The organism is Mesorhizobium sp. WSM4817 (genome assembly GCF_055811135.1).
This window is the reverse complement of the sequence record NZ_JBVVQQ010000003.1, coordinates 400,354-458,024: the sequence shown is the minus strand read 5'-3', so window position 1 is coordinate 458,024 and position 57,671 is coordinate 400,354. Positions and strand designations below refer to the sequence as shown.

At 62.6% G+C, this 57,671-nt stretch carries 51 protein-coding genes and 1 pseudogene (2 of these 52 only partly in view); 42 read left to right on the top strand and 10 right to left on the bottom strand.

The window, feature by feature from the left end:
• From AC0L2K_RS07020 to nuoG, 12 genes are all read left to right on the top strand, one after another.
• Positions 1-241: the 3' end of a monovalent cation/H+ antiporter subunit D family protein gene (locus AC0L2K_RS07020; RefSeq protein ID WP_023800379.1), read on the top strand. Its footprint begins 1,223 nt before the window's first position; the window shows 241 of its 1,464 coding nt (coding positions 1,224-1,464); the start codon falls outside the window, past its left edge; the stop codon is at positions 239-241.
• A complete protein-coding gene (locus AC0L2K_RS07015) occupies positions 238-492 on the top strand; it encodes a hypothetical protein (protein WP_023800380.1) in 255 nt (84 codons plus the stop codon). The genes AC0L2K_RS07020 and AC0L2K_RS07015 overlap by 4 nt, the downstream gene beginning before the upstream one ends.
• Positions 485-2,245 carry a Na(+)/H(+) antiporter subunit D gene (locus AC0L2K_RS07010; protein ID WP_128245413.1) on the top strand — a complete coding sequence of 587 codons (1,761 nt, stop codon included), beginning with the start codon at positions 485-487 and terminating at the stop codon, positions 2,243-2,245. The genes AC0L2K_RS07015 and AC0L2K_RS07010 overlap by 8 nt, the downstream gene beginning before the upstream one ends.
• 7 nt (positions 2,246-2,252) lie before the next feature.
• A complete protein-coding gene (locus AC0L2K_RS07005; RefSeq protein WP_128245414.1) occupies positions 2,253-3,728 on the top strand; it encodes an NADH-quinone oxidoreductase subunit M in 1,476 nt (491 codons plus the stop codon).
• Complete coding sequence (locus AC0L2K_RS07000) at positions 3,725-5,164, top strand: NADH-quinone oxidoreductase subunit N (protein ID WP_023800383.1); 1,440 nt, start codon at positions 3,725-3,727, stop codon at positions 5,162-5,164. The genes AC0L2K_RS07005 and AC0L2K_RS07000 overlap by 4 nt, the downstream gene beginning before the upstream one ends.
• 153 nt (positions 5,165-5,317) lie before the next feature.
• Positions 5,318-5,683, top strand: a complete 366-nt coding sequence (locus tag AC0L2K_RS06995; RefSeq protein WP_023800384.1) for an NADH-quinone oxidoreductase subunit A — start codon at positions 5,318-5,320, stop codon at positions 5,681-5,683.
• On the top strand, positions 5,671-6,174 hold the full coding sequence (locus AC0L2K_RS06990; RefSeq protein WP_027152448.1) for a NuoB/complex I 20 kDa subunit family protein: 504 nt from the start codon (positions 5,671-5,673) through the stop codon (positions 6,172-6,174). Before AC0L2K_RS06995 ends, AC0L2K_RS06990 begins: the two co-directional genes overlap by 13 nt.
• Positions 6,171-6,707, top strand: a complete 537-nt coding sequence (locus tag AC0L2K_RS06985) for an NADH-quinone oxidoreductase subunit C (RefSeq protein ID WP_128179632.1) — start codon at positions 6,171-6,173, stop codon at positions 6,705-6,707. The genes AC0L2K_RS06990 and AC0L2K_RS06985 overlap by 4 nt, the downstream gene beginning before the upstream one ends.
• A 28-nt stretch (positions 6,708-6,735) precedes the next feature.
• Positions 6,736-7,950: an NADH dehydrogenase (quinone) subunit D gene (gene nuoD / locus AC0L2K_RS06980; RefSeq protein ID WP_473530961.1), complete on the top strand. Its 1,215-nt coding sequence runs from the start codon at positions 6,736-6,738 to the stop codon at positions 7,948-7,950.
• Positions 7,951-7,966: 16 nt separating this feature from the next.
• Positions 7,967-8,479 carry an NADH-quinone oxidoreductase subunit NuoE gene (locus tag AC0L2K_RS06975; protein WP_027152451.1) on the top strand — a complete coding sequence of 171 codons (513 nt, stop codon included), beginning with the start codon at positions 7,967-7,969 and terminating at the stop codon, positions 8,477-8,479.
• Positions 8,480-8,484: 5 nt separating this feature from the next.
• Positions 8,485-9,750 (top strand): NADH-quinone oxidoreductase subunit NuoF, encoded by a 1,266-nt coding sequence (nuoF, locus tag AC0L2K_RS06970; RefSeq protein ID WP_473530960.1) that lies wholly within the window; start codon positions 8,485-8,487, stop codon positions 9,748-9,750.
• A 32-nt stretch (positions 9,751-9,782) separates the two neighbouring features.
• A complete protein-coding gene (gene nuoG, locus AC0L2K_RS06965) occupies positions 9,783-12,392 on the top strand; it encodes an NADH-quinone oxidoreductase subunit NuoG (protein WP_473530959.1) in 2,610 nt (869 codons plus the stop codon).
• Positions 12,393-12,415: 23 nt separating this feature from the next.
• On the opposite strand, the gene AC0L2K_RS06960 is transcribed toward nuoG, so the two are convergent.
• From AC0L2K_RS06960 to AC0L2K_RS06940, 5 genes and pseudogenes are all read right to left on the bottom strand, one after another.
• Positions 12,416-12,856 (bottom strand): CBS domain-containing protein, encoded by a 441-nt coding sequence (locus tag AC0L2K_RS06960; protein ID WP_023800391.1) that lies wholly within the window; start codon positions 12,854-12,856, stop codon positions 12,416-12,418.
• Between the two features lie 39 nt (positions 12,857-12,895).
• Positions 12,896-13,462 carry an NADH-quinone oxidoreductase subunit I gene (locus AC0L2K_RS06955; protein WP_473530958.1) on the bottom strand — a complete coding sequence of 189 codons (567 nt, stop codon included), beginning with the start codon at positions 13,460-13,462 and terminating at the stop codon, positions 12,896-12,898.
• 23 nt (positions 13,463-13,485) lie between these two features.
• Positions 13,486-14,472: an NADH-quinone oxidoreductase subunit NuoH gene (gene nuoH, locus AC0L2K_RS06950; RefSeq protein WP_023800393.1), complete on the bottom strand. Its 987-nt coding sequence runs from the start codon at positions 14,470-14,472 to the stop codon at positions 13,486-13,488.
• 1,091 nt (positions 14,473-15,563) lie between these two features.
• Positions 15,564-16,163, bottom strand: coding sequence for an NADPH-dependent F420 reductase (locus tag AC0L2K_RS06945; RefSeq protein ID WP_473530957.1), 600 nt, complete (start codon positions 16,161-16,163; stop codon positions 15,564-15,566).
• Positions 16,164-16,365: 202 nt separating this feature from the next.
• Positions 16,366-17,099, bottom strand: a pseudogene (locus AC0L2K_RS06940) (SDR family NAD(P)-dependent oxidoreductase).
• Between the two features lie 293 nt (positions 17,100-17,392).
• Between AC0L2K_RS06940 and AC0L2K_RS06935 the strand changes: the two are divergent.
• The gene (locus tag AC0L2K_RS06935; protein WP_473530956.1) at positions 17,393-18,289 is read left to right on the top strand and encodes a LysR family transcriptional regulator; all 897 of its coding nucleotides are present in this window, start codon (positions 17,393-17,395) and stop codon (positions 18,287-18,289) included.
• A gap of 147 nt (positions 18,290-18,436) precedes the next feature.
• Here the strand turns inward: AC0L2K_RS06935 and AC0L2K_RS06930 are convergent, their stop codons facing one another.
• Complete coding sequence (locus AC0L2K_RS06930; protein ID WP_128171824.1) at positions 18,437-19,852, bottom strand: ROK family transcriptional regulator; 1,416 nt, start codon at positions 19,850-19,852, stop codon at positions 18,437-18,439.
• 10 nt (positions 19,853-19,862) lie between these two features.
• Between AC0L2K_RS06930 and AC0L2K_RS06925 the strand changes: the two genes are divergently transcribed.
• The 12 genes from AC0L2K_RS06925 to AC0L2K_RS06870 all read left to right on the top strand — a co-directional run bounded on the left by AC0L2K_RS06925 (position 19,863) and on the right by AC0L2K_RS06870 (position 32,733).
• Positions 19,863-21,041 carry an ABC transporter substrate-binding protein gene (locus AC0L2K_RS06925; RefSeq protein ID WP_473530955.1) on the top strand — a complete coding sequence of 393 codons (1,179 nt, stop codon included), beginning with the start codon at positions 19,863-19,865 and terminating at the stop codon, positions 21,039-21,041.
• A 60-nt stretch (positions 21,042-21,101) separates the two neighbouring features.
• Positions 21,102-22,037: a carbohydrate ABC transporter permease gene (locus AC0L2K_RS06920; protein ID WP_473530954.1), complete on the top strand. Its 936-nt coding sequence runs from the start codon at positions 21,102-21,104 to the stop codon at positions 22,035-22,037.
• Positions 22,030-22,932 carry a carbohydrate ABC transporter permease gene (locus AC0L2K_RS06915; protein ID WP_473530953.1) on the top strand — a complete coding sequence of 301 codons (903 nt, stop codon included), beginning with the start codon at positions 22,030-22,032 and terminating at the stop codon, positions 22,930-22,932. Before AC0L2K_RS06920 ends, AC0L2K_RS06915 begins: the two co-directional genes overlap by 8 nt.
• A gap of 25 nt (positions 22,933-22,957) precedes the next feature.
• Positions 22,958-24,055 carry an ABC transporter ATP-binding protein gene (locus AC0L2K_RS06910; RefSeq protein ID WP_473530952.1) on the top strand — a complete coding sequence of 366 codons (1,098 nt, stop codon included), beginning with the start codon at positions 22,958-22,960 and terminating at the stop codon, positions 24,053-24,055.
• Positions 24,056-24,059: 4 nt separating this feature from the next.
• Positions 24,060-24,833, top strand: a complete 774-nt coding sequence (locus tag AC0L2K_RS06905; protein ID WP_473530951.1) for an SDR family NAD(P)-dependent oxidoreductase — start codon at positions 24,060-24,062, stop codon at positions 24,831-24,833.
• Positions 24,834-24,873: 40 nt separating this feature from the next.
• Positions 24,874-25,875 carry a sugar phosphate isomerase/epimerase family protein gene (locus tag AC0L2K_RS06900; protein WP_473530950.1) on the top strand — a complete coding sequence of 334 codons (1,002 nt, stop codon included), beginning with the start codon at positions 24,874-24,876 and terminating at the stop codon, positions 25,873-25,875.
• On the top strand, positions 25,872-26,684 hold the full coding sequence (locus AC0L2K_RS06895) for an SDR family NAD(P)-dependent oxidoreductase (RefSeq protein ID WP_473530949.1): 813 nt from the start codon (positions 25,872-25,874) through the stop codon (positions 26,682-26,684). Before AC0L2K_RS06900 ends, AC0L2K_RS06895 begins: the two co-directional genes overlap by 4 nt.
• A gap of 345 nt (positions 26,685-27,029) precedes the next feature.
• Complete coding sequence (locus tag AC0L2K_RS06890) at positions 27,030-28,217, top strand: magnesium transporter (RefSeq protein ID WP_473530948.1); 1,188 nt, start codon at positions 27,030-27,032, stop codon at positions 28,215-28,217.
• A gap of 15 nt (positions 28,218-28,232) precedes the next feature.
• Positions 28,233-28,400, top strand: coding sequence for a hypothetical protein (locus AC0L2K_RS06885; protein WP_288141952.1), 168 nt, complete (start codon positions 28,233-28,235; stop codon positions 28,398-28,400).
• Positions 28,401-28,711: 311 nt separating this feature from the next.
• Positions 28,712-29,986 carry a tetratricopeptide repeat protein gene (locus AC0L2K_RS06880; protein ID WP_473530947.1) on the top strand — a complete coding sequence of 425 codons (1,275 nt, stop codon included), beginning with the start codon at positions 28,712-28,714 and terminating at the stop codon, positions 29,984-29,986.
• Between the two features lie 95 nt (positions 29,987-30,081).
• The gene (locus tag AC0L2K_RS06875; protein ID WP_027152473.1) at positions 30,082-30,798 is read left to right on the top strand and encodes a FecR domain-containing protein; all 717 of its coding nucleotides are present in this window, start codon (positions 30,082-30,084) and stop codon (positions 30,796-30,798) included.
• Between the two features lie 15 nt (positions 30,799-30,813).
• Positions 30,814-32,733, top strand: a complete 1,920-nt coding sequence (locus AC0L2K_RS06870) for a CHASE2 domain-containing protein (protein WP_473530946.1) — start codon at positions 30,814-30,816, stop codon at positions 32,731-32,733.
• Positions 32,734-32,747: 14 nt separating this feature from the next.
• Here the strand turns inward: AC0L2K_RS06870 and AC0L2K_RS06865 are convergent, their stop codons facing one another.
• Positions 32,748-33,542 (bottom strand): IclR family transcriptional regulator, encoded by a 795-nt coding sequence (locus AC0L2K_RS06865; protein ID WP_091597394.1) that lies wholly within the window; start codon positions 33,540-33,542, stop codon positions 32,748-32,750.
• Positions 33,543-33,776: 234 nt separating this feature from the next.
• Here AC0L2K_RS06865 and AC0L2K_RS06860 point away from each other — a divergent pair, with 234 nt between their 5' ends.
• The 16 genes from AC0L2K_RS06860 (at position 33,777) to AC0L2K_RS06785 (ending at position 53,625) form a co-directional block, all read left to right on the top strand.
• A complete protein-coding gene (locus AC0L2K_RS06860; RefSeq protein WP_473530945.1) occupies positions 33,777-35,378 on the top strand; it encodes an ABC transporter substrate-binding protein in 1,602 nt (533 codons plus the stop codon).
• 12 nt (positions 35,379-35,390) lie between these two features.
• Complete coding sequence (locus AC0L2K_RS06855) at positions 35,391-36,251, top strand: alpha/beta hydrolase (RefSeq protein WP_128167580.1); 861 nt, start codon at positions 35,391-35,393, stop codon at positions 36,249-36,251.
• On the top strand, positions 36,248-37,858 hold the full coding sequence (gene ggt / locus AC0L2K_RS06850) for a gamma-glutamyltransferase (protein WP_128167579.1): 1,611 nt from the start codon (positions 36,248-36,250) through the stop codon (positions 37,856-37,858). Before AC0L2K_RS06855 ends, ggt begins: the two co-directional genes overlap by 4 nt.
• 58 nt (positions 37,859-37,916) lie before the next feature.
• Positions 37,917-38,894, top strand: a complete 978-nt coding sequence (locus tag AC0L2K_RS06845; RefSeq protein ID WP_473530944.1) for an ABC transporter permease — start codon at positions 37,917-37,919, stop codon at positions 38,892-38,894.
• 28 nt (positions 38,895-38,922) lie between these two features.
• Entirely contained in the window at positions 38,923-39,819 is an 897-nt protein-coding gene (locus AC0L2K_RS06840; RefSeq protein WP_128245655.1) for an ABC transporter permease, read from the top strand.
• The gene (locus AC0L2K_RS06835; protein ID WP_473530943.1) at positions 39,816-40,778 is read left to right on the top strand and encodes an ABC transporter ATP-binding protein; all 963 of its coding nucleotides are present in this window, start codon (positions 39,816-39,818) and stop codon (positions 40,776-40,778) included. Before AC0L2K_RS06840 ends, AC0L2K_RS06835 begins: the two co-directional genes overlap by 4 nt.
• Before the next feature lie 56 nt (positions 40,779-40,834).
• Positions 40,835-41,830 (top strand): ABC transporter ATP-binding protein, encoded by a 996-nt coding sequence (locus tag AC0L2K_RS06830; RefSeq protein ID WP_473530942.1) that lies wholly within the window; start codon positions 40,835-40,837, stop codon positions 41,828-41,830.
• 20 nt (positions 41,831-41,850) lie between these two features.
• On the top strand, positions 41,851-43,761 hold the full coding sequence (locus tag AC0L2K_RS06825; protein ID WP_473524266.1) for a CocE/NonD family hydrolase: 1,911 nt from the start codon (positions 41,851-41,853) through the stop codon (positions 43,759-43,761).
• Between the two features lie 364 nt (positions 43,762-44,125).
• Positions 44,126-45,436: an ABC transporter substrate-binding protein gene (locus AC0L2K_RS06820; protein ID WP_023800423.1), complete on the top strand. Its 1,311-nt coding sequence runs from the start codon at positions 44,126-44,128 to the stop codon at positions 45,434-45,436.
• A gap of 72 nt (positions 45,437-45,508) precedes the next feature.
• Positions 45,509-46,384, top strand: coding sequence for an ABC transporter permease (locus AC0L2K_RS06815; RefSeq protein WP_473530941.1), 876 nt, complete (start codon positions 45,509-45,511; stop codon positions 46,382-46,384).
• Positions 46,385-46,386: 2 nt separating this feature from the next.
• Positions 46,387-47,286: an ABC transporter permease gene (locus AC0L2K_RS06810; RefSeq protein ID WP_473530979.1), complete on the top strand. Its 900-nt coding sequence runs from the start codon at positions 46,387-46,389 to the stop codon at positions 47,284-47,286.
• Entirely contained in the window at positions 47,283-48,389 is a 1,107-nt protein-coding gene (locus AC0L2K_RS06805) for an ABC transporter ATP-binding protein (protein ID WP_473530940.1), read from the top strand. Before AC0L2K_RS06810 ends, AC0L2K_RS06805 begins: the two co-directional genes overlap by 4 nt.
• A gap of 13 nt (positions 48,390-48,402) precedes the next feature.
• Complete coding sequence (locus AC0L2K_RS06800; protein ID WP_023800427.1) at positions 48,403-48,891, top strand: (2Fe-2S)-binding protein; 489 nt, start codon at positions 48,403-48,405, stop codon at positions 48,889-48,891.
• Positions 48,892-48,893: 2 nt separating this feature from the next.
• Positions 48,894-51,281, top strand: coding sequence for a xanthine dehydrogenase family protein molybdopterin-binding subunit (locus AC0L2K_RS06795; RefSeq protein WP_128167606.1), 2,388 nt, complete (start codon positions 48,894-48,896; stop codon positions 51,279-51,281).
• A 10-nt stretch (positions 51,282-51,291) separates the two neighbouring features.
• Positions 51,292-52,113 (top strand): FAD binding domain-containing protein, encoded by an 822-nt coding sequence (locus AC0L2K_RS06790; protein ID WP_473530939.1) that lies wholly within the window; start codon positions 51,292-51,294, stop codon positions 52,111-52,113.
• Positions 52,114-52,161: 48 nt separating this feature from the next.
• Positions 52,162-53,625, top strand: a complete 1,464-nt coding sequence (locus AC0L2K_RS06785) for an amidase (RefSeq protein ID WP_023800430.1) — start codon at positions 52,162-52,164, stop codon at positions 53,623-53,625.
• Here the strand turns inward: AC0L2K_RS06785 and AC0L2K_RS06780 are convergent.
• The 3 genes from AC0L2K_RS06780 to AC0L2K_RS06770 form a co-directional block, all read right to left on the bottom strand.
• A complete protein-coding gene (locus AC0L2K_RS06780; protein ID WP_023800431.1) occupies positions 53,612-54,541 on the bottom strand; it encodes a LysR substrate-binding domain-containing protein in 930 nt (309 codons plus the stop codon). The two genes, AC0L2K_RS06785 and AC0L2K_RS06780, sit on opposite strands and share 14 nt — an antisense overlap.
• A gap of 150 nt (positions 54,542-54,691) precedes the next feature.
• A complete protein-coding gene (locus AC0L2K_RS06775; protein ID WP_023800432.1) occupies positions 54,692-55,591 on the bottom strand; it encodes a proline iminopeptidase-family hydrolase in 900 nt (299 codons plus the stop codon).
• Positions 55,592-55,744: 153 nt separating this feature from the next.
• On the bottom strand, positions 55,745-56,470 hold the full coding sequence (locus tag AC0L2K_RS06770; protein WP_287171679.1) for a LuxR family transcriptional regulator: 726 nt from the start codon (positions 56,468-56,470) through the stop codon (positions 55,745-55,747).
• 299 nt (positions 56,471-56,769) lie between these two features.
• Here AC0L2K_RS06770 and AC0L2K_RS06765 point away from each other — a divergent pair, with 299 nt between their 5' ends.
• Positions 56,770-57,671: the 5' portion of an ABC transporter substrate-binding protein gene (locus tag AC0L2K_RS06765; RefSeq protein WP_473530938.1), read on the top strand. 772 nt of this gene lie beyond the right edge of the window; only the first 902 of its 1,674 coding nucleotides appear in the window; it begins with the start codon at positions 56,770-56,772; the stop codon falls past the right edge of the window.

Sequence of the window (57,671 nt, the reverse complement as noted above, 5' to 3'; positions counted from 1 at the left end):
GGTGGAGGCGGGGGAGATTGCGTTCCTGGTCGTGCTCTTGGTGAGCTCGGTCCTGAACGCCGCCTACTTCCTGCCGGTCAGCTATGTCGCTTTTTTCGGGACGGAGACACAGGAAAGTCCGGCGACGGTCCGTGAAATTCCGTTGGTGACGATCCCACTGGTCGCGACCGCGATCCTGTCGGTGTCGATGGGTATTTTCCCCGGCTATTTTCTCACCCTGGCGGAAGGAGTGGTCAGATGATCAGGCGTGTCGTCGATTTCTTTGGTGAGGCGAGATACGCGGAGCAACGCCGCCGGCTGTTTTATCTGGCGCTCGTTCTGATCGTCATCGCCGATTTTCTGGTCCCCCGCGAACACGCTGAATTCCTGTGGGACCGCTTGCCGGGCTGGTCGGCCGTCTATGGCTTCTTGTCCTGCGTCCTGCTGATCTTCGTCTCCAAGTTCCTCGGCCATCAGGGCGGGTTGATGCGGCGCGAGGACTATTATGATTGACTTCGTCCATCCCGCCCTGCTGTTCATTCTTGGCGCCCTGCCGATCCCTTTCCTGAAAGGATCAATCCGCAAGGCCTATCTGATGTTGATTCCCGCGCTGGCGATCCTCGCCGTGCTCACCGTGCAGCCGGGCAGCTACGGCGCGGCGGAGTTCATCGGGCAGGAAATCCTGATTGCGAAGGTCGACAGGCTGAGCATCGTCTTCGCCACCGTTTTCACCATTATGGCGCTGATCGGCATGGTCTATGCGCTGCACCTGACGGGCGCCGGAGAGCATGTGGCGGCGTTCGTCTATGTTGGCAGCGCGCTCGGCGTGGTGTTTGCAGGCGACTACCTGACCCTGTTCCTGTTCTGGGAAGGTATGGCGTTTGCCTCTGCCTATCTGGTCTTTGCCCAGCGCGGCAAGCAGGCGATCCGTGCGGGGTTCCGGTATCTCATGGTCCATATCACCGGCGGCGTCGCCCTGCTGGGTGGCGTCATTCTCCACGGGCTCGCCACAGGTTCGCTGCTCTTCGGCCCGATCGAGGGGGGGATGGGCGTCGCCGCCTACCTGATCCTTGCCGGGTTCATGCTCAACGCCGCGGTGCCGCCTCTCAACGCCTGGCTGACAGACGCCTACCCGGAGGCGACCGTCACCGGAGCGGTGTTCATGAGCGCCTTCACCACCAAGACCGCCGTCTATGTGCTGGTCCGGGCGTTTCCGGGCACCGAGCTTCTCGTTTGGCTCGGCACGGCAATGGCGCTTTACGGCGTCATCTACGCGGTGCTGGAGAACGACTGCCGTCGGCTCCTGGCCTATCACATCGTCAGCCAGGTGGGCTACATGGTGGCGGGCGTCGGCATCGGTACCGAGATGGCGGTGAACGGGGCCTCCAGCCATGCCTTCGCGCATATCCTCTACAAGGCGCTCCTGTTCATGGGTGCGGGGGCGGTGATCCACGTCACCGGGCGGCGCAAGCTCACCGAGCTCGGTGGGCTCTACAGGACCATGCCGCTGACCGTGGCGCTCTACATGGTCGGCGCCTTCGCGATCTCGGCATTTCCGTTCTTCTCGGGCTTCGTGACCAAATCGATGGTGGTGGCCGCCGCCGGACAGGATCACCGCGCGCTGGTGGTGCTGGCGCTGACGATGGCATCATCTGGGACCTTCCTGCACACTGGGCTCAAGCTCCCGTACTACATGTTCTTCGGCATGGACCGGAAGCTGGAGGCGCGGGAGCCGCCCCGCAATATGCTTGTTGCGATGGGAATGGCGGCGGTGCTGTGCATCGCGATCGGGGTGTTCCCCCAACCACTTTACGCGCTGCTGCCCCATCCAGTCGACTTCGAACCCTACACCGGCGTCCATATCACCGAGAGCCTCGGCATACTGATGTTCACCGCATTGGGCTTCGTGCTGTTCCTCAGGGCGCTCGACCCCGAGAACACGATCAGCATCGACACCGACTGGTTCTACCGCAAAGGCGCGCGGCATTTCATGTGGCTCGCCGAAAAACCGCTGGCGCGCTACGAGAAGGCGGTGAGCGACGTGTCCGAGACCGTGGTGCTGCCCTTCCTGCACGGAACCGCACGGGCCGGACTGCGGATCGATCTCAACGGTGTGGACGCCGTTGTGAACGGCGTCGCCCGCTCAATCCTGCGCGGTGGCGGTGCGCTGCGCAAGCTGCAGACCGGCGTCGTGACCCATTACGCGCTGGCGATGATCGTCGGTGTGATCGCAGCCATCGCCGTCTTCGCTGTGGTGTGGCGGTAGGGGTGCGATGGCGTTCCCGCTGCTTAGCCTAATCGTGTTCATGCCCGCCGCCGGGGCAGCGGTTCTGATGCTTCTCCGCAGCGACGATGCGGTGCGGTGGACGGCGCTAGGTGTCACCGTCCTCGACCTCGCTCTCTGCATCGCTCTGCTGGCCGGCTTTGACACCACTACCCACGAGATGCAGTTCACCGAGACGCGCCCGTGGGTGCCCGCGCTCGGAATCACTTACGCGCTCGGCATCGACGGAATTAGCGCGCTCTTTGTATTCCTGACTGCGTTATTGGGCTGGATCTGCGTGCTCGCCTCGTGGGTCGCGATCGACCGCAAGGTGAAGGAGTTCATGGTCAGCCTGCTGGCCATGCAGGCGCTGATGCTGGGGGTGTTCTGCGCGCTCGACCTGTTCCTGTTCTACGTCTTCTGGGAGGCGATGCTGATCCCGATGTACGTGATCATCGGCGTCTGGGGTGGCGACGGCCGGGTCTATGCGGCGTTCAAATTCTTCCTCTACACGCTGGCGGGCAGCCTTCTGTTCCTGATCGGTGTCATCGTGCTCTATTTCCACGGCGGCGAGACTTTCGACATCCTCGCCCTGACGGCGCAGGATTTGCCGTTCCGGGTTCAGTCCTGGCTGTTCTTTGCCTTCCTGATCGCCTTCGCAGTCAAGGTGCCGATGGTCCCGGTCCATACCTGGCTGCCGGACGCCCATGTGCAGGCGCCGACGGCGGGTAGCATCATCCTCGCCGGCGTTCTCCTGAAGATGGGCGCCTACGGCTTCCTGCGGTTCTCGCTGCCGATGCTGCCGGAGGCGTCGCTGTATTATTCGACGCTAATGCTTACGCTTTCGGCGCTCGCAATCGTCTATGGCGGGTTACTCGCGCTGGCGCAGGACGACCTCAAGAAGCTGGTGGCCTATTCCAGCATCAGCCACATGGGTTTCGTGACGCTGGGTATTTTCACGTTGAACCTCCGCGGGCTCGAGGGCGGCATCCTGCAAATGTTCAATCATGGCGTAACGACGGGCGCGTTGTTCCTGTTCGTCGGCCTGATCTACGAGCGGACCCATACCCGCAGCATCGCGGATTATGGCGGGCTAATGAAGGCGGCGCCGGTCTATACCGCGTTTCTTGCGCTGTTCACCCTGTCGTCGATGGCGCTGCCGGGAACGAATTCGTTCGTGGGCGAGTTGCTGGTGCTGTCGGGCGCGTTTGCGGCCAATCTGGCCGTCGGCGCGGCCGCCGTTTTGGGGGCACTGCTGGGCGCGGCCTATCTGCTTGGCATGTACAGGAAAGTCGCGCTTGGTCCAGCCAGCATCGGCGTGCGGTTCAAGATTCGCGACGTAAACGCCCGCGAGCTGGTGACGATCCTGCCGCTGGCGGTCTTCGTGCTCTGGGTCGGGCTCTATCCGAAACCTTTTCTCAACATCATCGGGCCATCGGTGAGGCATCTGCTCACGCAGGTGCATTCTAACGGGGGCGGCCAATGACCGCTGCCACGCTTTTCCAGTCGATCCTAGCGAGCCTGCCCGAGATCGTGGTGGTCACTGGGGCCTGCATCTTGCTGATTCTGGGACAGCTTGTGCCAAAGGGACAGGGGTATTTCCTCGTCTGGGCTTCCGCTGCAACCGTGCTGGTTGCGACCCTGGCGACACTGTTACTGGCGGGCGAGGTGCGGCCGGCCTATTCGGGCATGTTTATCGCCGACCGCTTCGCGGTCTTCTTCAAGATGGTGTTCTACCTTTCGACCATCCTGACGTTCCTCCTGTCGCGAAAATATGCCGAGATCGAGGAGATCGCGTTGAGCGAATACTATGTCCTGCTGCTCTTTGCGCTTTCCGGCATGATGATCATGGCCTCGGCAACCGATCTTCTGTCGATCTATGTCGGCCTCGAGCTGATGGCGCTCTCGACCTATGTGCTCACCGGCTTCCTCAGGAAGGAGCGGCGGTCGAACGAGGCGGCGCTGAAATACGTGGTTCTCGGCGGGGTCTCGACGGGAATCTTCCTCTACGGCGTCTCGCTGATCTACGGGATCACCGGCACGACGCAGTTGGACGGGATGGCTGCGGCGGTGACCGGCGACCCGCTCGATCCCGGATTGCTCCTGGCGGTGGTCTTCATCGTCGCGGGGCTGGTCTTCAAGGTCGGCGCGGTGCCGTTCCACATGTGGGTGCCGGACGTCTATGAAGGCGCGCCGACGACAATCACGGCCTTCATGTCGGTCGCCCCCAAGGCGGCGGGATTCGCGGTGATCCTGCGCGTGTTCCTCAACCCGCTGGTCGCCGCTTCCGACGCCTGGATCATCGTCGCGGTGATCGCGGTGGTGACGATGGCGCTCGGCAGCTTCGTGGCGCTGGTGCAGGACAATTTCAAGCGCCTGCTCGCCTATTCCAGCATCGCCCATGCGGGCTTCGCGCTCTTCGGCGTGGTGGCGGGTGGCGCCGACGGGATTGCCGGGGTGATGCTCTACCTGCTGATCTACGCCTTCATGAATCTCGGTATCTTCGGCATCGTCATCATGATGCGGAATGGCGATTTCTCCGGCGAGGTCATCGAGGACTACGCCGGCTTCGCCAAGTCGCATCGCGGGTTGGCGCTTCTGATGCTGCTCTACCTGTTCTCGCTCGCCGGCATTCCGCCGACAGCCGGGTTCTTCGCCAAGTTCTACGTGCTGGTGGCGCTCGTCGAGCGGGGTTTCGTCACGCTGGCGGTGATCGCGGTGCTGCTGAGCGCCGTCGCCGCCTACTTCTACATCCGCATCGTCATGGTGATCTACATGCGCGAGCCGGAGCGCGCGTTCGAGCCTGCCCTGACGCCGTCCGTCCGCGCCACGCTCGCCTTGACCGCCGCCGGCACCATCGGCATCGGACTGTTTCCGGCGTGGTTTCTGAGGCTTGCCCAGAGTTCCGTGTTCGGCGGTTGACCACGATTGGATTTGCAATGAACCGGCCAAGGGAATACTCTGGAGCGTACGAAAGGATGCCCTAGTCGCTGCACGAGGGCCAGCACCGCCGGCCTGAAGATTGGTCGGTCGCAGCTTGAGCAAGCCCTCGGTGGGTGACCAGGGCAGCGCGACATGACTGGAATGGAATTCCTGCCGGTTCTCTTCATGGTCGCCGGAATTGTCCTGGTGGCCGTGGCGACGCTGTTCGTCTCCTCGCTCCTGCGCCCGTCCAACCCCTATCCCGCGAAGAACATGCCCTATGAGTGCGGCATGGACCCGGCCGGCGAGGCCGCCGGGGGCCGCTTCAGGGTGCAGTTCTTCATCCTCGCAATCCTGCTGGTGGTGTTCGACGTCGAGGCGATGTTCCTGTTTCCCTGGGCGGTCGTGCTGAAGGAGATCGGGCTCGTCGGCTATGTCGAGATGTTTGTCTTCATGCTGCTGCTTATCGTGGGCTTCGCCTACGCCTGGCTGAAAGGAGCGCTGGAATGGGAGGAGTAGGCGAAACGATTCGCGACAGCGTGCTGTTCACCACCGCCGACAGCGTCATCAGTTGGAGCCGGCGGTCGGCGCTCTGGCCCGAGACCTTCGGGATTGCCTGCTGCGCCATAGAGATGATTTCGGCCGGCTGCGCCCGCTACGACCTCGACCGCTTCGGCGTGGTGTTTCGACCTTCGCCGCGCCAGTCCGACGTGATGATCATCGCCGGCACGGTGACGCGGAAGTTCGCTCCGGTCGTGCGCCGGCTCTTCGACCAGATGCCGGAGCCACGCTGGGTCATCGCCATGGGCACCTGCGCGATCTCGGGCGGGGTCTACAACACTTACGCCGTGGTGCAGGGGGCGGAGACTTTCGTGCCGGTGGACGTGCATGTGCCCGGCTGCCCGCCGCGGCCCGAGGCACTGATGCATGGCATCCTTCTGCTCCAAGAGAAGATCAAGAGGTCCCGCGCGCTGGCCGGGACGCCTCTGGATCGGGTTGCAGCCTCATGAGCGTGGAGACGTCCCTCATCCGCACCCTGATCGCGGAACGTTTCGGGGGGGAAATCGAGGAGCTTGGCTTTTCGCATGGGGTTCACGCTTTCGCCTCACCGCCTGACATGATCGTCGAGCTTTGCCAATTCCTGAAGGGCCATCCGACGCTGCGGTTCGATTTCCTGTCCGACATCTGCGGGGTCGACCATTATCCCGAAACGCTGCGCTACGAGGCGGTGTACCACCTCTATTCGCTGCCGAACAAATGGCGCGTTCGGATCAAATGCCGCCTCGGCGATCCGCCGCGGGTCCCGTCGGTGACGGGGGTCTGGCGGACCGCCAACTGGCACGAGCGCGAGGCCTGGGACATGTATGGCATCCGGTTCGAGGGCCATCCCGACCTGCGCCGGATCTACATGTGGGAAGGCTTCGAGGGCTTTCCGCAGCGCAAGGACTTTCCGCTCCGGGGCTACAAGGACACGCTGAACCCGTTTGGCGCGGAAGGCCCGCCGCCGACGCAGCCCGATCTCGCCACCAAGGACATTCCATAAGGGAGGCCGTTCGACGCCGGGAAGTGAGATGACCGAAGTCACGGAACTGAGCAGGCCGGCAGGTGAAGCGCTCGACACAAAGGAGGTGCTTCTCAACCTCGGCCCGCAGCATCCCAGCACGCATGGGGTGCTGCGGCTCGTCCTTGAGCTGGACGGCGAGTATGTCGCGCGCGTGGACCCACACATCGGCTACCTCCACCGCGGCACCGAAAAGCTGGCCGAGAGCTTCACTTACACCCAGATTTTTCCGCTAACCGACCGGCTCGACTACCTCTGCCCGCCCTCGAACAACCTCGCTTTCGCGCTAGCGGTGGAGAAGCTCCTGGGCATCGAAGCGCCGATCCGCGCGCAATATATCCGCGTGCTGATGGCCGAACTCGCGCGGATCTCCGGTCACCTCCTGATCACCGGTGCGTTGCCGATGGACCTGGGCGCCATGACCGCGTTGGTTTACGCCATGCGCGAGCGTGAAATGATCATGGACCTATTGGAGATGATCAGCGGGGCGCGGATGCACACGTCCTTCTGCCGGGTCGGGGGTGTGCGCGAGGACCTGCCCGACGGGTTCTTTCCCAAGATCAGGGAGTTCTGCGACATCTTCCCGAACCGGATCCGCGACTATGAACGGCTGGTCGAGAACAACCGGGTGTTCCTGAAGCGCACGCAGGGGATCGGCGTGATCTCAGCCGAGGACGGCATCGACCTTGGCCTGAGTGGCCCGAACCTGCGGGCCTCGGGCGTCGACTGGGACATCCGCCGCGACGAGCCATATGAGATCTACGACCGGTTGGCTTTCAACGTCATTACCCGCGATGAGGGTGATTGCTACGCGCGCTGGCAATGCCGCGTCGAGGAGATGCGCGAGAGCGTCCGGATCATCGAGCAATGCCTTGACCAGATGCCCGAGGGGCCGTTCCAGATCGATATCCCGACCATCGCTTTCCCAGTGGATAAGGACAGGGTGCACTGCTCGATGGAGGCGCTGATCCAGCATTTCGACCTGTCGGCTTATGGCTTCAAAGTGCCGAAGGGCGAGGTCTATTCGGCGATCGAGGCACCAAAGGGCGAACTCGGCTTTTACATCATCAGCGACGGGTCGCAAAAACCGTTCCGTATGAAGGTGCGGGCACCGTCGTTCGTCAACCTTCAGGGACTGTTCGGGGCAAGCAATGCGCGCTTCCTGGCGGACATGATCGCCGTGCTGGGCAGCCTCGACCCGGTGATGGCCGAGGTAGACAAGTAGCCGGGATCTGGACGCAATGAACATGCGCGAAAAGATAGAAGCGGCGGCGGCGCGGTATCCCGACCAGCGCTCGGCGATCATGCCCGCGCTTCTGATCGCGCAGAAGGAACATGGTCATCTGCCCGGCCCGGTGTTGGAAGAGGTCTCCGACATCCTGGGTGTCGAGCGGGTCTGGGTCTACGAATTGGCGACCTTCTACACCCTCTTCCATACCGAGCCGGTGGGTCTGTTCCACTTGCAACTCTGCGACAACCTATCCTGTATGCTGCGCCGATCCGAGGACCTACTGAGGCATCTGGAGACTGTGCTGGGGATCGAAAAGGGCGGCACGACCCCGGACGGGCTGTTCACGCTTTCGACCGTCGAATGCCTCGGCGCTTGCGAGATGGCCCCGGTGATGCAGGTCGGCGACGACTATCACGGCGACCTCGACATTGCGCGGATCGACGCGCTCTTGGACAGGCTGCGCGCGGCGGCAGGGCAAGCGACTGGCGCCGAACTCGCCGCCGCGGGACCGCCGGGTGAATAGCCGCCATGTTCGAACCGGTCCTTCTCAGAAACATGGACGTGCCGGATGGCCATCTGCTTTCGAGCTATGAGGCCGGCGGCGGCTACCAGGCGCTGGCGAAGGCGCTGCGCGAGCACACGCCCGACGAGATCATCGACCTCGTCAAGCAATCGAACCTGCGCGGTCGCGGCGGCGCCGGATTCCCGACGGGGTTGAAATGGAGCTTCGTGCCAAAACGGGCCTACAAGCCGAAATACCTGTGCTGCAACGCCGATGAGGGCGAGCCCGGCACGTTCAAGGACCGGATCATCATGGAGCGTGATCCGCACCAGCTGATCGAGGGCATGGCGATCAGCGCCTACGCGATCGGGGCGGAAACCGCCTATGTCTACATCCGCGGGGAATACGTGCTGGCGATCCACCGGCTGGAGCAGGCGATCGCCGAGGCCCATGCGAAGGGTTATCTGGGGACACGGATTCTGGGCTTGGATTTCAATTTCGTCGTGCACATCCATTGCGGCGCCGGCGCATATATCTGCGGCGAGGAGACGGCGATGCTCGACTCGCTCGAAGGCAAGCGGGCGCAGCCCCGTCTGAAACCGCCATTTCCGGCGGTCGCGGGGCTCTACGCCAGCCCGACCGTGATCAACAATGTCGAGACGCTGGTCTGCGTGCCGCATATTGTGGCGCGGGGGCCGGACTGGTTTCGCGGCATCGGCCCTGACAAGAGCCCCGGTCCGAAGCTTTATTGCCTCAGCGGGCACGTGCGGAAACCGGGCCTTTACGAACTGCCGATGGGCATATCGCTGCGTGAACTGGTCGAGGACCGCGCGGGCGGGCCGCCGCCGGGGCGCAGGATCAAGGCGGTGATCCCCGGCGGGGTCTCGGCGCCGCTGATCCCGGAGCGCGGGCTGGATGTCGGGATGGACTTCGACTCACTGGCTGCGGTCGGCTCGATGCTTGGCTCGGCCGGGGTGATCGTGATCGACGACTCGACCTGCATGGTCAAGGTCGCCACCCGGATCATCGAGTTCTTCCACCACGAGTCCTGCGGGAAATGCACGCCTTGCCGCGAAGGGCTGAACTGGGTGGTGAAAGTGCTGCGCCGGGTCGAGGCGGGACAGGGCGTGCCGGACGATCTGGAACAGCTGGAGGCGCTCTGCAAGGGCATTTTCGGCAACACGTTCTGCGCTCTGGGCGATGGCGCGGCTATGGGGCTGCGGGCGGCACTGGCGCATTTCGAGCATGAATTCGTCGCCCATATCGAGGAGGGCAGGTGCTCGTTTCACTAAGGAGCGCGCAGGGAGAAGGCCGCAAGAAAGTCATGGTTAGCGTCACGATCGATGAACAATCGCTGGAAGTGGAGGCAGGCTCTACGGTGCTGCAGGCTGCCGAGCGTTTGGGCATCGAAATCCCGACCTTCTGCTATCTCAAGCGGCTGCCGGCGCTGGCCTCCTGCCGCATGTGCCTGGTGGAGATCGAAGGGCAGCGGCGGCTGCAGCCTTCCTGCGCCACCGCGGTCACCGACGGCATGGTGGTGCGGACTAACACGCCGCTGATCGACGAAACGCGCTCTTCCATGCTCGACATGCTGCTTGCCAACCACCCCCTCGACTGCCCGATCTGTGACAAGGGCGGCGAGTGCGAGCTTCAGGACATGGTGATGGCATACGGGCCCCGGGAAAGCCGATTCCGCGATGCCAAACGTGTGTTCCACTCCGAGGACATCCGTCTCAGCCCCGTCATCATCATGAACGTCAACCGCTGCATCCAGTGCCAGCGCTGCGTCCGGATGTGCGAGGACGTGGTCGGAGCGGTCGCCTTGGGCACCATCGAAAAAGGCATGGATACCGCCGTCACCGGCTTCGAGGGCAGTCTCGCGAGTTGCGACCAGTGCGGCAATTGCGTCGAGGTCTGCCCGGTTGGCGCGCTGATGAGCTTCCCCTATCGCTACAAGGCGCGGCCCTGGGATCTGGTCGAGACCGACACGGTCTGTCCGCACTGCGGCACGGGCTGCCAGCTGACCGTCGGCACACGCAAGGGCGAGTTCATGCGGGTCCGCTCGAAGTGGGACGAGGGGCTCAACCGCGAAACGCTCTGCGTGCGGGGACGCTTCGGCCTCGATTTCGTCGAGAGCCAGGACCGGATCAAGCGGCCGATGATCCGTCGTGATGGTGCCTTGGTTCCGGTTTCCTGGGACGAAGCCGGGGACTACCTGCGCCTAGGCCTGTCGGCCGTCGAGAGCAAGGCTGCGGGCGGGCTGGCCTCACCGCGCCTGCCCAACGAGGTGCTTTATCAGTTCCAGAAGCTGATGCGGACGGTATTCCGGACCAACAACATCGACTGCTCGTCGCGCTGGTCCACGCCCTTCGAGACGCTCGGCCCGTTGGTGGCGGGCTTCTACACCCGCGCGCCGCTGGAGGAGGTGATCGGCAACGACTGCGTGCTTGTCGTCGGTGGCAACGTGACCGACGAGAACCCGGTCAGTGAATACCTGCTGCGAGACAGCGCCCGGCGGCGGCAGACCGGGTTGCTCATGCTCTCGGCGCGGCCATCCCGTCTGGACGCCGATGCCCGGGTGGTCGTTCGCGTTCGGCCGGGCGGTGAGGCAGCGAGCCTTGCCGCGGTAGTGGCCGGGCTGGTGGCGGCGGCTGGTCAGGCCTTGCCGCGTGACGTTTTTGCCGACAGGGGCGCGACAAGCGGTGGGCCGGAAGCGACCGCAGAGAGTAACGGGCCGGACCGTCTGGTCGCCGCGCTGCTGGAAGGCCGCAGCGTCACCGTTCTTGTCAGCGCCGATCTCCTGAGATCACCCGAAGCGCGCGCGACGTTGCAGCAACTCAGAAACCTGTTGCAGCTTCTCCGCATACTCGGCAAGGACCTGGCGATGCAGTTCCTCTTCGACCGTGCCAACCAGTTGGGCGCCTGGGACATGGGGGTTCTGTCGGCGGCGCTGCCGGGGCTGCGCCCGGTCAACGATGATGCGGCGCGCACCGCTCTCGTACGAGCCTGGGGCGCCGAAATTCCGCCTGAGCCGGGCGCAGATCTCGACGCCATGCTGGCGCTTTGTAACGAGGGGCGGGTAGGCGCGCTTTATATCGCCGGAAGCGACCCTCTGATGGCCTATCCCGACCGGGGATTTGTCAAGCGGGCGCTTGATGCCACCGATCTCCTGATCGTGCAGGACACGTTCCTCACAGATACGGTGGGCGTGGCCGATGTCGTCCTGCCAGCGGCGGGTTATGGCGAGGAAACCGGCACCTTCACCAACAACGAGGGCCGGATCCAGAAGGTCTGCAAGTTCCGCGAACCCGCCTTCGAGGCGCGGGGCAATCTAGCGATCTTCGACTTCGTCGCAGCGCTCCGCAACCAGGCATTGCAACCGTCGATGCAAGGCGAAATCTTCCGCGAGATTGCCCGGCTGGTTCCGGCCTACCAAGGGCTGACGGACGGGCTTGGAGCCGACGGAGCATTCACCACGGCGGACCCGACGCCGCCGGCTGGCGAGTTCTTCGCCCCTCCGCCTAACCCGAATGCGGCCGACCGGCTCATGTTGGTCACCGGCAACTGCCTGTTCCACAATGGACATCTTTCCGAACGCTCGGAGATCCTGAATACGGTGGCGGATGACCCATATGTTGAGATGAGCGCGTGGGACGCCGCGCAGCTTTGCCTTGCGGATCGCGATCAGGTGGTCGTGCGATCCGCCCAGGGCGAACTGAGGGCGCAGCTCAAGGTCAACAGGCATTTTCCCCCGGGCCTCCTGTTCGTGCCTGAAAACTATAGAGACCTGCGTCTCAACAGCCTTATGCGGCGGGGCGAATACCCTTGTCCGGTGGAGGTTCAAAAGGCGCACGCTGCCTTCGACACCGGAGTCGGGGCGCGCCCTGAAAATCGCGGCCAAGGCATTGCCGAGCTTCCGGGCAGTTCACCCTAATCGGCTCCCCCGGGTTTGCATCCTCAGTGATAAGGGGTGCCGGCAATGTAATCGCTCAACGCTTGCTCGGTACGGAGCAATTCGTCGAGCCGGTGCTTGACCACGTCGCCGATGCTCACCACGCCGACAGAAGCGTCGCCATCCATGACCAACACATGGCGCGTGCGTCGGTCGGTCATGAGCGACATCACAAAGGGCAGCAAATCCTGTGTCGAACAGGTCACCACACTGCGGTTCATGATGTCGGCGACCCGCATTGTGGGCGCCTCGATTCCGTATTCAGCCACCGCATAGCAGCAGTCCCGCTCCGACAGCGTGCCCAGGCATTCCCCGGGCGAACGGCTGACGACCACGAATCCGATGTTGTTGTCCCGAAACAGCCGCAGGACTTCTACGACCGTCTGATCTGGTGTGACCGAGATGAGCTCGGGAGATTTGGTCTTCAAGATTTGGCGGACAAGCATCTGAGCCTCCTGTGCTCCGGCTTGACGGCTGCCGCGCGTTCACGTTCGGCGGATATTCCGCCACCAGTTGTATCCCTGAGGCTCGCTCGTCTCGACCAGCACCTCCTGTTCGGTGTTCAGGCGCGCGGCGACGACGCCGCCGCCGGTCGTCGCCTTGCCCGGTTTGCCGAGCAGGTCGTCGCGCCCGACCACCAGGTCACGCGAGGAAAAACTCGAGAATTCGTACTGTTGGCCAAGCGCGATCGCGTCGGCCGGGCAGGCGTCCTCGCACAGCCCGCAGAACAGGCAGCGGGCCATGTCGATCTCGAATTTAGCTGGATGCCGGTTGCCCTTCTCGTCCTCGTAGGGAATGACTTCGATACAGTCGCAGGGACAAATCCGCGCGCAGAGTTCGCAGGCCACGCACTTGATCTCGCCCTCTTCGTCGCGCGTCAGGAAGTGATGCCCGCGGTAACGCGAATAGGGCAACCATTTTTCCTTGTCAGGATACTGCATGGTCACGGATCTGGAGAACATGTAGCCGAAGGTCAGCGCCAAGGCGCCCGCTAGATCGGCGAAGAATGCCCAGCCGATCCATGTTCCACTTATGTGCAGTGCGCGCGACATCGCCGCCTCGCTTGGGGTGGCCCTCAAAGGAAAGCAACACCTGTTACTATTATGTTCGCCAGTGACAGTGGAAGCAAGACTTTCCAGCCGATCGCCATCAGTTGGTCGTATCGATAGCGCGGGAAGGTGAAGCGGAACCACATAAACACATAGAGAAAGAACGCGACCTTGAGCGCGAACCAGAGGAGCGGCGGCAACGGGATCAGCACGCCGTTCCAGCCGCCGAAGAACAGGATGACCGACAGGACCGACACCAGCAGCATGACGGCGTATTCGCTGACCATGAAGAACGCAAAGCGGATGCCGCTGTATTCGGTATGGAACCCGGCCCCCAGATCGCCTTCCGCCTCCGCCAGGTCGAACGGAATGCGCTGAGCTTCGGCCAGCCCGGCGACGAAGAATACGAAAAATCCGACCGGTTGGTAGACGATGTTCCAGACATCGGCCTGTGCCCGCACGATATCGAGCAGGCTCATGGATTGCGCCAGCATGACCACGCCGATGACCGCGAACCCCATGGGGATCTCGTAGCTGATCATCTGCGCGCAGGTTCTGAGGCTGCCGAGGACCGCGTATTTGCTGTTCGCGGCCCAGCCGCCGAAGATGACGCCATAGACCTCGATCCCGATCACCGCGAAGACGAAAAGGAGGGCCACATTCATGTTGGAGACGTAGAGTGTGATCTCGTGACCGAGGACCGAGATGCTTTCGCCGAAGGGGATCGCGACGAACACCACAAAGGGCGGGGCGAGCGCCAGGATTGGCGCCAGTTTGAACAGGAAGCGGTCGGCTTCGGCCGGGATGTGGTCCTCTTTGGTCAAGAGCTTGATGCCGTCCGCCACCGGCTGCAGCAGCCCGTGCCACCCCACGCGCATCGGCCCCATCCGCTGCTGGATGTGCCCGGCGATCTTGCGTTCCACCCAGGTCAGCGGCAAAGGCAGCAGCAGCAGGATCGCAATCAGCAACGCGACCTTGAAGGCGATCAGGCCAAGGGCGACGACAAGTTCCATAATCCGCGGCTACTTGTTCATCGGGTTGAGAGTTACGATACTGAGCACTGCGCTTGTCCGGCTTCGCGGAAACGGCAGTCTGCCGGCGGCGACGCAACTTGTGCAATGGTATCACAGTCTTACCGTTGCTGGCCATGGTGTGTGTGTCGCTTGGCGCTCAAACGGGCCCGCACATCGAGCAATGGCACGCAATGACGGGACCAGACGGCCCCAGCGCCTAATACTGAACGCCTCCACAAACAGCCCCCTTTTTACCGTTCAACAACGGCATTCGGCACGAGACACATTCCTAAGGGCCAGAACGCAGGGCACTGAACCGCTTAATCGGTGCAGGTGACGCTCCCCCACTAAAGGGCAATCCGAACGAGTTGCCGCCCGCCCGGCCAAAAAAGAGACCGACAACGCAGACGAGAAATGGGGAAATCTCGGCAGCGTCATCGGTCCAACGGACCAAAGGCGAGGAGGGTTTGGTGCATTGTCAATGCTATCGGTCATTTCCTGACTGACGACCCGCTTCCTCAGCCGCGATGGGACGCGCGACAGCCCATCGATCCGTCAGAGCACAAAACCCGGTTGGCAAGCAGCACGATCCCGAGCTAACGATCTAACAGGCTTCCCTACAGCAGAGGCCAACAGAAAGATGGTATCTCAGGACACTGCACGGCCGTGCGGCGATCGGCGGTGTTTCGGATACTGCGAGGTGCTCCGTCGCAGATTTGGATTTAAGCCATTTTGTGACGGTATTGTTGACGGTATTCGAAGGAACGCCAATTAGAATTCTATTGCATAATCAATAAGCTATAAGGGCAGTAGACAATCGAGTGGGAGTGAGGAGTACCGTGGAGTAGTATCGGATGGCGGAGGACACTCGAGCGAATCCTAGGCCATCGATAGCAGTCGACAGATTCTAGGCGACCCGCAGATCTGCCGCTCTGTCGGGCGTCTCCCCGCTCTTCGAACGGCGCCCATACGCCGTCAGATCCACCCCAACCTTCGCGACTTTGTGGCCTTCAAATATTCGGTCGCGCGCTGCTCGAAGAAGTTAGCGCCCGCGACCAGTTCTCGGCGCCGATCACACGGTCGTAGATCGATTACTGCTCCTTCTTGAACAAATCCTGGAAGATCAGCTTGCCCCAAATGCGGCCGCGTGCGTGCACCAGCGCGCCGCCCTCGCTGAGCTTTCCCAGCTTGACGGGCGCGAACCCGAGTTGTTTGGCCAAGGCCGCCACGGGAGCGATCGCATCCTCGTCGTCGCTCGACAGAAAGACGACCCGGTGGCCGCCCTCGACGATCGGATCGGCAGCCAGGGTGGCCGCAATCAGGTGATTGAACCCTTTGACGAACTTGGTGCCGGTGAACGCCTTCGCAACGAAGGCCGAGGACGGGAGACCGTTCAGCTCTTCAGGGACTGGAAACACGTTCGTCGCGTCGATGACTGTCTTGCCTTCCCAACTCGGCAGGGCCTTCGCAACCTCGCGGTGCGCCCCGAACGGGACCGCCAGGATGATTATGTCGGTCTCGAGTGCTTCCCGCAGCGACTTGGCGACGACCGTGGGTCCGGTCGCCCGAGCCTGCGGTGCCAACGCCTCGGGCGGACGGCGGCTCGCGACGGTCACGTCGATGTTTTTACGGGCAAAGGCGCGGGCGAGGGCCTGGCCTATCTTACCAAATCCTACAATCGCGTAGCTCATAATGCTTCTCCGATCCGTATTGGTATTGATTCCCAGACCTTCCACGGCGCTGGGTTATCCGTTCTGCTGTGTGGCGACCTTTGTGTAGAAACTCCGTCGTGAACGACTTCCGCGCGGCCGGGCCGACCATCAGCACGGAAGTCGTTCCACCATGGACATGCTAGTCCCGCCGATCAGCCACCTCCGGAGATCCGGCGCGAATTCAGATGGCCGAGAAGCCGCCGTCGACAGACAACTCCAACCCATTCACGAAGCTCGAATCGTTTGAAGCAAGAAACAGCGCGACTGCCGCAATTTCCTCAGGACGCCCCATCTTTCCCGCGGGATCAGGGATTCGAACATCTGCTTCGCCTCCTCGGTGAGAACTTGGTCCTGCATGGGTGTGGCGATCGGCCCCGGGTGCAGCACGTTCACCCGGATATTCCTGCCCTTGAGTTCGTTGAGCCACCCGCGTGCGAACGCGTGCAGCGCCGCCTTGCTCGCCGCATACACGCTGTAACCAGGAAAGCCTTTGATCGAAGCAACTGACCCGGTCATGAAGATCGACCCGCCATCGTTGAACAGCGGCAACGCCTTCTGGACCGTAAACAGCGTGCCGCGCGTATTCAGGCCGAAGGTCGCATCGAAATGCTGCTCGGTAATCTCGCCCAGTGGGACGGCTTCGCCCGTGCCGGCGCTCGCGTACAGGACGTCGATCTTGCCCTTTTCTCGCTTGACCGTGTCGAACAGACGGTCGAGATCGTCGAGATTGGACGCGTCGCTGCGCACGCCGGTCACGTTCCGGCCGATCAGCTTGACGGCCTCATCGAGCGCCTCGTGCCTCCGGCCCGTGATGAAAACGTAGGCGCCTTCTTCAACGAACCGCTTGGCGCTCGCCAGCGCCATGCCGCTCGATCCACCCGTGATGACTGCAACCTTACCCTCAAGCTTTCCCATGACTTCTCCTTTCAGGCTCCGCCTTTGATCGCTCGGGGAGGTCCCCGAGAGCCTCGAGATAGGTCTGCCGACGTCAGGCTTTGAGTGCGGAAGCGCGCAGATCGGTGGTGCGAAATCTATCCGGCTGGACGACTGACGCCAGCCGCGACGATCGGTGTCAGCCGTCCGGAAATGGGCCGCGCTTGTCGGCATAGGCAGTGATCACCCGCCCGTGCTATCCCACAATCGAGAGGATGTTCGATAGTGTTGGACTCGGGCTTTCGAAGGCAAACCCCGCGGTGCAGGATTGCACCATGATCGACTGGGATGACGTTCGCTACTTTCTTGCCGTCGCGCGCGGAGGCTCGGTGCGGGCTGCCGCCGAGCGCCTCGGAGTGAACCACTCGACCGTGCTGCGACGCATAGCCCAACTCGAGGAACGCCTCGGGGTGCACATGTTCGAAAAGCTGCCTTCGGGCTACCGCCTGACGGCAGCAGGCGAGGAGGTCCTCGAGTTCGCGGACCAGATGGAAGCGTCGTCGCACCTGCTGGAGACGCGCGTCTTCGGGCGCGACCAGAGCGCGCGCGGGCTTCTGCGGGTGACGCTGCCACCGTTCCTCGCAACACACCTGCTCATGCCGGACTTCGCCGATTTCGCGCGTCTGCATCCTGACATCGAGATGGAAATCTTGTCGTCCGGCGAGGTGGCAAATGTGACCAACCGAGAGGCGGACGTCGCGATCCGCATCGTCTCCGACCGCAAGACCCTGCCGCTCAATCTTCACGGCCTGATGGGACCGGAGCTGTTCGGCGGCGTCTACATGTCCTGCGATCGACTAGCCGAGTGGCGTGCGGGCGCGCCTGATCCCATCCGGTGGATCGTCGTAAACATTCATGGCATCCGAACCTGGGCCCACGAGGGTGAGGTTCGTACCACAGGGGTTCCGTTCAGGACCCCGGACGCCGAGGCGCAGATCGTTGCAGCACGGCAAGGGATCGGGATCACGAGACTGCCGTGTTTCGTCGGAGATGCCGACCCCCTGCTGGCGAGGGTGCCGGGCACCGACCCGCACATATACGGAACGCTCTGGCTTCTCACACAGGGGGAGACACGCAAGACGAAGCGCGTGCGGCTCTTCACCGAGTTCGTATCCCGCAGGCTCGCCGCGTACGCTCCGCTTCTCGCAGGGCTATCCGTATCGCGAGACTGACGCTCGGCAGGTCGCCGGCGACGCTTGCCGTAATCCGGTCGGAAGCCGAGCTGCGATCGCTTGAAGCGGCGTCGTTCAATCCGCGAATGTTGCGCGCACATCGCGCCCGTCGTCCTGTTCCTCGCGAGCGCTCGGCGCAAAGTCAAATCATTGCAGCCGGCTGTTGTGGCGCAGCACCAGGCCGACCGCGCCGAGCAAGGCATCGTTCTGCGTGTGCTTGCCAACGATTATCCGCGTGCGCAGTGCGGGCGCGATATCGCGGGACTTGATGAGAGTGTGGCGTTCATATGACGCGATCAGCGGTGCCAGGAGAATATCGCCTGCCAAAGCCATGCGGCCACCGATGATGATGAGCGGCGGATTGATCACCGAGCCGATCAGACCAAGACCGCGGCCGGCGAAGTCCGCGGTGTCCTCGATCATCCGCAGCGCGCCGACGTCGCCCTGTTCAGCCATCATGATCACCTCGTCCATCGTCACCGGCCGTCGCACGATGCGCGAAATCTGCTCGAGCGGCCGGGCAAAACTCGCATAAAGCTCCAGGCATCCGCGATTGCCGCACCGGCAAAGATCGCCGCCTGGATCGATGCTGATATGCCCGAATTCGCCGGCGCCGCCGGCGATGCCGGTCACCAGCCGGCCATGCTGAACAATGGCCCCGCCGACACCGAGATCGATCTTGAACAGCACGAAATCGTCTTGGCCGACGGCCGCGCCCCACATCAGCTCGGCAATGGCCGAGCAGTTGCTCTCGTTATCGGCGAAAATCGGCTGTTCGAGAACCGGCCCGAACACATCGCGGATGTTGACCCCAGCCCAGGTCGGAACAATACTCGCACGCTGCACCACGCCTTCGCGGCTGACAGGGCCCGAGACGGAAACCCCAACCCCCAGGAGCCCCGCCGTCGGCAGACCGTTCTCTTCGTAGCATTGGGCAATTGCTGACTTGGCGAGCTCGGCCGCCTGTTGTGGCTGGTAGTCCAGGCCCATGGCGATAGTTTGTTCGGCGATGACAGAATGCGACACGTCGGCGATGAGGCACCGCATCTCATCGAGGCCCAGGTGGATTCCGACACAGGTGCCCGCAGCGGGATTGAGCGTCAAGGTCGCGGCAGGCCTGCCAATGCCCCTGGCGCCGTTATGGTGGGCCGAGGATTCGATCACCATTCCGGACTTTCTCAAGCCATTGAGCGCGGTTGAAACTGTCGACCGCGCCAAACCGGTGATGTGCGCGATTTGCGAGGCAGAAAGCACGCCGCGCTCCCGCAGGCACCGCACGATCAGGCTCTCCGGTGATGCGGAGGGCTTGTCGATCAGCCAATTTCTAAGCGAAGGTTTGTTCATGATGAGCACAAAGGACGTTGACTGATAGCTCAAATATGTCATCTTGGAAAGAACGGAGATACTGCATCTCCCTCTGCGACGAACTCGAATTGCGTCCACAAGCGGTCGATACGAACCGCAAATCACATATGGGAGTGAAACGATGGAATACCTGAGGACGGCCGTTGCGGCCGCTACGGCGTACAGCCTTGTTGCGGGAGCTGCGCTCGCAGAGCCCAAGACCAACCTGTTGCATCAATGGGCGACCGGATCGGACGCCCAGGCCATTGCCAAGCTCGGCGAGATGTTCACCGCCAAGGGTGGCACCTGGCAGCAGACCTCCATCGCAGGCCACACGGCCAACACGCTGGCGAAACTGCGCGCCGACGTGATCGCCGGCAACGCACCGCCAGCGGTGCAGCTCAAGGGACCCGAGATCGCCGAATGGAACGAGACCGGCATGACAGCCAATCTCGACGAACTGGCGACAGCGGAAAGTTGGGAGAAGGTCGTCGCTCCCGAATTGCTGCCGGTGATGAAGCCGACCGGCAGCTGGGTGGCGGCGCCGATGAATATCCATCGCATCAACTGGTTGTGGGCATCGCCGAAGGTCATGCAGGAAGCAGGCGTCGCCGAGGTGCCGAAGACCTGGGCGGACTTCAACGCCGCCTGCGACAAGGTCGTGGCATCGGGCAAAATCTGCATCTCGCACTCGACCGCCGACTGGACCGATTCGACGGTGTTCGAGGTGGTGGTCTACGGCATGGATCTCGATCTCTTCAAGAAGGCCTTCGTCGAGGGTGACGTCGAGGCGATGCGCAGCGACGGCATGGTCAAGGCCTTCGAACAGTTCCGCACCATGACGACGAAATATATGGACCCCGGCATGAACGGGCGCGACTGGGATAGCATGTCGCATCTGGTCGGCCGCGGCGAGGCCGCCTTCCACATCATGGGCGACTGGACGCTCGGCCTGCTCACGGCCGGCGGCTTCAAGCAGGGCACCGACTATGTCTGCGCCCAGGCGCCGACTGATTGGGGCAAGCCGGGCTTCATCCTGAATTCCGACTCGGTGGTGTTCTTCCAACAGAAGGATCCGGACTACGTCGAGGGGCAGAAACTGCTCGCCAGCACCATCCTGTCGCCCGAGTTCCAGACGATTTTCAATCAGACCAAGGGCTCGATCCCGGCCCGTCTCGACGTCGACCTTTCGAACGGCTTCAATCCCTGCCAGCAGCTTTCCCAGAAGGACCTGCAGGCGTCGATCGATGGCGGCACGCTTGTCCGTTCGATGGCGCACAACATGACGATCCCGCAGAAGGTGCGCGGCGCGATCATGGATACCGTCACCGAATTCGTGGCGACGCCGGACATGACCGCGCAGGACGCAGCCAGCGCGATGGCCGAAGCGGCCGAAGCGCAGATGTGAAGACGCTGCCGATGATTGGCCCGGCGCGACGCGACCGGCCTGACTTCGCCGGAGCAGCCGATGTCCACGCATGACCTGACTGTACCGGTTGCGGCTCCCGCAACCCCGTGGCGGCAGCGCCTGGGCACCATGGTGCCCATTCTGGTGCTGGCGCCGTCGCTTGTGGCGAGTTTCGTCTACGTCTTCGTCTTCACGCTCTGGACGCTCTATCTCTCGCTCTCCAGTTCGTCGCTGATGCCGACCTATGGCTTCGCCGGCCTGGACAATTACGCTTCGCTCTGGGCGAACCGGCGCTGGAACATCGCCTACACCAACCTCTTCCTGTTCAGCGGCTTCTATATCGTCGGCTCGATGGCCATCGGACTGCTTCTGGCGATCCTTATCGACCAGCGTGTTCGCGGCGAGGCGGTCTGGCGCACGATCTTCCTCTATCCGCTGGCAGTCTCCTTCATCGTCACCGGCACGGTCTGGAGCTGGCTCTATAATCCCGTCGACGGCATCCAGGCCTTCGTGCGGGGGCTCGGCTGGACCGACTTCAGCTTCGCCCTGACGGCCAACCGCAACACCGCAATCTATGCTGTGATCATTACCGGTATCTGGCAGTCGTCCGGCTTCGCAATGGCGCTTTTCCTGGCTGGCCTGCGATCGGTCGATCCGGATCTCATCAAAGCAGCGCAGATCGACGGCGCGTCGGTTTCGCGGACCTACCGGAAGGTCATCCTGCCGACGATCGCCCCGATTTTTCTGGCGGTGGCGGTCATCCAGATCCAGTTCGCCATCAAGACCTTCGACCTGGTGGCGGCGTTGACGCGGGGCGGGCCAGGTGTGTCCACCACCTTCCCGGCGATCTATGTCTACGACCTGATGTTCCAGCGCGGGCAGATCGGCGAGGGTGCCGCCGCCGCGATGATGATGCTCGCGGCCCTCGCGGTCGTGCTGGTGCCCTATTCCTTGTGGATCGTCTGGCGCAGGCGGGCGGAGGGCCGCAATGGCTGAAATTGCCGCCGACGCCCGGCATGATCCCGAAGCGGCCGCGGCTACGCGGCGATATTTCTGGAGCCGCTTCCTTGTCTATGCGGTGCTGATGCTTTTCGCCGTCATCTACCTTGCCCCGCTGCTGGTCGTCGTCTTCAACTCGTTGCGGGAGCAGTCCGACATTGCCCGCAACGGCCTCATCTCGCTGCCGCGCAGCTTCCGCCTCGACGCGTGGGCACAGGCTTGGGGCACTTATTGCGTCAGCGGCACCTGCGAAGGCATGAAGCGCAATTTCTTCAATTCGCTCTGGATGACGATCCCCGCAACGCTCATTTCCACGCTCCTCGGCGCCATGAACGGCTATGTGCTGTCGAAATGGCGTTTCAAGGGCTCGGAAATTCTGTTCAATCTGATGCTGCTCGGCGTCTTCATGCCCGGCCAGATCTCGCTGATGCCGTGGGCGTTCCTGCTCGGCAAACTCGGCCTGACCAATTCGACCTACGGGCTGGTGTTGATTCATGTCGTCCAGGGCATCTCGTTCACCACCCTGTTCTGCCGCAACTTCTACGTCAGCATACCCGACGATCTTATCAAGGCAGCACGCATCGACGGCGCCGGCTTCTGGCGGATTTTTCGCAAGATCATCCTGCCCCTGTCGCCGCCGATTTTGATTGTCACCGTCATCTGGCAATTCACCGGTATCTGGAACGAGTATCTGTTCGGCGTCGTCTTCACCTCGGGCCAGCAGCAGCCGATTACGGCGGCATTGGTCGCGCTCACTGCCGGCGGCACGACTGCCCGTGCTTACGATGTGATGAGCGCAGCCGTGCTGATCGGCGCGCTGCCGCCGCTGCTGATCTACCTGTTCGGTGGAAAATACTTCGTGCGCGGCCTGACACAAGGCGCCATCAAGTGAGGCGCCATCAAATGAGGCATCGCCTATGTCCGCGCTGATGATCCGCGACCTTCACAAGAGCTATGGCGGGCTCGAGATTCTGGCCGGCATCAATCTCGAGGCGCGAACCGGAGAGTTCGTCGCCCTGGTCGGCCCGTCGGGCTGCGGCAAATCAACCTTGCTCACCATGATCGCCGGCCTGGAGACCGTCACCTCGGGCGAGATCTGGATCGGCGACCGGCTGGTGAACTCCGTGCAGCCCAAGGACCGCGACATAGCGATGGTGTTCCAGTCCTACGCCCTCTATCCGACCATGACGGTGCGCCAGAACATCACCTTCGGCATGGAAAGCCGGGGCGTGCCCAAAGCAGAGCAGGCGGAAGCCGTAAAGCGGGTTGCCGCACTCCTGCAGATCGAGCAGCTGCTCAACCGCAAGCCCGGGCAATTGTCGGGTGGGCAGCGGCAGCGCGTTGCGATGGGACGCGCCCTGGTACGCGACCCAAAACTGTTTCTGTTCGACGAGCCGCTGTCCAATCTCGACGCCAAGCTGCGCGTCGACATGCGCACCGAAATCAAAAAGCTGCACCATCGCGTCGGCAAGACGACGGTGTACGTCACCCACGATCAGGTCGAGGCGATGACGCTCGCGTCCCGCATTGCGGTGATGAACCAGGGCTCGGTGCAGCAGTTCGACACGCCGAAGCGGATCTATGACCGGCCGACCAACATGTTCGTGGCCGGTTTCATGGGATCGCCGGCCATGAATTTCATTCCCGCCCGGCTTACCGGCTCAACCAGCATCGCAGTGCGCGCCGCTGACGGCGGCGACGCTACTCTTGCCCTTGCCGCGCCGCTGCCTGTCGGTGCGCCAAAGGATGTGGTGCTCGGTGTTCGGCCCGAACACATCTACCGTTTCACGGCGGACCTGAAGTCGCGCAAACCTGCTGTCGAGTCCATGCAGGCGCCGGTCGAACTGGTGGAGCCGACCGGCGCCGAGACACTTGCCGTCCTCAGGCTAGGCGACCTGGAGATCACCGGCCGTTTCGAGCCGGATGACGCTCCCGTCATGGGCGAGACGATAACGTTCGGCATCGACATGTCGCGCGCCTGTCTGTTCGATCCAGCAACCAGGGCGCTTCTGTGATCTGATGTCCGTGCAATTCGCGACTTACCCGAGCTTGACCGATCGCGTCGTGCTGATCTCCGGCGGCGCCTCCGGGATCGGCGCCGATATGGTTCGCGCTTTCGTTGCGAATGGCGCCCGCGTATGCTTTCTCGATGTGCAGGATGGACCCGCGGAGGCGCTGGTCCGTGAACTCAGCGGTGCCGGCAGGCGAACTCCCCTGTACCTCCATTGCGATGTGACCGACGTTGATGCGCTGCAGGCATCGGTAGAAGACGTGCGCGCTAAGCTCGGTCCGGTCGCCGTTCTGGTAAACAACGCTGCCGATGATCAGCGCCATCCCGTTGACGCGGTGACGTCAGAATATTGGGACCGCAGCTTCGACGTCAATCTCCGGCATCACTTCTTCGCCGCGCAGGCGGTGCATCCGCATATGAAGGAACTCGGCTTCGGCTCGATCATAAACTTCTCTTCCATCGCCTGGCGTTTCGGCGCGGACCAGATGGTGGCCTATGCCACCGCCAAGGGTGCCGTTGTGGCGCTGACGCGCGCACTGGCGCGGTCGTTTGGATCCGACAACATCCGCGTCAATGCAGTCGAACCCGGCGCCGTCATCACCGAGCGGCAGCGCCAGCTGTGGTTCAAGACCCAGGACGCAATCGACCAAACGGTGCAGCGGCAACTCATCCGCCGCGTCCTGCTGGGCGAGGAGATCGCGCGGACCGTGCTCTTCCTTGCCGCCGATGACAGCCGCATGATCACCAAGCAGTCCATCGCAGTCGATGCCGGTCTGCGCTGATGCGATCGCTTCCAAATCCTTCAACGGAACTGCCAAGCTGATGTTTCGTCTCGGCCTCAACCCATACGGACTGACCTACACTCTCGGCCTGCAGGGACGCGGTACGCCGCGGCACAATCCGGACGGGACCGGGCTGGAAGGCTTCATGGCGCTTGCGCAGGAACTGGGCGCACGCACGCTCGAGATCTACGAACCGTGGTTGACCGACTTGCCGGACCCCGAAATCGTCGACCTACGCAAGCGTCTGATCGCGCTCGACATCGTCCCGGTGGTCAGTGGCGGACTTCTGGTGGCCGGTCCGTTGGACAGCGCGTTTCGGGCGGCGCGCCTGCTCGAGGCGACAACGATCCGTATCGCACTGACCCCCGTCCTGTGCGGCGACCGCAACCTGTGGGGCCCGAAATGGAGCGAGTTCGACGCGACGATCCGCGCTGCCTTGACGGAATGGGGGCCGCGTGCGGCGGCTGAGGGCCGGATGCTCGGCATCGAAAACCATCAGGACTTCGGCAGCGACGAACTGGTCGCGTTCTGCGAACTCGGTGGGCCGGGCGTCGGCATCACCTACGACACCGGCAACACCTTCCCTGTCGGCGAGGCGCCGCTTGCCTTCACGCGGCGCATCGCACCGCACGTCCGCCATGTCCACCTCAAGGACTATCGCGTGCAGTTCACCGATGAGGGCTATCGTCTGGTCCGCTGCGCGATCGGCGACGGCGCCGTGCCCTTCGCCGGACTGGCAGCCATCCTCGCCGAGCATCACGACACGCTGACCGCGGTGCTCGAGCCGGGCGCGCTGGAAGCCCGCCACGTTCGCTGTCTCAGCGACGACTGGTGGAACGGGTATGCGCCGAAGACTGCGCGCGAGTTCGCCGCCTGCCTGAGTGCTGCGCGCGTAAACCGCCTTGCTGACGACGCCGACTACCGGACGCCGTGGGAGCGCGACGATGACGGCGCGCTGGTTTCGTATGAGCTCGACATGATCCGGCGCAGCGCCGCCAACATGAAGAAGTTCGATTTCATTGCAATGGAGAAATCAGCATGACTGCCCGAGAACTCAGCGGCCTGACCGCCTTGGTGACCGGCTCGGGACGCGGCCTTGGTCGCGTCATGGCCGACCGCCTGGCCGAACTTGGCGCAAACGTCGCCATCCACGATCTCGACTGGACCCGGCCGTCGCAATATGGCGAATTCGCAGACCTCGGCGAATCCGCCAGTGGTCTGGAAAAGCGTGGGACACGGGTAACCGCGGTTACGGGCAACATCGGTGACAGGCAAGCCGTTGCCGAAATGAAGAGGAAGATCGAGGCGGAACTCGGCGATGTGCATGTTCTGGTCAACTGCGCCGGCGGCGACATCGGCGCCAAGGGGGTAAAGCCCAGTCCCAACAACGCGCTCGACATCGACTATGAAGACATCAAGGTGCTGACCGAGAACAATCTCATCGGCACGATGCTGGTCTGCCAGGCGTTCATTCCGCCTATGGTCAAGCGCGGCTCAGGCTCGGTGATCAACATTGCCTCGGCGGCAGCGCATATCGGATGCTCGCCGGAGGTGGTCTACTCCACGCTTAAGGCGGCCGTCGTGCATTATACGCGTTGCCTCGCCAAGGAACTGATCGACGATGGCGTGCGCATCAATGCGGTGAGCCCCGGCGCCACCAAGACGGCACGGTTCCAGGCGAGCCGCGTCGTCGATCCGGAGCGCATGGATTCGAGCAAGAAATCGCTGAACCGCTATGCCGAGCCTGAAGAGATCGCCGAAGCGGTGGCCTTCCTCGCCGGTCCGCGCGCGCGTTTCATCAACGGGCAGGTCATTCGCGTCGATGGCGGCTTCACCATCTTCCCAGGTTGAATCGCGGCCGGCACGCGAACTGTCGGGCTGAGCGCACCCCAATGAGCAGGGCCGCGACGGCCCATTTGCCGACCTTACTTCGTTGATGAGTTGCGACGTGCTCGCAGAGCTCGGGAATCGACGGTGACGTTTCGGCAACACGTCAATTCTCTTGGCGACACGGTGACGTTACAGCCCGCCTATATGCACCCACGCAATGGCTCAGATTTGTCTGGGTCGGTCTACTCGGCGCCCCGAGAAGGCGAAGATTCCGGATCGAGGCGCTTAGGCCACCGTGCGCCTGGGCAGAGCGAACCGGTTCCGTCTATAAGCTCAGAGGCGCAACATTAGAGGTTGGGGGAACAGATGAGGGAAGAGAACGACATTCAGAAGTTGGTGCGCACGCTGCGTGCTCGAGCACCTGACGACGCGGCTGAATTGCTAGCCCGAGAGTCTCCCGAGTTAATCCGCGACGCACTAAAGTTGTTACCGGATAGGCACGCCCATAGGGTGGCGGAGTATTTGCCATCGCAAAGGAGGCCCATCAAATCTCATACCGACGGCAAGGATCTCGCGATCCCCGAGGCCATCGTCGAGCTGATGGACCCGATCCCCGCCAGCGTTGCTGTCGGGACCACGGTAGCCGCCGCTGTCGAAGCCGTCAGGCGCGCGCAGGTGCCGAGCGAGTTGACTTACCTCTACATCACGGACGAGGGCGATAGACTGGTTGGCCTGGTGGTCTTGCGCGATCTGATGCTGAGCGAGGCCGACGCGACGGTGGATCAGATTATGCTGGCAAGTCCGTTCGCCCTTCACGTCGATATGCCTTTGAGCGAAGCCTGCAAGGCGGCGGTACGCCGTCACTACCCTGTCTATCCCGTGGTGGACGCGGAGAACCGGCTGCTCGGGCAGGTTCGCGGCTGGCGGCTGTTCGAGCAGCAAATCATCGAGATTTCCGCCCAGCCTGGCCAGATGGTGGGTGTCCAGAAGGAGGAGCGTTCTTTCACTCCGCTGTTTTCAGCCTTCTTGAAACGTCATCCGTGGCTGCAGCTCAACCTGCTGACGGCCTTCATAGCCGCTTTCGTGGTCGGCTCGTTCACAGGCACGATCGAGAAGATCGTCGCGTTGGCGGCGTTCCTCCCGGTGTTGGCCGGACAGAGCGGAAACACCGGCTGTCAGGCGCTGGCTATTACGCTGCGTGGCCTCGCCTTAGGCGATGTGGACAAACGACCGAAGCTGCACTTGGTGCTGAGGGAGGGAGCGCTCGGGATCGCCAACGGCTTGCTCGTCGGTCTGGTGGCGGCTGCGGCCATGTGGTTCTACGCTTCACGGCAGCCGGAGTCGGCATCCCAGGCGCCCATGCTGGCGCTTGTGATCCTGCTCGCCATGTCCGGATCGTGCCTCATGTCCGGGATCTCCGGCGTGCTGATCCCGTTGGGCCTGCGGCGGGTCGGCGCCGATCCGGCCGTGGCTTCCGCGATCTTCCTCACGACGGTGACCGATATTGTAGGCATGGGCCTGATGCTGGGACTGGCCACCATGCTCGTGCTGTAGGCACGCTCGACGGACGTGATCGCGGACGAGGACGTTGTTGCCTATGAAGTGACCTCGTCGGCGTTCAACAAGATAACAAAGGCTAAGCCGCACATCGCGCAGGCCGTCCTGAGAAGCATCGCCCGCCAGCTCTCCGAGCGCTTGCGCAACGCGGCGGAAGACCTTCGGATGAGCTCCATATGACCCTGATGCGTCGTGCGGCGACCAGATACGTGGAGAATCGCGCAAACAATATTGATCTTGTCGGCTGCGCAATACACCGCTGATTATGATTTGAATTAGTTGCCGTTTGTAGCGAATACTTGTCTGAAGCCAAGCAACGCTGAGAAGATTTTTGACCAACCAGCGTAGGCGAAATGCGAATGAATGCGATAATTTGTTGCGCAGCTGCAACAGCTGCTGAAGACTCGGAGGTTTCCTGACAGTTCTGTCGCTTTTTTTCGTGCAGGCGTGCTAGATCCGCTGCACTAGTCGGGTTGGGGTGGGTTCTCGGCATGCATTCCTCGTTTTCAATGATCCTCGGCTTCGCCGCGGCGCTGCTTTGTACCGGCATATTGCCGGCCGGCGCACAAGGTCTCTATCCGGCCTATGACGATGCGTTTTCGGCCCGCATTGCCAATCCGACCGACAACGGAGCGCTAGCTCAATTCGTCACAGTTGCCGTCAACGCAGGGCAGTACGATCAGGCGATCTCGTCGATCGAGCAGTATCTCATCAAACATCCTCGCGATGCGCGCGCCCGGCTCTCGGCCAGCCGGTTGTATTATCATGTCGGCTCCTATGAATTGGCCCGGCGGCAGGCGCAGTACGGTCTCGAGGTCGGGGACCTGTCCGCGGATGAGCAGCAGGAAGCCGTTCGCCTGCTCGCCCGCATCGAGCGCGCGTTACGTGGTGTCACTTGGGAAATCGCTCTGACTGGCGGCATGTTCAGCGCATCCACCGATTTTGAGTCGGGCGGGGCCGAAGACGACCGCACCTTGGTCTCGCCCTATGGGCGGGCGGAAGGCTTTATCCGATGGGATCTCGGGACGCCAAGTGCTGATGCACTTGTCCTCTCGGGCTCGCTGGCAGCGACAGAGCGCTTTTTCACCAAAGACCTGTCGGTTCCCGATGCCGAGGAGACTTTTATCCACGGGAACGCCGCCATTACCTTGGACAAGGGACTGCCCAACAGCGGGATCGATTCGCTACGGCTGCTACTTTCCGCGTTCGCCGTCACAGATCGCTTCGACAGCGACGTTCACGAGACCGGCGTCGGTCTAAGTGGGCGCTTCCTCGTGCGCCCCACCGTCGAGACGACGCTTTTTGCAGGTGCCGGCTACATCGATCTAAGCAGCTCGAATGGCATCTTCGCCGATAGCAGGGTCTTCTATGAGGCAGGCGGCAGCTACCGCTTCCGCAATGGCCAGGCGCTCGGACTGCGCCTAGTCGGCTCGACTGACTTCGCCTCCGGAGCTGGCGAAATCGGCCGCAGCTACATGGGAGAGGTCCGCTACGGCGGCGTGGTGATGGAAGTACCGGACCTTTTCGCATGGTCTCACCAGGTCGCCGTCTCGGCCGGCCACAGCGACACTCCCGACTTGTCCGTCGGCATCGGCACGAACATCCAGAGCGACTTCTGGCGCATTGCCTCGGAAAGCGATTTTCAGCTCACTGAATGGCAGAAGGTCAGTGTCGATCTCGCCTATCGCGAAACCGACTTCGAGATCGCCAGCGGCGACCGAGATTCATTCGAATTGCTCGTGAGCTACACGTTGACACTCAACTGAAAGAGGCCGCGATGAGGACCCTGTATCGTCAGATAGCCACTTGTATCGCCTGCCTTGCCTTTGCGGCACCATCTGGCGCTGAAACGGTTGGGTCTATGACGGCCTACCAGACCAACATCATCCGCAATCACGGCGAGGCGATGAACGTCGGCGCTGGCGTCGAACTCGGCGACCAGCTGCGCAGCAATATCACCGGTCTCGGAATGCTCGTGTTCCGGGACGAGTCGAGCGCCAAGATTGGTCCGAACACCAGCCTGACGATCGATGAATTCGTCTACAATCCGGGGTCCCGATCAGGAAAGATCGACATCAGGATGAACAGCGGCCTGGCCCGTTTCTACGGCGGCCAGGTTTCGAAAGGCGGCGACATGCAAGTTGCGACGCCACACATGGTGCTCGGAGCCAGAGGTGGCATCATTGAGGTGCTTGTGATTGCTGGTCAGACCGTCGGCATACTGCGCGCCGGCCGCATGACCTGCATGATGAATGGTCGCAAGCTCGTGATCACAAACCCGGGCCACGCCTGCACGTCGGACAATGACAAACTGCTGACCGGCTACGGCGGTATCGACGCGTTCCCGATTTTGGACAGCATCGATCGAATAGCCGGCACCGGCCTGCCAGGCGAACCGGGTCCGGGGCTGAACGTAAGCGCGATTTGTGCGTCAGCACTCGGCAATTCGCTCAAAGCCTGCAAGTCCACCGACGGCGCATTGCCCGGCGTGGCCATGGAGTTCCCTGACAGCCCAACGCCCCCTGTAGGCAGCGGGGTGGATGATGAGGATGATGACTGCTTTCCCGACTGCCGGTAACGCTGGCCGAGCGGCATGAGCCCCTCGCTTGATTGGCGGCGGGCTGCCAGGCGGAAAATACCTGGTCTTGCGGTCGTACTCTTGCTGCTCGCTTGCCATTTTGCTTTCGACGGGCCGCTGTCGCGCCTGCGCGAGCGCACGTACGACCTCTACCAGTCCCTCGCCCCGCGCCAGGCGACGAGCAATCCTGTTGTCATTGTCTCGATAGACGACGCGAGCCTTAAGGCATATGGGCGATGGCCTTGGAACCGTGGCCTTTTGGCCGATCTGGTCGATGGTGTCGCCGAGTCCGGTGCCGCGGTGATCGGGCTTGCGCTGGTGCTGCCCGAGGCTGATATCTCTCCTGATGGCATCGCCGGAGACAAGCGCCTCGCCAGCGCACTGGCGAAAAATCGAACGGCGCTCGCCGTCAGCCTGGGCAACGAGGTGACGGTTTCAGACGCAGAGCCCAAAGCCGGCTGGTCGATCGTCGGGCAGGTACCCGAGACGCTTCCTGGCTTCACCGGTCTGACAGGCTCCCTTCCTGATTTCTCGAGCGCCGCTGCAGGCCTCGGCGTAATTCGCACTTTGCCCGATCCCGACGGCGTACTACGCCATGTGCCGCTGCTCTGGCTCCGAAATACGGCTCAAGGCGTGCAGCTCTGGCCGTCGTTCGCGCTCGAACTCCTGCGCCTCTACGCCGGAGAGAGCGGCTACGTAGCCCGGATGAATGTCGCCGGGTTTGACGCGCTCAGGATGGCCGGGACCATTGTGCCACTTGAGCCGCAGGGCAGCATCCGCCTCTGGGAAACCGACACCAATACGCCGCGCATATCTGCCAGTAATATCCTTTCGGGTCGCGGCGATCCGCTGCTGCGGAACGCGATCGCCATTGTTGATCTGTCAGCCGTGGGATTGACGCAGTATCTGCCCACCCCGGCGCGTCCGGCGCGACCAGGCGTGGACATCCACGCTGATGCAATCGGCCAGATCCTTGCCGGGCGCTATCTTGTAGAGCCAACGCAAGCGCGTACGCTGGAGCGGCTGTGGTTGGTCCTCAGTGGCATCGTTTTCATCGGGCTTTCCGGAGTGCTCGCCCAGCGTGTCATGCTTGGCGCCCTCGCTCTGGCGCTCCTGGCTGCCACGCCCTTCGCGTTCGGCGCTCTCGAATACAGCCTGCAGGGTAAGCTCTATGACCCACTGCAGCCGGCGCTTGCGACGATCCTCGTAGCTGGCTTCGAAGGCTATGCCCTCTACAGGCGCAGCGAGCAGCGCCGGTCCACCCTGGCACGGCAGTTTTCCCAATATCTGTCGCCCTCCGTGGTGCAGCGCCTCGCAAATTCGGACACCGAAGCGATCCTGTCCGGCGAGAAGCGCGAGATCACAATCCTGCTGAGTGACATACGCGGCTTCACGACGATGAGCGAACAACTCGGTGCCCAGGAAATCGGAAAGGTGGTCAATCACTTTCTCGGCCTTGCGACCGATGAGATACTCAAGCGCGACGGGACGATCGACAAGTTCATGGGCGATGCCGTGCTAGCCTTCTGGAACGCGCCGCTTGACCAGCCAGATCATCGCGAGCGCGCGCTTGAAGCGGGGCTCGCCCTGATCGAACGGGTCAAGCGCGAAAACGCCGCGCTTACCGCGCGCGGGCATCCCCCTATCGAAATCGGCGTCGCCATCGAGACTGGCATCTGCTCCGTCGGGAATTTCGGCTCCGAACGGCGCTTCGATTACACCGCGATTGGCTCGCCGGTGAACCGCGCGGCACGGCTCGAGTCAACGACCAAAAAGCTGAGCATCCCTCTGGTGCTTGGTCCCGGATTTGCGGAGGGAGCGTCGATGCCGGTTGTCCAGGCGGGCGTGTTTGAACTGGAAGGCTTCAAGGGCGAGGTGTCGGTTTTCACCGTTCCGGAGATACACCCCTCGTCGCAATCTGCCGAGGCAGTGTGATGCTTGGCACCAGTTCAACTCGCTATGTCATTGGCAGCCGGCGAGCGGAAGCCAAGGGCGGCGGAAATACGATGGGCGGCCCGGGCCACCATGTCGCCCAGTTCGCTTATACGCTCTTCCGGCACCCGGTTTTCCGGGGCAGCGATGTTCAGCGCCGCGATTATCTTACCCGGCGCCACGAACACCGGTGCGGTGATCGAAATCAGATCGTCGTTGATCTCGCCGCGACTGACGAAAAACTTCGCCTTGCGGATTTGCTCGAGCCCGCCCCTAAGAAGCCGAGGATCGGTCACCGTTTTCTTGGTGAAGCGCTTCAACGGGCCGGAAAGAATGGCCTCGCGCTCCTCATCACCCATATGGGCCAGGAACGCCTTGCTCGAACCGGCATGTAGCGGACGCCGCCGGCCGACAATCGCATTGACGCGAAGGTCCCGCTTCGGCTCCCATTTGGCGACGCAAAGGCTTTCCTGGTCATCGCGGATCCGCAACTGGGTGGTTTCGCCGATCTTCTGACCGAGTTCTTCCAGAACAGGGTTTGCTATGCGGATCAGGTCCATCTGTTCGCTGGCGGCGTGGCCCAGCATCAATGCAGCGAGGCCGAGGCGATAGCCTTTTCCATCCGATGATCGCGCCAGCAAGCCGCGCCGCACCAGCGTCTGCAAAAGCCGGAAAGCGCGCGCCTTGCTGTCGCCGGAACGCCGCGCGATTTCGGAAACGCCAAGATCTGCCTCGCCGGCCACAGTCTGCAACAAACTGATCGCGCGATCGACGGAATCGACCGTGTACCGGGTATCTGCTTGATCGGTCATTTCTCACTTCCTCGCCAAAGCGTCTCGTGCAGAAGGTTAAACAAGAAAATTTGTATCGTCTAGTGAAACGATGGTTTATCTGTGTTGACAAATAGTGAAGCTTTCGTTTCACTCGCTGTCAGGAAGGAGGCCGGCACCATCAGCGGATCCCAAGCTGGGCTCGATCATGGCAAGCGGCAGCGGAAAAGAACTCCTCCGACGGAACTATCCAGAGTGGACACCGGAGAAAAAACAATGATGAACCGGACAATATCGCGCCGTGCGCTGGTGCAATGGGCGCTCGGTGGTGCCGCCGTCTTGCAAGGTATTGGCTGGACAGGGCTTGCCCACGCCGCGGCAACCGGCCAATTGCGGATCGGCATGGCTGCTCCGCCGACGACGCTAGACCCGCATCTGAAGAGCAATGCGCCGAACAACGCGCTTGCCACCCATATCTACGACACGCTTGTCACCAACGACGAAAAGTCGATCTCCAGACCGGGGCTGGCGACGGCCTGGCGCGCGGTCGACAACACCCATTGGGAGTTCGACCTGCGCCCAGACGTGCGCTTCAGCGACGGTGAGCCGCTCACCGTAGACGACATCGTCGTCTCATTCGACCGGGCCAACACCATCGACAGCACGGCGTCGTTCCGGACCTACACGCGCAACATCAAGTCGATCACTTCGCCCCAAGCCGGCAAGCTTCTCATCGAAACCAAGCAGCCGGAGCCGCTTCTGCCCAATTCGCTCAGTCGCATTCGCATCATCCGCGCCAAGTTCAAGGATACCCCGAGCGATCAGTTCAACAACGGCACCGCGGCGATCGGAACTGGCCCCTATGTGCTGAAGGAATATGTTTCCGGCAACCGTGTCGCGCTTTCCGCCAATCCCAACTACTGGGGACCGAGGCCTGCTTTGCCGGACGTCGAGCTCCGCATCGTCACCGATGCCGGCGCGCGGCTTGCCAACCTGCTCGCCGGCGATCTCGATCTCGTCGAACAGGTGCCCTACGAGGGTGTTGCCCGCGTCGAACAAGACGAGCGCTTTCACATCATCCGCGGCGTATCGAGCCGGGTGGTCTTCTTCTCGCTGGACACGTTCAGGGACGTGACGCCCTTCATCAGCGGCAAGGATGGCAAGCCGCTCGACCGCAACCCGCTGAAGGATCTGCGTGTGCGGCAGGCGCTGTCCATGGCGATCGACCGCAGCGCCATTGTCGAGCGTTTGATGCAGGGCAATGCCATTGTCGCTTCACAGTTTCTGCCCGCCGGCGCCCCGGGCACCTCGGCTGCTATCAAACCCGTTCCATTCGACGCTGCAAAAGCCACGGCCCTGCTTGCCGAGGCCGGCTACCCCGATGGCTTCCGCCTGACGATCCACGGGCCAAATGATCGTATCGTCAACGATTCGAAGATCGTGCAGGCCGTGGCCCAGATGTTCTCTCGCATCGGCCTGGAAGTCAGCGTCGAGGTCATGCCCTGGTCGGTTTATGCCGACAAGGCGGATGCCCATGAGTTCAGCGTCAATCTGGACTCCTGGGGCGTCAACACAGGCGAAACCTCGAACCCGATGACAGCTCTGGTCGCGACGCAGAATCCGGACGCCGGTATGGGCATCGCCAATTCGGGCCGCTACTCCAATCCCGATCTCGATGCCAAACTGGCTGTGGCGAAGCGGACGCTGGACGACACCAAACGCGAAATTATGCTCTCGGAGCTCAGCGACATCGTCTTCAACGACGTCGCCCTGATTCCGCTGCACCATGAGGTTCTCGTCGTGGCTGCCCGAAAGGACCTTCAGTTCACGACGCGGGCCGACCAGTATACGCTGGCCATGAACGCCAAGATTGTCTGAGGAGATGTAGACTTGACGAGCATCGCCACGGGATCTGTTGCGGATCGCGGTCGCGCTACATACGATCTTGGCGCGACCGCCATCTTTGCTTCCAAATCGGACCCACGCTTCCACTATTGCCTGTATGTACCGCCCGCGGTTGGGGAAGGCGCCCAAGTCGACCTACTGGTGGCCGTCCATGGTACCGGCCGCACCTCGTTCCTGGGTTTCCGTGATGCGTTCGCCGAGTTCGGACGCTGGAACGACTGCGCCATTTTGTGCCCGGTGTTTCCAATGGGCGTTCTCGGCGACGATGCCCGCAGCGGATACAAATACATGATCGAGGGCGACATCCGCTACGATCAGGTGCTGCTCGCGATAGTCGAGGAAGTCGTCGCGAAATACCGTCAGGACTGGACCCGCTTCGCTATGTTCGGGTTTTCCGGCGGCGGGCATTTCACCCATCGCTTCGCCATCCTTCATCCCGACAGGCTATGGGCGGCGTCGATCGGCGCACCGGGATCGGTGACCCTGCTCGATCCCACGCGGGACTGGTGGGTGGGCATTCGCGATCTGCCGGAGAAGTTCGGCATCACCTTCGACGCCGCAGCGCTGGCAAAAGTGCCTGTCCAGATGATCGTCGGCGATGCCGACCTGGAGACCTGGGAAATCACGCATATCCAAGGCAGCGCGCATTGGATGCCGGGCGCCAACGATGCAGGACAAACGAGGCCGGAACGCCTCAGCACGTTGTGTCGATCGTTCGAGGAAGCGGGTGCGCGCGTACGCTTTGATTTGCTGCCCGGGGTAGCCCACGAACGCGACGCGGTTCTCGATCCGGTCAAGGATTTCCTGGCCCAGGCGCTCAAGGAACGACGGAACGCATCAAGATGAATGCAATGATCGTTGCGCCGCAGCCGGAGGCGGTCGAGGCGGGCGCGCTGGTGCTCAAACGCGGCGGCAACGCCGTCGATGCGGCGATCGCCTGCGCTTTCATGCAAGGCGTCGCAGACCCTCAAATGGCCGGCATCGGGGGCTTTGGCTCGATGCAGGTCTATATGCCGCGACGCGGCGTGCACGAGGTGCTAGAATTCTACGCCAGGGCGCCGCTCAAAGCGTCGCCTGAAATGTGGAGCGACCTTCTGGTCGGCCAGTCGCGCGACGGCTTCGCCTTTCTGCTGGAAGGCGGCATCAGCGAGATCGGCTATCTCGCCGTCTGCACGCCGGGCAGTGTCAAGGGCTATGCCGAGGCGCTGGCGAGATACGGCACTTTTGAATGGGCCGACGTCGTCGCACCCGCCGCCAAGCAGGCGAGGCGCGGCTTTATGGTCCGCCCGCATGTCCATTGGTACTGGGCCCAGGACGGCGTAGATACCGGCGAAGTGCGGACCCTTGACAAGCTGCGCTTCAGCAACACGGGGCGCGCCATCTATTTTCGCCCGGACGGCGCGGTCAAGCTGCCAGGCGACGTCGTCGTCAACACCGACCTCGCCCAAACGCTCGAGCGCATCGCGGCCGCCGGTCCGGACATTTTCTACAAAGGCGAGATCGCCGAAGAGATCGCCGCCGACATGGCCGCCAACGGCGGCCTTATCGGGAAGGATGATCTGGCGCGCTATGAGCTATCCACCGCGCAACCGCTCTGGGGCGAGTATCGTGGCTACGATATTGCGACCAGCCCGCCGCCCGCCAGCGGCATATCCATGCTGCAATTGCTCCACATCCTCGAGCATTTTGATGTCGGAGCCATGGAGCATGACGGTGCCGAGCACATCGTCCTGCTGGCGGAGGCGATGAAGCGCATGACCATCGACAAGGACCGCCATCTCGGCGATCCTGCCTATGTCGACGTGCCGGTCGCGCGGCTGCTGTCCCGCGACTATTGCAGCGGGCTCGCCGCCGAGATCAAGGCCGGGCTGCGCGCCAGGATCGAGCGCGTCGATGACCGGTCGCCGCGCGACACGACCCATATTTCGGTGGTCGACCATGAGGGCAATGCCGTCGCCTTGACCCACACGCTGGGCAGTCCCTCGGGGGCGATCACCGATGGGCTGGGATTCATGTACAACGGAACGATGAGCCGCTTCGACCCAAGGCCGGGCCGGGCCGGATCGCTGGCTCCCGGCAAGCGGCGGGCCAGCTCTGCGGCTCCCACAATCGTATTCAAGGACGACCGGCCGGTGATCGTCATGGGAGCGCCCGGCGGCAGCTATATCGCGCCGTCCATGGCGCAGGGGCTGATGAATCTCATTGATTTCGATATGAGCATGTCGGAAGCGGTGGCCGCCCCGAGGATCGTGGCGGTGTCGAACACAATCGACGTCTCCAATCGCATTCCGCGCTATGTCACTGAAGAAATCGAGGGCCGGGGCTACGAGGTGAAGCGCTCCTGGCAAAGTTACGCTTTTGCCGCCCTCCACGGCATCCAGATCGAAGACGGAATTTGCCGCGGCGGCGCCGATCCGCAGCGCGACGGCATGGCGATGGCGGTGCCGGCGTGATGTGCCGCGCACAGACGACCGGCGACCCTTTCCGGCAATCAGGCTGCGGAGCGATGCCATGACCGCAGCCGTCGCGCGCCGGCTGCTCCAGGCTGTGATGGTCATGTTCGCCATGACGGTTATCGTCTTCATCGCGATCAACGTCATCGGCGACCCCGTCGACATTTTGATCTCGCCCGACGCCGATCAGATCGAGCGCGCGCGCGTCGTCCAGGCACTCGGGCTCGACCTGCCGCTTTGGCAGCAGTACCTCCGCTTCCTCTGGGCAGCGCTGCATGGGGACCTTGGCGAGAGTTACGTCTACAACGAGCCGGCGATCAGGGTGATCCTGCAGCGACTGCCGGCAACACTCGAACTGGCCGTCTCTGCCATCCTCATTGCCATCGTCGTCGGCGTGCCGCTCGGGCTTTATGCCGGACTGCGGCCGGATCGCATCTTGAGCCGCGTCATCATGACCGTCAGCATCCTCGGCTTCTCGTTGCCGACCTTCTGGGTCGGGCTGGTGCTGATCATGTTTTTCGCCGTGCAGCTCGGCTGGTTGCCGAGCGGCGGGCGCGGCCAGACCGCCGAACTGTTCGGTGTCCAATGGGCGTTCCTGACCAAAGACGGCCTTGCCCACCTGATCCTGCCGGCGGTGAACCTCGCCTTGTTTGACGCCTGCCTCATTCTGCGCCTGACGCGCGCCGGCGTCGCCGAAGTCCTGCCGCTCGATTTCGTCAAGTTCGCGCGGGCCAAGGGCCTCAGGGAAACGCGCGTGATCGGCGTCCACGTCTCGAAGAACATCATGATCCCGGTGGTGACCATCATCGGCCTGGAATTCGGCTCTATCGTCGCCTTCTCGGTCGTCACCGAAAGCGTGTTCAGCTGGCCTGGCATGGGCAAGTTGATCATCGACAGCATCAACGTGCTCGACCGTCCGATCATCACCGCATACCTGATGGCGATCGTCGCCTTCTTCGTCATCATCAATCTCGTCGTCGACCTGACCTATACGGCACTCGACCCGCGGGTGCGGCTCCAGGGCGAGGGACCGTGACATGAGCGTCGACACCTTGCCGCCACCGATGCCTACCGAGGCCGAGAAGAGTGAAGAGGCGCCGTTTCGAGTGCTCGTGCGGGCATTCTTCCGCTCGCCTGCCGCCATTGCCGGTTTCGTGCTGCTGACCGCGATCATCGGGCTGGCGCTGCTCGCGCCGCTTATAGCGCCGCAAAATCCCTACGACCTCAACCAGCTCGACATCATGGACAGCCGCCTGCCGCCCGGCTCGCAATCGATGACGGGCATGATTTTCTGGCTCGGCACCGACGACCAGGGTCGTGACATGCTTTCCGGCATCATCTACGGCCTGCGCATATCGCTCGGCGTCGGCGTCAGCTCGGCGCTTTTCGCCGCGCTGTTCGGCGCCTCTTTAGGCCTGCTCGCCGCCTATGTCGGCGGTCGGACCGAGACCGCGATCATGCGCATCGTCGATCTGCAACTCTCCTTCCCCTCCATTCTCGTTGCACTGATGATCCTCGCCTTTCTCGGCAAGGGAATCCTCAACGTCGTACTCGCTCTGGTGATCGTCGAATGGGCGACTTATGCACGTGCCGCGCGCGGCACGGCGCTGGTGGAGCGGCGCAAGGAATACATGGAGGCGGCAGAGTCGCTCGCCATTCCGCGATGGCGCATCCTGTTCGTCCATCTTCTGCCCAACTGCCTGCCGCCGCTGATCGTGATCGCGACGGTGCAGGTGGCGCGCGCCATCTCGCTGGAGGCGACCTTGTCCTTCCTTGGCCTCGGTGTGCCGATCACCGAGCCCAGTCTCGGCCTGCTGGTCGCCAACGGCTATCAGTACATGCTCTCCGGCATGACGTGGATCAGTTTCTATCCCGGCGTGGCGCTGCTGATTACCGTGGTTGCGATCAACCTCGTAGGTGATCGGCTCCGCGACGTGCTCAACCCGCGGGGGCGCGAATGAATGCGACCGTGCTCGAAGTCCGCGATCTCAGGACCCATTTCGGACAAGCAAAAGCCGTCGACGGCGTCTCGTTCAGCGTCGCGCGCGGCGAGGTTCTGGGTCTCGTCGGTGAAAGCGGGTCCGGCAAATCGGTCACCGGCTTTTCCATCATCGGCCTTGTCGATCCGCCAGGCACGATCGTCGGCGGCCAGATCGTCTTCGACGGCCGCGACATCACCCGCTCCAGCCGCGAGGAGATGCGAGCGCTGCGCGGGCGCCGCATGGCGATGATCTTCCAGGATCCGATGATGACGCTGAACCCGGTCCTGCGCATCGACACGCAGATGATCGAGGCGGTGCAGGCGCATGAAAACGTCTCGCGCATGGACGCCAGGGCGCGGGCGCGCGACGCGCTCGGCATGGTCGGGATCCCGAGTCCGGATGAGCGGCTGCAGGCCTATCCGCATCAGTTTTCCGGCGGCATGCGCCAGCGCGTCGTTATCGCTATTGCGCTGCTGCAACGGCCGGACTTCATCATCGCCGACGAGCCGACCACCGCGCTCGATGTGACGATCCAGGCACAGATTCTCGCCGAGATGCAAAAGCTCGTGGCGCAGAACAACACGTCGCTGATCTGGATCACGCATGATCTCGCCGTCGTCTCGCGGCTCGCCGACCGGATCGCCGTGATGTATGCGGGCCGCATCGTCGAATCCGGCCCGGTGTCGGACGTTCTCGCCCGTCCGTTGCACCCTTATACCGCCGGTCTGATCGACTCCGTTCCCAGCCGCAACCGGCGTGGCGAGCGGCTTCGGCAGATCCCGGGAATGGCGCCCAGTGTTGCGCGGCTGCCGGCCGGATGCGCTTTCGCCCCGCGCTGCGCGCGCGCCGACGCGGCGTGTGCCCAGGCGGTGCCTCTGCTCACTGCTGGCCCGCGCGAGCACCGCTGCGTTCATCCCTTGCCGGAGTTCCGCGTATGATCCCCTCCACTCCGGTTGCGGCAGACATTCAAAGCTCCTCAGCGGGTTCTAGCAGGATGGCGCCGCTGATCGAGCTGAACGAGATTTCTCACAGCTTCGGCACGCGGCCGGATCTCGCGGCCCGTTTGGCGATCTCGTTCAAACTCGCCAAACCGACGGCAAGCGTGCAGGCGATCGACGGTGTCAGCCTCGCCGTTCGCAGGGGCGAGGTTCTGGGCCTCGTTGGCGAGTCGGGATGCGGCAAGTCCACACTGGGCCGGATCGTCGCCGGCATCGTGGCGCCCAGCAAGGGATCGGTATCATGGCGCGGCAAGGACTTGAAGGCGCTTCCGGCGCTCGAACGGCGTGAGGCCAAGCTGCGCGTGCAGATGATATTCCAGAATCCCTACGCCTCGCTCAATCCGCGCCGCAAAGCGGCCGATATCGTCAGCGAGGCGCCGCGCGTACACGGGCTGGTTGAGGGCGATCTCGGTACCTTTGTCGATCAACAGTTCCGGCGTGCCGGTCTCGATCCGGCGCTAAAACACCGCTTTCCGCATCAGTTCAGCGGCGGCCAGCGCCAGCGGATCGGCATTGCGCGCGCGCTCGCCGTGCAGCCGGAATTTCTCGTCTGCGATGAGGCCGTTGCCGCTTTGGACGTCTCGATCCAGGCGCAAATCCTCAATCTCTTCATGGACCTGCGCGAGAGGCTGAACCTCACTTACTTGTTCATCAGCCACGATCTCGGAGTGGTCGAGCACATCTCCGATCGGGTGGCGATCATGTATCTCGGCCGCATTGTCGAAGAGGCTCCGGCCGAGGAGATCTTTGCACGGGCCAACCATCCCTACACGCAGGCGCTTCTCGCCGAGGTGCCGCGGATCGAAACCACCAGACGCGGCTTTGCCGCGATCAAGGGTGAATTGCCGAGCCCGCTCTCGCCGCCGAGCGGATGTCATTTCCACCCGCGCTGCCCGCACGCGATGCCTCGTTGCCGCACCGAAGCGCCCCGACTGAAGGTGGTTGCTGCCGGACACAAGAGCGCATGCCACCTCAATGACGCCGCCGCCTGAACGCCTTGGAATTTTTTGAGATGACCGACCTCCAGGCGTTCCAGTCCGTGACCGATGACATGGTCCTCTGCCGCGATATTATGGTGACGATGCGCGATGGGGTAAGACTGGCGACCGACGTCTACCGACCGGCAAGGGGAGGCCGCGCGCTGGACCGGCCAGCTCCCGTCATCGTTGAGCGGACGCCTTATGGCAAGGCGATGGCATCGCGCGCCGAACTCGAGGTCAGCATGACCGAACCGATGGATCGCGCGACGGTCGCCGAGCATTTCGTGCGCCATGGCTACATCGTCGTCTACCAGGACTGCCGCGGCCGCTACGGCTCGGAAGGCGAGTTCGTCAAATATCGCTCCGAAGGTCCGGACGGCTACGACACGCTTGCATGGATCGCAGCCCAGCCCTGGTGCAGTGGCCGGATCGGCACCATGGGCCTTTCCTATGCTGCGCATACCCAAATGGCGGCGGCGTGCCTTGCGCCGCCGGCTCTTGCAACCATGATCCTCGATTCCGGCGGATTCTCTAACGCCTTCACCTGCGGCATCCGCCAAGGCGGCGCGTTCGAGCTGAAACAGGCGACCTGGGCCTACCGGGAAGCCCGCGAGAGCGCCGTCGCCGCCGGCGACGAGTTGGCCCGAAAGGCGCTCGAAGCGGAAAACCTGCATCGCTGGTTCGGCAAAATGCCCTGGTCTGAGGGCCGTTCCCCGCTCCGCTGGGCTCCGGACTACGAGGCTTACCTGCTGGAGCAGTGGCGGCACGAGACTTTCGACGGCTTCTGGAAGCAGGTCGGCATTCATGCAGCGGGCTTCTACGACGCCATTCCCCACATTCCGATCGCCCTGATCTCGAGCTGGTTCGACGTCTATGTCCCGACGACGTTCGAGAATTTCGCCGGCCTTGCACGCAATGGCAAACGGCCGCTCGCCTTGATCATGGGTCCGGGTCTGCACGGCGATCGCAATCTGACCTTTGCCGGCGACGTCGATTTCGGACCGAACGCTCCGCTCGGCGGCAATGTGGCGGCAAGCTGGCTGGAGTTTCGTCGCCGTTGGTTCGATCGCTGGCTGAAGAGCGGGTTGGAGGACGATCTCGACGAGGAGCCGATCCGTCTTTTTGTCATGGGCGGGGGAAAGGGCACGAAAAATGAAACGGGCCGTCTCGATCACGGCGGGCGCTGGATCAAAGGCAAGCGGTGGCCGCTGCCGAACGTGACGGAGCAAAGCTATTATCTGCACCCCAACGGCAGGCTCTCGGAGGTCTTTCCTGCGCCCGACGCCGTCGCGCTGAGCTATGATTTCGATCCCGCCGATCCGGTCCCGACCATCGGCGGCGCGCTGACCAGCGGTCAGCCGATCTTCGCCGGCGGCGGCTTCGACCAGAGAGAGGACAAGAGGTTCTTCGGCTGCCGCAATTTCGGCTTGCCGCTTTCCGCCCGTCTCGATGTCCTCTCCTTTGAGACCGAGCCGCTTGCCGACGATTTGACCGTGCTCGGACGGGTAGAGGTGGAGCTCTGGGCGGCGACCGATGCACCCGACACCGACTTCACGGCGAAACTGATCGACGTCTATCCACCGAGCGCCGACTATCCGACGGGCTTTGCCCTGAACCTGACCGACGGGATTTTCCGCTGCCGCTTCCGGCGTTCATTCGAAAGAGCCGAACTCGTGAAGCCTGGAGAGATCATGCGGCTTCGCATCGAGCTATTTGCGACTGCCAATCTGTTCCGTGCCGGCCATCGGCTGCGGCTGGATATCTCTTCGAGCAATTTTCCGAAGTTCGATGTCAATCCGAATACCGGCGCGCCGGCGGGCCTCGGCCGTAGCCGGCAAGTGGCGCGCAACACGGTTTTTCTCGATAGAGCGCGGCCATCGAGGCTAATCGCGGAGAGATTGGGGGCACAATCGGGCGGCTCCTTTTCGGCAGAGCTCGCTTGAGCGGACATCCTCTCTTTGATATTGCGGCTCCCTCACGGTCCCCTCCGTTCGTCCAGATCACGGTGAACGTGCCTTGAAATTATTTTCGCCCGGTGGCTGCGAGTCTGCGCGCTACGGGAATTGCCAACTTGCTGAATATTCTGGCAGGAAAGAGTAGGGAATCTGCGCTTTTGCATATGTTTTGGGAGAACGGCGCTTGCCGGTGCGCATATCGGCGGCAGATTTGCCCTGCTTATAATTGGAATTTTCACTTCTAATTTGGCGGGCTGCGCAAAAAATATATCCTACCCTCCAGCATAAAGCCGGACATCGAAGAATGTGGATTGCCGACAACAGGCTCGGCATGCAGGGGAAGGGTTTGACCATGAAACAGGTGAAAGAGCCGACGAATACACTGACAAGAAGAAAGTTTCTCAAAGGCAGCGCGGCTGCTGCCGGGGCCGCCGTAGGGTCCGGAGCGATCGGCGGTTTTCCGACGATCTGGGCCCAGGAGATCAAGGACATCGAACTGCGCCACGTCGGCGTTTCGTACTCGGTCGTCAAGGCGATCGGCGACCAGGCGGCCAAGGATCTCGGCTTGAAAGTGACGATGCAGAATCTCGACACCTCCGCTGCCATCAACCGCTTCATCACCCAGCCGAATTCGGTCGATATCGCCGACCTCGAAGGCTGGCAGGCCAAGCTCGCCGCCAAACGCGGCGTGATCCAAGGCATCGAAATCAACAAGATCAAGGAGTTCGATAATATCCTGCCGATCTTCACCAAGGGTGAGATCGACGGCGCAGTGGTGTCGCGCCAGGGCATTTCGCCGTACGAAGCGATGTATATCGAGACGCCCGACGCGACCGATCTCCACGACGGCGTCACCGAATGGGCGACATTCCTGCCGCAAGTCTACAATGCGGATTCGATCGGCTACCGTCCTGATCTGATCGGCCATCCGGTTACCGAGTGGAAGGAACTGATCGACCCGAAGTTCAAGGGCAAGGCGGCGATCCTCGACGTGCCGGCGATCGGGATCATGGACGCCGCCCTGTGTTTCGAGAGTGCCGACCTCATCAAGTACGGCAACAAAGGAAACATGACCAAGGAAGAGATCGACTTCACTATCGACAAGCTGATCGAGCTGAAGAAGTCGGGGCATTTCCGCGCCACCTGGACCACATTCGACCAATCCGTGCAGCTCATGGCGGCCGGCGAGGTGATCATCCAGTCGATGTGGTCGCCAGCGGTTGCCGCGGTTCGCGTCAAGGAGATCCCTTGCGTCTACGCGCCGGTCAACAAAAAGGGCGACAAGGAAGGCTATCGCGGCTGGTGCAACGGGATGGGCTTGATGAAGCACCTCACCGGCAAGAAGCTTGAAGCGGCCTACGAGTATATGAATTGGTACTACACCGGCTGGCAGGGCGCTTTCGTCGCCCGCTACGGCTACTACAGCCCGGTGCCGTCCACCGCCAAGCCGTTCCTCACCGCCGCCGAATGGGACTACTGGTACGACGGCAAGCCGGCGCCGGATGAAGTCAAGGACCCCTACGGCACTCCGATGGAGAAGACGGGTACGGTGCGCGATGGCGGCTCCTTCCTCGAGCGGGTCAAGAACATCTCGTGCTGGAACACGCTGATGGACGAGGCGGCCTACATGAACAAGCGCTGGAACGACTTCAAGGTTGCGTGACCGGCGTCGCCGCAACCGGATCGGGCGCCTTGCCCGATCACACCTTCATCCGAAAATCCTCGGAGTCCGGCGATGACACAAAGCGTTGCGTTCAAGCGAAATCTGGCCGGGTGGGCCTATGTTGCCCCGCTGGTCGTCGTGCTGATCCCGTTCTTCGTGCTACCGCTGGTTGCAGTGGTGGCAGCGAGCTTCTTCGAAACCGATGGCTTCGGCGGATTGTTCCCGGCGTTCAATCTCGAAAACTACACGCAGATACTGACCTCGGAACTGACGTTCAATCTCTATTACGAGACCATCAAGTTCACCATGCTGACGTGGTTTTTCAGCCTGGTGATCGGCTTCCTCGTCGCTTATTTCCTTGTCTTCCATGTCAGGAACCCGCTGCTTGCGCTCGGGCTGTTCCTGCTCTGCACAGTGCCGTTCTGGACCTCCAACATTATCCGGATGATTTCCTGGATCCCCTTGCTGGGCAAGGAGGGGCTGGTCAATGAGGCCTTGCTCAAGATCGGTCTGATAGACCAACCGCTCGAATTCCTGCTGTTTTCCAGCTTCGCGGTGGTCGTCGCCTATGTCCACCAGCTCACCATCTTCATGATCGTGCCGATTTTCAACGCCATGGGCCGGATCGACAAGCGCGTCGTCGAGGCGGCGCTCGACGCTGGCGCCAGCCGCTTTGATATCATGCGGCTGATCATCGTGCCGCTGTCCAAGAACGGTATCGCGCTCGGTTCGATCTTCGTGATTTCGATCGTCATGGGCGACTTCTTCGTGGTCAAGGTAATGTCGGGCGGCGGCTCTGCCTCTGTCGCCGGCGCCTTTTATGAGGACATCTCGGTGCTGCAATATCCGACCGCCGCGGCCAGTGCAGTGCTGCTCACCGTCGTTCTCGTGCTGACTGTCGGCTTGATCCTGCGCTTCGTCGACATCCGCAAGGAGATCACGCGATGAGCATGGCCCCGACCATCGCCGCAAGCGTGCCGGCGCACAGGAGCCGGGCGATTGCCCCGGCCAGTGGACGCCGGCCGTGGACCTTCTATGTGCTTGCCACCCTGTTCACGCTCTACCTGGTGGCGCTCTACGGTCCGATGGCCTGCATCTATATTCTTTCCTTCCAGGATCTGCGCGGCGGGCTGGTCTTCCCGATCAAGGGTCTCTCGCTGCACTGGTTCGTCGACCTGTTCACGCAGGTCCGCACCGGCGACGTCAAGGGCTCCTTCGAGCGCTCGTTCGAGCTTGCGATCGTGGTCACGGTGCTGACCGTGGTCGTATCCTTCCTGGCCGGACTTGGCTTTCGCAAACGCTTCGACGGTGACACGACCGTCTTCTATTTGATGATCGGCAGCCTGGTCGCTCCCGGCCTGGTGCTCGGCATCGGCGTCGGACTCATCTTCAACTCGGTCGGTATCGAGGCAAGCCTGTTCACCTCGGCGCTTGGTGCGCAGCTTTCATGGACGTTGCCTTTTGGCGTGCTCGTCATGTTCGCCGTCATGTCGCGCTTCGACCATGCCTGGGAAGAAGCGGCGCGCGACCTTGGCGCCTCGCCCTGGCAGGCGATCCGGCTCGTCGTGATCCCGGTGCTGGCGCCCGGCCTTGTCGCCGTCGCGCTGTTCGGCTTCACGCTCTCCTATGACGAATTTGCCCGGACGCTGCAGACCGCCGGCTCGCTCAATACACTGCCCCTGGAGATCTGGAGCATGACGCTGAACATCACTTCGCCGGCACTCTATGCGCTTGGCACCGTCACCACGATCGTCTCTTTTCTCGTCATCGGGGCAAGTCTGGGCACGATCGCCTTCATCCAGAAGCGGCGCAGGAGCCACCCGCCCGTTCTCGTGGGAGCCGGCGCATGACGGTCGGCATGGGTCATATTGAGATCGCCGGCGTCGCCAAGAGCTATGACGGCTTCAGCTATGCGGTCGACGGCGTCAATCTGAAAATTCCGGACGGCGCCTATTGCTGCATTCTCGGCCCTTCGGGCTGCGGCAAGACCACGATCCTGCGTATGATCGCCGGCCACGAGGATCCGACCGTTGGCGAGATCCTGATTGGCGGCGAAAGTGTCGTCGGCCTGCCACCGGTCGAGCGCCGTACGGCGATGATGTTCCAGTCCTACGCGCTGTTTCCGCATCTGACGGTTCGCGACAACATAGCCTTCGCGCCCAGGGTCCGTGGGCTCTCGAAGACCGAGCGCTACGCCAGGACTGACGCCATGATCGAGAAGGTACGGCTGGCCGAGTGTGCCAACCGTCTCCCGGCGCAGCTTTCCGGCGGTCAGCAGCAGCGCGTGGCGCTCGCCCGCGCTGCCATTACCGAACCACGGGTGTTGCTGCTCGATGAGCCGCTTTCGGCGCTCGACGAGCATCTCCGCATCAGGATGCGCGCCGAGCTGAGACGCATGCAGCGCGAACTCGGCATCACCTTCGTCCATGTCACGCATACGCAGCTCGAGGCCATCGCGCTCGCCGACATGGTCGTCGTCATGGAAAACGGCAAGATCAAGCAGTCTGGTCCGGCGCGTGAAATCTATGCTGCGCCGAAGGATCGCTACGTCGCGGAATTCCTTGGTGGGCAGAATGTGCTCAGTGGCAAGGTCGGCAGGATTAATGGCACGCGCGCTATGATCGCGAGCCCTGAAATCAACGGCATTACGATTCCGATGCGCGCCGGCGTCCGGCTGGAGGCCGGCCAGGCGATCGACATCGCGGTGCGGCGCGACGACGTCGAACTGTTCCGCACGGGCACAACGCTCTCCGAGCAGGACATGGCTTCGGTGCCGGCGACGATCCTCGGCATCGAATACCAGGGCAATTTCGTCAAGGTGATGCTGGACGCTGCGGGCGAGGAGGAATTCGTCGCCTATGTGCCGGAACGCCGCTTTTTCGAGAATCCATTCGACGTCGGCGATAGCGTCCTTGCCGCATGGCTGATCGACCGCGCGCATTTGCTTGCCTAGCCCGGAGCACACCATGGAAATCAATCTCACGCTCAATGCACGCCCGGTCAGCGTATCGATCGATCCGGCGATGCTGCTGGTCGATCTCCTGCGCGAGCAGCTCTCGCTCACCGGAACTCACATTGGCTGCGACACCAGCCAATGCGGTGCCTGCGTGGTGCATCTCAACGGCGAGTCGGTGAAAAGCTGTACCATGCTGGCAGTCTCGGCAGATGGCGGTTCAGTAGCGACGGTTGAAGGCCTGGCGGGCGCCGGACAGGCGAAGCTGCATCCGATGCAGCAGGCCTTCCATGAAAACCACGGGCTGCAATGCGGCTTCTGCACGCCGGGGATGTTGATGAGCGCGGTCGACCTTGTCGGACGCAATCCCGACCCAACCGAAACGGAGGTGCGCGATTGGCTGGAGGGCAATCTCTGCCGCTGCACGGGCTACCACAACATCGTCAAATCGGTGATCGCCGGCGCCGCCGCCATGCGCGCGGGCAAAGTGAGGGGCTCATGAACATGTCAAAAGTGGTTGGCATCGGCGCGGCGCCGAAGCGCAAGGAGGATCTGCGCTTCGTCACCGGGCGCGGAAACTATGTCGCCGATATCAAGCGGCCGGGCATGCTTTTTGGCGCGTTCCTGCGCTCGCCGCATGCGCACGCCCGGCTTGGAGAGATCGATGCAACTGCCGCCCGCGCCATGCCGGGCGTGGCGGCGATCTATACCGGCGAAGACCTGAAAGCCGACAATGTCGGCGGGCTGCCGGTCGGCTGGGGCATCCACGGCAAGGACGGCATGCCGATGAAGGAGCCGCCGCACCCGCCGATCGCTCATGGCAAGGTGCGGCACGTCGGCGATGCCGTCGCCTTCGTCGTGGCGCAATCACTGGAGCAGGCGCGCGCCGCGGTCGAGGCGATCGAGGTCGAGTACGAGATCCTGCCTGCCGTGGTCGGCGTGGTCGACGCGTTGCAGCCGGGTGCGCCCGCCGTCTACGACGACATTCCCGACAATCTGTGCTGCGACTGGGAGCTGGGCGATGCCGCTGCCGTGGAGGTCGCGTTCGCCGACGCGGCACATGTCGCCAGCATCGAACTCGTCAACAACCGCCTAATCGGCAATCCAATGGAGCCGCGTGCGGCGATCGGGGAATATGATTTCGCGACCGGCCAGCACACGCTGTGGACGACGAGCCAATTTCCGCACGTGGTCCGCTTCCTGATGGGTGAATTGGTGCTCCACATTCCTCAGCACAAATTGCGTGTCGTGGCGCCCGATGTCGGCGGCGGCTTCGGTGTCAAGCAGTTCCACTATGCCGAGGAAGCCGTCGTCACCTGGGCCGCCGCAAAGCTCGGGCAACCCGTCAAGTGGGTTTGCGAGAGATCGGAAGGCTTCGTCTCAGACGCCCAAGGCCGCGATCATTTCACCGAGGCCGAGCTGGCACTCGACGAGAGTGGCAAGTTTCTCGGACTCAGGGTGCGCACACTCGCCAACATGGGTGGCTATCTCTCGACCTTCGGACCAAACATCCCGACCAACCTTTACGCACCGCTGCTATCGGGCGTCTATCGTATGCCGGCTATACATTGCTCGGTGAAGGTGGTCTTCACCAACACCGTTCCTGTGGATGCCTATCGCGGCGCCGGACGGCCAGAGGCGACCTTCGTGCTGGAACGACTGGTCGACGTCGCGGCGATCGAGATGGGCATCGACAAGCGCGCGATCCGCCGCCGCAACATGATCCCGACCGAGGCCTATCCCTACCAGACGCCGGTCATCGTCGAATATGACAGCGGCGATCCGCTGGGCTGCCTCGACAGGGCCGAGAAGCTCGCCGATGCGGATGGCTTCGAGCAGAGGCGGCTGGAATCGGCGGGCCGCGGCAAATATCGCGGCCTCGGCCTGTCCACCTATGTCGAGGCTTGCGGATTGGCGCCATCGCGATTGGCCGGTAGCCTCGGCGCACGTGGCGGGCTTTACGAAAGCGCGACGGTGCGCGTGCACCCGACCGGCGCGGTCACTGTGCTGATCGGCACCCACAATCATGGCCAGGGCCACGAAACGACGTTCGCGCAGATCGTCTCGGATCGTCTCGGCGTGCCGTTCGAAGACATCGACATCGTCTGCGGCGACACCGCCAAGGTGCAGTTCGGGATGGGCACCTACGGCTCGCGCTCGCTTGTGGTCGGCGGAGCGGCGCTCTCGAAAGCCGCCGACAAGGTGGTCCTGAAGGGGCGCAAGATCGCCGCGCACCAACTCGAGGCCGATCTTGAGGATATCATGTTCGACGCGGGAGAGTTTTCGGTCGCCGGAACCGATCGCAAGAAAACGTTCACGGAGATCGCCGGCGCGGCCTATGTGCCCTTCGACTATCCGCTGGAAACCCTTGAGCCCGGCCTCGAGGAGCAGTCCTACTACGACCCGGTCAACTTCACCTATCCTGGTGGCGCGCATTTCGCCGAGGTCGAAATCGATCCCGATACCGGCATGGTGACGCTGGAGCGCTACACCGCCGTCGATGATGTCGGCACGATCATCAATCCGATGATCGTCGAGGGCCAGTTGCAGGGCGGTATCGTACAGGGTGTCGGCCAGGCGCTGTTCGAGCACGGTGTCTACGATGAAAGCTCCGGACAACTGCTCTCCGGGTCCTTCATGGACTACTGTATGCCGCGTGCCGACAATTTTCCGGCGATAGTCGTTGCCCCGCATTCAACGACATGCACCCACACGCCGATGGGCGTGAAGGGATGTGGCGAATGCGGCACTATCGGTTCGCCGGCTGCCGTTATCAACGCAGTGGTCGACGCCCTGCAGCCCCTGGGCGTCACCCATGTCGACATGCCTGCGACGCCAAACAAGATTTGGAACATCATCCGCAATTCGCGCGCCGCGCTCGCAGCCGAATAAGGGGGCTTCGATGAAATCCTTCGACTATCTGAAGCCTGCAACGACCGTGGCAGCGGCTGCCCTGCTTGCCGAGCATGACGACGCCAAGATCCTAGCTGGCGGCATGACCTTGCTGCCCACCATGAAGCAAAGCCTAGCCGCGCCCGTCGCGATCATCGATCTTTCGGCGGTCGCAGCACTTCGCGAGATAGCGTTCGATGAAGGCGTTCTGGTCATCGGCGCGATGGCTCGCCATTGCGACGTCGCCTCCTCAGCGCTGGTGCGGACACATATACCTGGACTGGCTTCGCTCGCCGCGCACATCGGCGATCCGCAAGTCCGCCATCGTGGCACGATCGGCGGCTCGGCCGCCAACAACGATCCAGCCGCCGACTATCCTGCGGCGATCCTCGCTCTTGATGCAACCGTGATCACGATCGAACGGACGATCCCCGCCAACGCGTTCTTCGTCGATATGTTCGAGACTGCGCTCGAAGCTGGCGAAATCGTCACCGGTTTCCGCGTCCCGGTTCCCGACATGGCGGCGTATGCGAAATTCCGCAGTCCTGCATCGCGCTATGCGATTGTCGGCGTGTTCGTCGCACGAACGGCCGGAAAGGTGCGCGTCGCGGTCACCGGTGCAGCCTCGTCGGTGTTCAGGGCAACCGACATCGAAACGGCGCTGCAGGAGCGGTTCGATCCGGATGCGCTGAGCCGCGTGTCATTGGATCCGTCGGGATTGAATTCGGACATCCATGCGGATCGGGAATATCGCGCCAATCTCGTAATGGTCATGGCGCGACGCGCGGTCGCCGCAGCGCTCCGGAATGCCGACGAAAGTGCAACAAAATAGCGGTCGGCCGGCGTGGTTCGGCCGCGCGAGTCCGGCCCGGGAGGGCTCATGACCATGATTCCAGTCAATGTCGGCGTAGCCAGTGCGCCGGGCGATCTTGCGCGTCTCTCTGCCGTCGACATGGTCGCCGGCTACAGGGCGGGCCGTTTCGACCCCGTTGATGTGATCGAAGACACGGTGTGTGCGCTCCGCCGCACGGATGCGGTCTGCAATATCGTTGTGACTGATCTCTACGAAGAGGCTGTTTCCGCAGCCAAGGTGATCGCGCAGCGTTACCGAAAAAGCGCCGAAACCCGCCCGCTGGCAGGGGTTCCCGTCACCGTCAAGGATCTCATCTTCGTCGCCGGCAAGCCGGCGAAGGCGGGCGCGCCCTCATTTGCCGGCTTCGTGCCGCCAGTCGATGCCCATGTCGTGCGCCGTCTACGCGACGCCGGCGCCATCGTAACCTGCAAAACGACCACCTGCGAATCCGGTTACAAGCTCACTGCCGACAGTCCCGTCAGCGGCATAACCCGCAATCCCTGGTCGCTGGAGCGAACCAGCGGCGGCTCCAGCGGAGGTGCTGCTGCGGGCGTCGCCGCCGGCTGCGGTCCTCTGGCAATTGGAACCGATGGCGTCGGCTCGATCCGCGTACCTGCTTCCTTCTGCGGGGTCTTCGGCCTTAAACCGACTTACGGCCTCGTTTCGCGCGCGCCCGGCTTCTTTCCGCCATCATGGGGATCGCTCGCGCACACCGGTCCAATAGCGCGCACGGTTGCGGACGCTGCTCTGCTGCTCGAGACAATAGCGGGCTATGATGTGCGCGACGCCGCCTCGCTCGCCCTGAAGCCGCAGGAGTACTCCAGGATTCCGCCATCGGTCATGGGTCTGCGCGTCGCTTTTTCGGTCGATTTCGGGTATGCGCCGGTCGATCCGCAAGTGCGTGCGGCGTTCGCCACCGCACTCGACATTCTGGCCTCCGCCGGCGCCAACCTCGTCGAGGTTCCCTTCGCCCTCGACCCGGATATTCTCGACAGGGTGCTCAATCCGATCGCCTTCACTGAACAAGCGGCATCGGTTGGTGATCGCGGCGCGGAAGCATTTCTCGACTCGGACGAGGAGTTCCGCGCCGTTCTTGACAAAGGCCTCACCTACAGCGGCGCTGATTACATGGAGGCGACGCATCTGCGCTCCCGGCTCCGGAACCAATTCGTCGAACTGTTCCGCACCGTCGACGTGATGCTTACGCCGACAGTTGCGGTTACCGCCTTCGCGGCCGGCACGCTCGGCACGTCCTGCATCGACGGGCATCCGGTCGACGCGCATCTGGGCTGGTCGCCTTTCACGTGGCCGGTCAATCTGTGCGGCCTGCCGGCCGCGACGGTCCCGTGCGGACGTGATTCTTCGGGCCTGCCGATCGGCGTTCAGATGATCGCACCATGGATGCGCGAGACTTCCATCATCGCTCTCGCGGGAGCCTTTGAGGAAGTGCGACCCTGGACGGAGGAATGGCCGCCGCTCAACCTTCGTTGAGCGGCCTTTCGGATTCGGGTTCGCGCATGTCCGGCATCACCACAGCGCCGATCTCCCGGTTAATATCGAGGTAGTGCGACAGGTAGTCATAGAGCGCCTTGGCCGCCGGCTTGGTCGTGCCCTGCGCCTTGTAAAGCAGCAGGTCAACTTTGGGCAGCGTGGGAAAGTCGCCGCTAGCCACGATCTCGCGCATGCCCGAAACGAGTGCGCTGCGGCCGAGCACGGTTACGGCCATGCCTGAAAACACCGCCGCCTGGAGCCCGCTGACACTCTCGCTCACGCAGGCGATCCGCCATGAGCGGCCCGCCACTTCGAGGTGCTCTATCGCATGATCGCGATAGATGTTGCCCGGCGGAAGCAGCGCCAGAGGCAGAGGTGTCTCGGTATGCGCCGTCGAGTGTTCTCCGGTGATCCAGACGAGCTGTTCCTGACGCACCACTCGCCCGCCGATGAAGTCGTTCATCCGCGTGACCAGCGCGATGTCGATTTCGCCGCGATGGACCTGTCCGACCAGCGGCGTCGACAGCGAGCAGTGAAGCTGGACCTGGACGCGCGGGAAGGCACGCTGGAATACCGCAAGGATCGACGGCAACAAATAGGCCGCGTAGAGGTCGGGGGTGCCGAGGATCACCTGACCTTCGATATCGGGCGATGAGAGGCGCGAGAGCAGTTCGTCGTGCAGACGCAGGATCGAATTTGCATAAGAAAGCACCAGTCTGCCATCGGAAGTGAGCACCATTTTGCGCCCATCGTGACGGAACAGATTGCAGCCGCAGATCACGTCGAGCCGCTGTAGCTGCAGGGTAATGGCGGGCTGCGAGCGGCTGAGGCGCCGCGCCGTCTCAGTAATGCTGCCGGTTTCCGCGACGCACTGCAGCGATCGGAGCATTCTTATGTCGACGCTGATGAGGTTCATATGTTCGAGCCAGATCCGATGCGGCCGGTCTAACTACGCAAGATTCATTCCAGCCGACCTTCGGCGCAGTTTTGTGCTCCGTCGCGCAACTCGATTGGCTAAGCCCGGCACGATAAGCTTGTGCAAAGACAGGCTGCTGTGGGGCAGGCCTCAATCGTATTTGGCCACAAAGCGTCCAACGGCGGCGAGGCAATCGTCCTTCTCCTCGACATGCGGCATGTGGCTGGAATTTGGGAAGACCATGCCTTCGACGTCGGGAATATGATCGAGAAAGGGCTGGACGCAGGCTTCGGTCGCTTCGTCGTAAAATCCGCGGAACGCCAGCGTCGGCGCCTCGATCAGATGCAGGCGCTCGACGATGGTCCAGTTCCGCATCGTGCCGATGACGTGGAATTCATTGGGTCCGTTCATGGTGTGATAAACCGTCGGATCCGCGTCGATTGCCGCGAATGTCCGGGCGACCTCCCGCGGCGTTGGAAGGACACGGCAGACGTGGCGGTCATAGAAGGCTTTGGTTGCCGCAACATAATCCGGGTGATCGGTGGTCCCGGCTGCCTCGTGCCGGTCAAGCGCGAGTTGCACATCGGCCGGCAGCCCGGCCCGCAATTGCAGCGCGCCTTCCATCCATAGCGCCATTGAGGCCAGCGAATTGGCCAGGATCAACGCCTTGAGCCCGGCAGGGCGTCGCACGGCATGTTCGGCCGAAAGTATGCCGCCCCAGGACTGGCCGAGCAGGGCGTAACGCTCGGCAATGCCAATGTGAGCGAGCAGCGCATCGAGTTCGCCCAAAAAGAAATCGACGGTCCAGAAGTCGCCGCCCTTGTCGGGCAGATGGGTCGACTTGCCGTTGCCGATCTGATCGTAGTGGATGACGGCCCGCCCGGTATCGGCAAGCTCCCTGAATGAATCGACGTAGTCGTGGGTGCAGCCCGGCCCGCCGTGAGCGACGACCAATGGCAGCTTGCCCGAGTTGAGATCTCCGATCACGCGATACCAGGTGCGGTAGCCCCTGTAGTCGCTGAATCCTTCGGTGGTCGCATGTGCCGTCACAGTTCCAAGCTCCGGGTCCTGGCTGGCAGGAACCAAAGTGACGGACCCTCCCAAGCCTTGTTTGCGGCCGACGGTACTAAGCGGCCCGGCGCATTTACAGCTAGCACTATTTATAGGTTTGCCCTGGCGGGAGGAGCCCTCAGGCGGAGAGCCTCAATGCTCCGGCTCGAGCAGCCGGTAGTGGGCAGCCAGCGCGATGGCGTGGAAGCGGTTGCGCGCGCCAAGCTTGCGTGTCGCCGCGTTGAGATGCAGCGTTGCTGTCGGCACCGCGCGGCCAATCTCGCGCGCGACCTGCTTGGCCGTCAGTCCGGCGGCGGCGAGGCGCAGGCACTGGCGCTCGCGCGACGTCAGGTGGACGTATGGGCAGGTGCGGATGCCGGCATCGAAACCGGCGTAGACGGAGTCGTGCAAGAGATGGCCCAGATCGCCGATTTCGGCGATTAACTGCCTTGCTTCGGCCTCGAACCCTGGCTCTGGGTCGGCGCGGATCGCGGTGAAGGTGGCCAGATCCCCACCGGCAAGACGGATGGGCACGGTGACGCCGCAGGTCATCCTGGTATCGAGCAGATAGCTGATCACCGGATCATGCCTGGACCGAAGCACATGCTGCATGACGGTGCTCTGAACGCCCTTGTGCGACCAGAGGAACGGCCTCGATACGGCGAGCGCGGCTTCCTGCACCGGGTCAAGCTGATAATAGCCGCCTTTGCACCAGAGATCCTGCATGTCGCGCGGCACGTTGTGCAGAGCCATCAGCGACGGGGTGATCAGGTCGCCCTCATGGCTGACCGGCACGGGCGTATAGTCATAGATGAATGAGGTGAAACCGACGGGCTCCAGCACATCGGTCGCCACCGCCATGGCGGCGTCGATGCTCATTCCCGTTCGGAACCGGCTCTCTAGATCGCCTGAAAAGCCCTGCATGCGACAAGCTTACCCGCTGGCCATTGCTTGTCAAATAGCCATGTCACCCGCGTGCCCAATAAATAGGCTTAAGGCTGGCCTCTCCGACCTATCTATCTTAATAGCTATCCTGCTCGGCTTCGCTGGTCGTAGTCTTTTGCGATTGGGCGAAGGTGCGGAGACCACCCGCGACCCAGATCATTTCCAGCCACGCCGCGGTCGTCGATTGCGTATAGCGTGGCCAGTCGACACGCTTTCCACGAGGAAACACAGCCATGCGACCCCAAAAGGCACTTGCAGCGTTGATACCCGGCCTGGCTCTGCTCGGCATGACGATCGTGTCGCCGCCGAGCAGTGCCTTGGCCGCGGAAGGCAAGCTTGGCGGCACGCTCCGCTTGCTGGCCAACGCCGCTGCCGGCACCGCCGATCCGCATATCAATTACACGCTGCAGTTTTTCCAGATGAACTATATTCTCTACGATGGTCTGGTGACCTACAAAAAGGCCGGGGACAAGACCGGCTTCGAGGTGGTCGCGGACCTTGCCGAAACCCTGCCGAAGGTCGAAAACGGCGGCAAGACCTACGTCTTCAAGCTGCGCAAAGGCATCAAGTTCGCCGACGGCTCGGACGTCACCAGCAAGGATGTGGTGGCTTCGTTCCAGCGCATCTTCAAGATCAGCGGGCCGACGGCCGGGACCTTCTACAACGGCATCGTCGGCGCCGATGCGTGTTTGAAAACCCCGGCGACATGCACCCTCGATGGCGGCCTGTCGGTTGACGACGCAGCCGGAACGATCACCTTCAACCTGGTCCAGCCGGATGCCGAGTTCCTGCAGAAGATCGCCATTCCGCACGCGGCGATCCTGCCGGCGGGCGCGCCGCTCAAGGATGCCGGCACTGATCCGATCCCGGGCACTGGGCCCTACATGATCGCGAGCTATGATCCGAACAAGCTGATGAAAATGGTGCGCAATCCTCACTTCAAGGAATGGAGCAAGGAAGCCCAGCCGGCAGGGTATCCCGACGAGATCGACTATGAATTCGGCCTCACCGACGAAGCGGCGGTGACGGCGGTCGAGAACGGGCAGGCGGACTGGATGTTCGATCCGCCGCCGGCGGACCGTCTTGGCGAACTCGGCACCAAATATGCCAAGCAGGTCACGGTGCATCCGCTGAT

Bases quoted from the DNA above. Each gene is read 5' to 3' on its own strand.
- AC0L2K_RS07015 (WP_023800380.1), top strand. From the start codon at position 238: ATGATCAGGCGTGTCGTCGATTTCTTTGGTGAGGCGAGATACGCGGAG.
- AC0L2K_RS07010 (WP_128245413.1), top strand. From the start codon at position 485: ATGATTGACTTCGTCCATCCCGCCCTGCTGTTCATTCTTGGCGCCCTG.
- AC0L2K_RS07005 (WP_128245414.1), top strand. From the start codon at position 2,253: ATGGCGTTCCCGCTGCTTAGCCTAATCGTGTTCATGCCCGCCGCCGGG.
- AC0L2K_RS07000 (WP_023800383.1), top strand. From the start codon at position 3,725: ATGACCGCTGCCACGCTTTTCCAGTCGATCCTAGCGAGCCTGCCCGAG.
- AC0L2K_RS06995 (WP_023800384.1), top strand. From the start codon at position 5,318: ATGACTGGAATGGAATTCCTGCCGGTTCTCTTCATGGTCGCCGGAATT.
- AC0L2K_RS06990 (WP_027152448.1), top strand. From the start codon at position 5,671: ATGGGAGGAGTAGGCGAAACGATTCGCGACAGCGTGCTGTTCACCACC.
- AC0L2K_RS06985 (WP_128179632.1), top strand. From the start codon at position 6,171: ATGAGCGTGGAGACGTCCCTCATCCGCACCCTGATCGCGGAACGTTTC.
- nuoD (WP_473530961.1), top strand. From the start codon at position 6,736: ATGACCGAAGTCACGGAACTGAGCAGGCCGGCAGGTGAAGCGCTCGAC.
- AC0L2K_RS06975 (WP_027152451.1), top strand. From the start codon at position 7,967: ATGAACATGCGCGAAAAGATAGAAGCGGCGGCGGCGCGGTATCCCGAC.
- nuoF (WP_473530960.1), top strand. From the start codon at position 8,485: ATGTTCGAACCGGTCCTTCTCAGAAACATGGACGTGCCGGATGGCCAT.
- nuoG (WP_473530959.1), top strand. From the start codon at position 9,783: ATGGTTAGCGTCACGATCGATGAACAATCGCTGGAAGTGGAGGCAGGC.
- AC0L2K_RS06960 (WP_023800391.1), bottom strand. From the start codon at position 12,856: ATGCTTGTCCGCCAAATCTTGAAGACCAAATCTCCCGAGCTCATCTCG.
- AC0L2K_RS06955 (WP_473530958.1), bottom strand. From the start codon at position 13,462: ATGTCGCGCGCACTGCACATAAGTGGAACATGGATCGGCTGGGCATTC.
- nuoH (WP_023800393.1), bottom strand. From the start codon at position 14,472: ATGGAACTTGTCGTCGCCCTTGGCCTGATCGCCTTCAAGGTCGCGTTG.
- AC0L2K_RS06945 (WP_473530957.1), bottom strand. From the start codon at position 16,163: ATGAGCTACGCGATTGTAGGATTTGGTAAGATAGGCCAGGCCCTCGCC.
- AC0L2K_RS06935 (WP_473530956.1), top strand. From the start codon at position 17,393: ATGATCGACTGGGATGACGTTCGCTACTTTCTTGCCGTCGCGCGCGGA.
- AC0L2K_RS06920 (WP_473530954.1), top strand. From the start codon at position 21,102: ATGTCCACGCATGACCTGACTGTACCGGTTGCGGCTCCCGCAACCCCG.
- AC0L2K_RS06915 (WP_473530953.1), top strand. From the start codon at position 22,030: ATGGCTGAAATTGCCGCCGACGCCCGGCATGATCCCGAAGCGGCCGCG.
- AC0L2K_RS06910 (WP_473530952.1), top strand. From the start codon at position 22,958: ATGTCCGCGCTGATGATCCGCGACCTTCACAAGAGCTATGGCGGGCTC.
- AC0L2K_RS06905 (WP_473530951.1), top strand. From the start codon at position 24,060: ATGTCCGTGCAATTCGCGACTTACCCGAGCTTGACCGATCGCGTCGTG.
- AC0L2K_RS06900 (WP_473530950.1), top strand. From the start codon at position 24,874: ATGTTTCGTCTCGGCCTCAACCCATACGGACTGACCTACACTCTCGGC.
- AC0L2K_RS06895 (WP_473530949.1), top strand. From the start codon at position 25,872: ATGACTGCCCGAGAACTCAGCGGCCTGACCGCCTTGGTGACCGGCTCG.
- AC0L2K_RS06890 (WP_473530948.1), top strand. From the start codon at position 27,030: ATGAGGGAAGAGAACGACATTCAGAAGTTGGTGCGCACGCTGCGTGCT.
- AC0L2K_RS06880 (WP_473530947.1), top strand. From the start codon at position 28,712: ATGCATTCCTCGTTTTCAATGATCCTCGGCTTCGCCGCGGCGCTGCTT.
- AC0L2K_RS06875 (WP_027152473.1), top strand. From the start codon at position 30,082: ATGACGGCCTACCAGACCAACATCATCCGCAATCACGGCGAGGCGATG.
- AC0L2K_RS06870 (WP_473530946.1), top strand. From the start codon at position 30,814: ATGAGCCCCTCGCTTGATTGGCGGCGGGCTGCCAGGCGGAAAATACCT.
- AC0L2K_RS06865 (WP_091597394.1), bottom strand. From the start codon at position 33,542: ATGACCGATCAAGCAGATACCCGGTACACGGTCGATTCCGTCGATCGC.
- AC0L2K_RS06860 (WP_473530945.1), top strand. From the start codon at position 33,777: ATGATGAACCGGACAATATCGCGCCGTGCGCTGGTGCAATGGGCGCTC.
- ggt (WP_128167579.1), top strand. From the start codon at position 36,248: ATGAATGCAATGATCGTTGCGCCGCAGCCGGAGGCGGTCGAGGCGGGC.
- AC0L2K_RS06845 (WP_473530944.1), top strand. From the start codon at position 37,917: ATGACCGCAGCCGTCGCGCGCCGGCTGCTCCAGGCTGTGATGGTCATG.
- AC0L2K_RS06840 (WP_128245655.1), top strand. From the start codon at position 38,923: ATGCCTACCGAGGCCGAGAAGAGTGAAGAGGCGCCGTTTCGAGTGCTC.
- AC0L2K_RS06835 (WP_473530943.1), top strand. From the start codon at position 39,816: ATGAATGCGACCGTGCTCGAAGTCCGCGATCTCAGGACCCATTTCGGA.
- AC0L2K_RS06830 (WP_473530942.1), top strand. From the start codon at position 40,835: ATGGCGCCGCTGATCGAGCTGAACGAGATTTCTCACAGCTTCGGCACG.
- AC0L2K_RS06825 (WP_473524266.1), top strand. From the start codon at position 41,851: ATGACCGACCTCCAGGCGTTCCAGTCCGTGACCGATGACATGGTCCTC.
- AC0L2K_RS06820 (WP_023800423.1), top strand. From the start codon at position 44,126: ATGAAACAGGTGAAAGAGCCGACGAATACACTGACAAGAAGAAAGTTT.
- AC0L2K_RS06815 (WP_473530941.1), top strand. From the start codon at position 45,509: ATGACACAAAGCGTTGCGTTCAAGCGAAATCTGGCCGGGTGGGCCTAT.
- AC0L2K_RS06810 (WP_473530979.1), top strand. From the start codon at position 46,387: ATGGCCCCGACCATCGCCGCAAGCGTGCCGGCGCACAGGAGCCGGGCG.
- AC0L2K_RS06805 (WP_473530940.1), top strand. From the start codon at position 47,283: ATGACGGTCGGCATGGGTCATATTGAGATCGCCGGCGTCGCCAAGAGC.
- AC0L2K_RS06800 (WP_023800427.1), top strand. From the start codon at position 48,403: ATGGAAATCAATCTCACGCTCAATGCACGCCCGGTCAGCGTATCGATC.
- AC0L2K_RS06795 (WP_128167606.1), top strand. From the start codon at position 48,894: ATGTCAAAAGTGGTTGGCATCGGCGCGGCGCCGAAGCGCAAGGAGGAT.
- AC0L2K_RS06790 (WP_473530939.1), top strand. From the start codon at position 51,292: ATGAAATCCTTCGACTATCTGAAGCCTGCAACGACCGTGGCAGCGGCT.
- AC0L2K_RS06785 (WP_023800430.1), top strand. From the start codon at position 52,162: ATGACCATGATTCCAGTCAATGTCGGCGTAGCCAGTGCGCCGGGCGAT.
- AC0L2K_RS06780 (WP_023800431.1), bottom strand. From the start codon at position 54,541: ATGAACCTCATCAGCGTCGACATAAGAATGCTCCGATCGCTGCAGTGC.
- AC0L2K_RS06770 (WP_287171679.1), bottom strand. From the start codon at position 56,470: ATGAGCATCGACGCCGCCATGGCGGTGGCGACCGATGTGCTGGAGCCC.